General features: G+C 68.9%; 37 protein-coding genes and 1 pseudogene (1 of these 38 running past the window's edge). 23 read left to right on the top strand and 15 right to left on the bottom strand.

The window, feature by feature from the left end; genetic code table 11:
- The 3 genes from ABZ552_RS25160 to ABZ552_RS25150 form a co-directional block, all read right to left on the bottom strand.
- On the bottom strand, window positions 1-11,925 hold the 5' end (the start) of the coding sequence (locus tag ABZ552_RS25160; RefSeq protein WP_357440136.1) for a non-ribosomal peptide synthase/polyketide synthase. Its footprint begins 12,540 nt before the window's first position; the window shows 11,925 of its 24,465 coding nt (coding positions 1-11,925); the start codon lies at window positions 11,923-11,925; the stop codon falls past the left edge of the window.
- 1,515 nt (window positions 11,926-13,440) lie between these two features.
- The gene (locus ABZ552_RS25155; protein ID WP_159840527.1) at window positions 13,441-13,905 is read right to left on the bottom strand and encodes a pyridoxamine 5'-phosphate oxidase family protein; all 465 of its coding nucleotides are present in this window, start codon (window positions 13,903-13,905) and stop codon (window positions 13,441-13,443) included.
- A gap of 174 nt (window positions 13,906-14,079) precedes the next feature.
- The gene (locus ABZ552_RS25150) at window positions 14,080-15,450 is read right to left on the bottom strand and encodes a wax ester/triacylglycerol synthase family O-acyltransferase (RefSeq protein ID WP_357440133.1); all 1,371 of its coding nucleotides are present in this window, start codon (window positions 15,448-15,450) and stop codon (window positions 14,080-14,082) included.
- 336 nt (window positions 15,451-15,786) lie between these two features.
- On the opposite strand from ABZ552_RS25150, the gene ABZ552_RS25145 reads away from it, so the two are divergent.
- Window positions 15,787-16,923 (top strand): FAD-dependent oxidoreductase, encoded by a 1,137-nt coding sequence (locus ABZ552_RS25145; protein WP_357440130.1) that lies wholly within the window; start codon window positions 15,787-15,789, stop codon window positions 16,921-16,923.
- Here the strand turns inward: ABZ552_RS25145 and ABZ552_RS25140 are convergent.
- Window positions 16,913-26,014, bottom strand: a complete 9,102-nt coding sequence (locus ABZ552_RS25140) for an amino acid adenylation domain-containing protein (RefSeq protein WP_357440127.1) — start codon at window positions 26,012-26,014, stop codon at window positions 16,913-16,915. The two genes, ABZ552_RS25145 and ABZ552_RS25140, sit on opposite strands and share 11 nt — an antisense overlap.
- Window positions 26,015-26,623: 609 nt before the next feature.
- Between ABZ552_RS25140 and ABZ552_RS25135 the strand changes: the two genes are divergently transcribed.
- Window positions 26,624-28,255 (top strand): FAD-binding oxidoreductase, encoded by a 1,632-nt coding sequence (locus ABZ552_RS25135; RefSeq protein ID WP_357440124.1) that lies wholly within the window; start codon window positions 26,624-26,626, stop codon window positions 28,253-28,255.
- Window positions 28,252-28,854 (top strand): TetR/AcrR family transcriptional regulator, encoded by a 603-nt coding sequence (locus ABZ552_RS25130; RefSeq protein WP_281879939.1) that lies wholly within the window; start codon window positions 28,252-28,254, stop codon window positions 28,852-28,854. The genes ABZ552_RS25135 and ABZ552_RS25130 overlap by 4 nt, the downstream gene beginning before the upstream one ends.
- A 15-nt stretch (window positions 28,855-28,869) precedes the next feature.
- Here the strand turns inward: ABZ552_RS25130 and ABZ552_RS25125 are convergent, their stop codons facing one another.
- A complete protein-coding gene (locus ABZ552_RS25125; RefSeq protein ID WP_357440121.1) occupies window positions 28,870-29,517 on the bottom strand; it encodes a nitroreductase family protein in 648 nt (215 codons plus the stop codon).
- A gap of 115 nt (window positions 29,518-29,632) precedes the next feature.
- On the opposite strand from ABZ552_RS25125, the gene ABZ552_RS25120 reads away from it, so the two are divergent.
- On the top strand, window positions 29,633-30,091 hold the full coding sequence (locus ABZ552_RS25120; protein ID WP_357440118.1) for a MarR family winged helix-turn-helix transcriptional regulator: 459 nt from the start codon (window positions 29,633-29,635) through the stop codon (window positions 30,089-30,091).
- Window positions 30,092-30,161: 70 nt separating this feature from the next.
- Here the strand turns inward: ABZ552_RS25120 and ABZ552_RS25115 are convergent, their stop codons facing one another.
- Both ABZ552_RS25115 and ABZ552_RS25110 read right to left on the bottom strand, forming a co-directional pair.
- On the bottom strand, window positions 30,162-31,130 hold the full coding sequence (locus ABZ552_RS25115) for a TIGR03557 family F420-dependent LLM class oxidoreductase (RefSeq protein WP_357440115.1): 969 nt from the start codon (window positions 31,128-31,130) through the stop codon (window positions 30,162-30,164).
- A gap of 166 nt (window positions 31,131-31,296) precedes the next feature.
- Window positions 31,297-31,980, bottom strand: a complete 684-nt coding sequence (locus ABZ552_RS25110; protein WP_357440112.1) for an MHYT domain-containing protein — start codon at window positions 31,978-31,980, stop codon at window positions 31,297-31,299.
- 519 nt (window positions 31,981-32,499) lie between these two features.
- Here ABZ552_RS25110 and ABZ552_RS25105 point away from each other — a divergent pair.
- The 3 genes from ABZ552_RS25105 to ABZ552_RS25095 all read left to right on the top strand — a co-directional run bounded on the left by ABZ552_RS25105 (window position 32,500) and on the right by ABZ552_RS25095 (window position 35,394).
- Entirely contained in the window at window positions 32,500-33,216 is a 717-nt protein-coding gene (locus tag ABZ552_RS25105) for an MBL fold metallo-hydrolase (protein WP_357440109.1), read from the top strand.
- 428 nt (window positions 33,217-33,644) lie between these two features.
- Window positions 33,645-34,175 carry a hypothetical protein gene (locus ABZ552_RS25100; protein WP_357440106.1) on the top strand — a complete coding sequence of 177 codons (531 nt, stop codon included), beginning with the start codon at window positions 33,645-33,647 and terminating at the stop codon, window positions 34,173-34,175.
- A gap of 97 nt (window positions 34,176-34,272) precedes the next feature.
- Window positions 34,273-35,394: a CapA family protein gene (locus tag ABZ552_RS25095; RefSeq protein ID WP_357440277.1), complete on the top strand. Its 1,122-nt coding sequence runs from the start codon at window positions 34,273-34,275 to the stop codon at window positions 35,392-35,394.
- Here ABZ552_RS25095 and ABZ552_RS25090 read toward each other — a convergent pair.
- Window positions 35,375-35,944, bottom strand: a pseudogene (locus tag ABZ552_RS25090) (phosphoribosyltransferase); the annotation flags it as partial. The gene ABZ552_RS25095 and the pseudogene ABZ552_RS25090 sit on opposite strands and share 20 nt — an antisense overlap.
- Before the next feature lie 215 nt (window positions 35,945-36,159).
- Complete coding sequence (locus ABZ552_RS25085) at window positions 36,160-36,918, bottom strand: hypothetical protein (protein WP_281879929.1); 759 nt, start codon at window positions 36,916-36,918, stop codon at window positions 36,160-36,162.
- Between the two features lie 513 nt (window positions 36,919-37,431).
- Here ABZ552_RS25085 and ABZ552_RS25080 point away from each other — a divergent pair.
- The 5 genes from ABZ552_RS25080 (at window position 37,432) to ABZ552_RS25060 (ending at window position 40,064) form a co-directional block, all read left to right on the top strand.
- Window positions 37,432-37,602 carry a hypothetical protein gene (locus ABZ552_RS25080; RefSeq protein WP_159840539.1) on the top strand — a complete coding sequence of 57 codons (171 nt, stop codon included), beginning with the start codon at window positions 37,432-37,434 and terminating at the stop codon, window positions 37,600-37,602.
- Window positions 37,603-37,859: 257 nt separating this feature from the next.
- Window positions 37,860-38,618, top strand: coding sequence for an NAD(P)H-binding protein (locus ABZ552_RS25075; RefSeq protein ID WP_357440103.1), 759 nt, complete (start codon window positions 37,860-37,862; stop codon window positions 38,616-38,618).
- An 82-nt stretch (window positions 38,619-38,700) separates the two neighbouring features.
- Entirely contained in the window at window positions 38,701-39,255 is a 555-nt protein-coding gene (locus tag ABZ552_RS25070) for a class I SAM-dependent methyltransferase (RefSeq protein ID WP_357440100.1), read from the top strand.
- Between the two features lie 9 nt (window positions 39,256-39,264).
- Window positions 39,265-39,690 (top strand): MerR family transcriptional regulator, encoded by a 426-nt coding sequence (locus ABZ552_RS25065; protein WP_281879925.1) that lies wholly within the window; start codon window positions 39,265-39,267, stop codon window positions 39,688-39,690.
- A gap of 173 nt (window positions 39,691-39,863) precedes the next feature.
- Window positions 39,864-40,064 carry a hypothetical protein gene (locus ABZ552_RS25060; RefSeq protein WP_159840543.1) on the top strand — a complete coding sequence of 67 codons (201 nt, stop codon included), beginning with the start codon at window positions 39,864-39,866 and terminating at the stop codon, window positions 40,062-40,064.
- A gap of 34 nt (window positions 40,065-40,098) precedes the next feature.
- Here ABZ552_RS25060 and ABZ552_RS25055 read toward each other — a convergent pair whose 3' ends face one another.
- Window positions 40,099-40,380, bottom strand: a complete 282-nt coding sequence (locus ABZ552_RS25055) for a hypothetical protein (protein WP_281879923.1) — start codon at window positions 40,378-40,380, stop codon at window positions 40,099-40,101.
- Between the two features lie 177 nt (window positions 40,381-40,557).
- On the opposite strand from ABZ552_RS25055, the gene ABZ552_RS25050 reads away from it, so the two are divergent.
- The gene (locus tag ABZ552_RS25050) at window positions 40,558-40,842 is read left to right on the top strand and encodes an ANTAR domain-containing protein (protein WP_350356387.1); all 285 of its coding nucleotides are present in this window, start codon (window positions 40,558-40,560) and stop codon (window positions 40,840-40,842) included.
- Window positions 40,843-40,965: 123 nt separating this feature from the next.
- Here ABZ552_RS25050 and ABZ552_RS25045 read toward each other — a convergent pair whose 3' ends face one another.
- Window positions 40,966-41,730, bottom strand: coding sequence for a trans-aconitate 2-methyltransferase (locus ABZ552_RS25045; RefSeq protein ID WP_281879922.1), 765 nt, complete (start codon window positions 41,728-41,730; stop codon window positions 40,966-40,968).
- A 162-nt stretch (window positions 41,731-41,892) separates the two neighbouring features.
- Between ABZ552_RS25045 and ABZ552_RS25040 the strand changes: the two genes are divergently transcribed.
- Window positions 41,893-42,084: a hypothetical protein gene (locus ABZ552_RS25040; RefSeq protein WP_228829632.1), complete on the top strand. Its 192-nt coding sequence runs from the start codon at window positions 41,893-41,895 to the stop codon at window positions 42,082-42,084.
- Between the two features lie 72 nt (window positions 42,085-42,156).
- Window positions 42,157-42,603, top strand: a complete 447-nt coding sequence (locus ABZ552_RS25035; protein WP_281879921.1) for a nuclear transport factor 2 family protein — start codon at window positions 42,157-42,159, stop codon at window positions 42,601-42,603.
- Between the two features lie 30 nt (window positions 42,604-42,633).
- On the opposite strand, the gene ABZ552_RS25030 is transcribed toward ABZ552_RS25035, so the two are convergent.
- Complete coding sequence (locus tag ABZ552_RS25030) at window positions 42,634-43,941, bottom strand: glycosyltransferase 87 family protein (protein ID WP_281879919.1); 1,308 nt, start codon at window positions 43,939-43,941, stop codon at window positions 42,634-42,636.
- 162 nt (window positions 43,942-44,103) lie between these two features.
- Here ABZ552_RS25030 and ABZ552_RS25025 point away from each other — a divergent pair, with 162 nt between their 5' ends.
- Together ABZ552_RS25025 and ABZ552_RS25020 are read left to right on the top strand one after the other, a co-directional pair.
- Window positions 44,104-44,736 (top strand): UdgX family uracil-DNA binding protein, encoded by a 633-nt coding sequence (locus ABZ552_RS25025; protein WP_281879918.1) that lies wholly within the window; start codon window positions 44,104-44,106, stop codon window positions 44,734-44,736.
- A 31-nt stretch (window positions 44,737-44,767) separates the two neighbouring features.
- Window positions 44,768-45,160, top strand: coding sequence for an ankyrin repeat domain-containing protein (locus ABZ552_RS25020; RefSeq protein ID WP_281879917.1), 393 nt, complete (start codon window positions 44,768-44,770; stop codon window positions 45,158-45,160).
- Window positions 45,161-45,165: 5 nt separating this feature from the next.
- Here the strand turns inward: ABZ552_RS25020 and ABZ552_RS25015 are convergent, their stop codons facing one another.
- A complete protein-coding gene (locus tag ABZ552_RS25015) occupies window positions 45,166-46,539 on the bottom strand; it encodes an FAD-dependent oxidoreductase (RefSeq protein WP_357440093.1) in 1,374 nt (457 codons plus the stop codon).
- 53 nt (window positions 46,540-46,592) lie between these two features.
- Between ABZ552_RS25015 and ABZ552_RS25010 the strand changes: the two genes are divergently transcribed.
- Both ABZ552_RS25010 and ABZ552_RS25005 read left to right on the top strand, forming a co-directional pair.
- Entirely contained in the window at window positions 46,593-48,254 is a 1,662-nt protein-coding gene (locus ABZ552_RS25010; RefSeq protein WP_357440090.1) for an amino acid permease, read from the top strand.
- Window positions 48,255-48,331: 77 nt separating this feature from the next.
- The gene (locus tag ABZ552_RS25005) at window positions 48,332-49,039 is read left to right on the top strand and encodes a hypothetical protein (protein WP_281879914.1); all 708 of its coding nucleotides are present in this window, start codon (window positions 48,332-48,334) and stop codon (window positions 49,037-49,039) included.
- A 13-nt stretch (window positions 49,040-49,052) separates the two neighbouring features.
- Here ABZ552_RS25005 and ABZ552_RS25000 read toward each other — a convergent pair whose 3' ends face one another.
- Both ABZ552_RS25000 and ABZ552_RS24995 read right to left on the bottom strand, forming a co-directional pair.
- Window positions 49,053-49,541 carry a carboxymuconolactone decarboxylase family protein gene (locus tag ABZ552_RS25000; protein WP_281879913.1) on the bottom strand — a complete coding sequence of 163 codons (489 nt, stop codon included), beginning with the start codon at window positions 49,539-49,541 and terminating at the stop codon, window positions 49,053-49,055.
- Window positions 49,538-50,620, bottom strand: coding sequence for a dihydrodipicolinate reductase (locus ABZ552_RS24995; protein WP_357440086.1), 1,083 nt, complete (start codon window positions 50,618-50,620; stop codon window positions 49,538-49,540). The genes ABZ552_RS25000 and ABZ552_RS24995 overlap by 4 nt, the downstream gene beginning before the upstream one ends.
- Before the next feature lie 74 nt (window positions 50,621-50,694).
- Here ABZ552_RS24995 and ABZ552_RS24990 point away from each other — a divergent pair, with 74 nt between their 5' ends.
- The 4 genes from ABZ552_RS24990 (at window position 50,695) to ABZ552_RS24975 (ending at window position 57,592) form a co-directional block, all read left to right on the top strand.
- On the top strand, window positions 50,695-52,950 hold the full coding sequence (locus ABZ552_RS24990) for a serine/threonine-protein kinase (RefSeq protein ID WP_357440083.1): 2,256 nt from the start codon (window positions 50,695-50,697) through the stop codon (window positions 52,948-52,950).
- 220 nt (window positions 52,951-53,170) lie between these two features.
- Window positions 53,171-55,270, top strand: coding sequence for a hypothetical protein (locus ABZ552_RS24985; protein ID WP_357440080.1), 2,100 nt, complete (start codon window positions 53,171-53,173; stop codon window positions 55,268-55,270).
- A gap of 278 nt (window positions 55,271-55,548) precedes the next feature.
- Entirely contained in the window at window positions 55,549-56,361 is an 813-nt protein-coding gene (erm, locus tag ABZ552_RS24980) for a 23S ribosomal RNA methyltransferase Erm (protein WP_281879909.1), read from the top strand.
- Window positions 56,362-56,428: 67 nt separating this feature from the next.
- Complete coding sequence (locus ABZ552_RS24975; protein WP_357440077.1) at window positions 56,429-57,592, top strand: lactate 2-monooxygenase; 1,164 nt, start codon at window positions 56,429-56,431, stop codon at window positions 57,590-57,592.
- The last annotated feature ends 79 nt before the right edge of the window (window positions 57,593-57,671 follow it).

The raw sequence follows: 57,671 nt of genomic DNA, 5'->3' as shown, positions 1-57,671 counted from the left end.
CGGCACCGTCGCGGCGGTCGTCGCGTGCGGTGCGCACCGTTGCGCGGTCACCACCTCCGCTTCCGCAGGCCCGTACCAGTTCACCAGTTCCGCGTGCGCGAAGACGCGCTCCGCCGCGTCGACCGTGCGTTGTGCCAACGCCTCGCCCGCGACGAACACCCTCCGGATCGACGGCAGTGCCGCGACACCGGCGGATTCCAGCAGGACGTCGAGCATCGACGGCACGAAGTGCACGGTCGTGATCTCGTCGCGCGCGATGATCTCCGCGAGATAGGCCGGGTCGCGATGACCGCCGGGTTCGGCGACCACGATGTGCGCGCCGGTCTGCAACGGCCAGAACAACTCCCACACGGCGATGTCGAAGGTGATCGGCGTCTTGTGCAGCACCGCGTCGGAGGCGCCGTGTGGCCACTGCTGCTGGGCCCAGGCCAACTGGCTCACGGTGGCGGCATGGGTCAGGGCCACGCCCTTGGGGACGCCGGTCGACCCGGAGGTGAACAGCACGTAGGCCAGGTGGTTCGGCCGCAGCGGTGTGCGCCGCTCGGTGTCCGTGATCCGGGCGCCGGACAGGCCGCTCACGTCCAGCCGGTCGATCGGCGCGTACTCGAATCCGTCCGGCAGACCGTCGCCGTCGTTCTCGGTCGTGAGCACCAGCAGCGGTCCGGCCGCGCTCAGCACGTGCGCGATCCGCGCGCTCGGGTGGTCCGGGTCGATCGGCAGGAACGCCGCGCCTGCCTTCACCACCGCGTAGAGAGCCGTGACGAGCTCGGCCGATCGACGGATCGCCACCGCCACCACCGTCTCCGGGCCTGCACCGCGCGCGATGAGCCACCGGGCCAGCCGGTTCACGCTCGCGTCGAAGTCCCGGTAGGTCGAGGTGCTGCCGTCCGGCAGGCGAAGCGCCGTACCGTCGGGGGTGCGGGCGACCTGTTCGTCGAAGACGTCGACCAGTGTCCGGCCCGCCGCGGCGGAGCCACCGGTGTCGTTCCACTGCTCCAGCACCTGCGACCGCTCCGCCTCGTCGAGCAACCCGAGCGCCCCGACAGTGGCCTCGGCGTCGCGGGCCGCGGCATCGAGGACGCGAACGAATCGGTCGGCGAAGCGCCGCACCGTGTCCTCGTCGAAGAGGTCCGTGGCGTAGGTCAGGCGCAGCGTCATGCCGGTGGGCTCGTTGTGCGTGCCGTGGCCCTCGCTGATCATGAGCAGCAGGTCGTAGATCGCCGCGCTGTCGCCCGGGTCCACGTTCTCGACGGTGAGGCCAGGAAGCTCGACGCGAGCGCGGGTCATGTTCTGGTAGGCGAGCAGTACCTGGAACAACGGCGTGTGCGCCGTCGAGCGCACCGGGTTCAGCGCGTCGACCAACTGCTCGAACGGCACCGTGGCATGATCGAACGCCTCGATGTCGGTGCGCCGCACGTCGTCGAGCAGGCTCGCGAAGGTCTGATCCAGGGAGATCCGCGTCCGCATCACCAAGGTGTTGACGAACATTCCGACCAGGTGGTCCAGCGACCGGTCGCCCCGTCCCGCGTGCGGAACGCCGACCGTGACGTCGTCGCTGCCGGACAGCCGCGACAGCAGCACCGCCAGAGCCGCGTGCACCACCATGAACGTCGTGGCCCCGGCTCGCCGCGCCAGCGATTCCACCCGGCCTTGCAACTCACCGGGGATGGTCACCTGGATCACCGCGCCACGCTGGGACTGTTCGACCGGCCTCGGACGGTCGGTCGGCAACTCGAGCAGGTCGGGCACGCCCGCGAGTTGCGTTCGCCAGTAGGCGATGTCGCGGCCTACGAAGGAATCCGGGTCGTCGACGGAACCGAGGACCGCTCGCTGCCACAGGGCGTAGTCGGCGAATTGCACCGCCAGCGGCGCCCAGTCCGGCGCGGCGCCGCCGGAACGCGCCCGATACGCCGTCACCAGATCGGCGGCGAGCGGAGCCACCGAGAAGCCGTCGCAACTGATGTGGTGCGCGGCCAGCGCGAGCGTCCACGCCTCGTCCGACAACTGGTACAGCGCCACGCGCAGTGGCACGCCCGCGGCGACGTCGAATCCGGTGCCGCAGAATTCGGCCAGCCGGTGCGGCAGCTCCCGCTCGCCGACCGCCTGCGGGGTCAGATCGCACGTCGCCAGCACGTCCTCGGCGTTCAGCACCACCTGGGTGGGCGTGCCGTCGACCGCCGGGTACATCGTGCGCAGGCTCTCGTGCCGCTCGACGACATCGCCCACGGCGGCGGTCAGCGCCGCCAGATCGAGCTCGCCCTCCAGCCGGATCGCCAGTGGCACCACGTATCCGGGCGCCGCCGGGTCGAACTGATTCAGGAACCACATCCGGGTCTGCGCGTGCGACAGCGGAATGCGGTCCGGCCGCGGGATCGGGGTCGGCGCGGGAAGACCGGGAATCGCGCGCAACTGGGCGATACGCTCGGCCAGAGCGGACACGGTCGGAGCCTCGAAGATCGCGCGCACCGGGATGGTCACGTCGACGACGTCGCCGATCCGGCTCAGCGCGCGCGTCGCGACCAGCGAGTTGCCGCCGAGTTCGAAGAAGTCGTCGTCCGCGCCGACCTCGGGCCGGTCGAACAGTTCCGCGAAGACCGCGGCGATCGCCTGTTCGACCAGGCCACGTGGCGGCCGGAACTCGGACTCCTGGACGCTCGGGTCCGGTTCGGGCAGCGCCCGATAGTCCACCTTGCCGTTGGCGTTGAGCGGAATCGAGTCGATCCGGGTCACCGAGGAGGGCACCATGTAGGCAGGCAGCCGGTCCAGCAGCACGGCCCGGACCTGCCGGACGTCGAGCGCCGCGTCCGCGACCACGTAGGCGACCAGCCGCTGCTCGCCGCCGTCGACCCGTACCTGCGCGACGGCCGCGTGCACCTGCTCGTGCGCGATCAGCGCCGCTTCGATGTCGCCGAGTTCGATCCGCAGGCCGCGCAGCTTCACCTGGGTATCGGCGCGGCCGACGTAACGCAGGTTGCCGTCCTCGTCCCAGCGCACCAGGTCGCCGGTGCGGTAGAGCCGAGCGCCGGGCGCGCCGGCGAACGGATCGGCGACGAACGTCGCCGCCGTCAGCCCCCGGCGGTCCTGGTAGCCGCGAGCCAGCTGGACGCCACCGAGGTACAGCTCACCGGTCACCCCGACCGGCACCGGATGCAACCGCGCGTCCAGTACATGCACGGTCACGTTCGCCTCGGGCACGCCGATCGGCACCGCCACGCCCTCGACCGAATCGATCCGGTGCGCGGTGACGCTGACCGCCGCTTCCGTCGGGCCGTACAGATTGTCGATCCGCGCGTCGCTGAAATCCCGGAAGTGGCGCACGATCTCGGCAGACAGCGCCTCACCGATGCACAGCACCCGCCGCAGGTCGGGGAACTCGCGCGGAGTGGCCACCTCGAGGAACGCCGAGAGCAGTGACGGCACGAAGTCCACCGTGGTCACCCGATACTCGGCGATCAGCCGGGCCACTTCCCGCGGATCGCTCTGCGCGTCGGGACCGGCGACGACCAGGGCCGCACCGCAGGTCAACGCGGAGAACAACTCCCAGACCGAGAGGTCGAAGGTCACCGGCGTGCGCAGCAGCATGACGTCGCTGCCGCCGAGCCGGTAGTGCTCGCGCATCCAGCGCAACTGGTTCACCACCGCGGCGTGCGGAACCGCCACGCCCTTGGGCACACCCGTCGAGCCGGAGGTGTAGATGACGTAGGCCAGGTCGTCCGGGCGCAGCGGGCGCGTCCGGTCGGCATCGGTCACCGCGGAGGCGTCCAGCCGCTCGGCCTCGAGGTCCCCGAGCGCCCAGACCGGCACGTCGCCGGGCAGACTCGCCCGATCGTCCGGACGGGTGAGGATCGCGGTGGGCCGTGCGTCGGACAGAACGGCCCGCACCCGGTCGACGGGGTGATCCGGATCCAGCGGCAGGTAGGCCGCACCTGCCGCGTGGATGGCGTACAGCGTGGTCAGCAGGTCCACCGAGCGGCGCATCGCCACCGCCACGACGGTCTCCGGGCCGATTCCGCGCTGGATCAGCGCACGCGCCAGCGCGTTCACCCGGGCCGCGAATTCCCGGTAGTCGAGCCGGGCGCCGCCGTCGGCGTCCACCACCGCCGTGTGCTCCGGCGTCGCCTCGGCCTGCACGGCGAACAGGTCCGCGATCGTCGCCGCCGGCGCCTGTGTGATCACACCGCTGGACCGCTGCGCGATCCGCCGCGCTTCCTGATCGGTCAGCAGATCGATGTCGCCGATCGCGCGGGTGGGGTCGAGGACGATCGCGCGCAGCAACAGCAGGTAGCGATCGAACATCGCCGTGATCGTCGACTCGTCGAAAAGGTCTGTGGCGTAGCCGAACTCGACGGCCATGTCGCCCGGCTCGCCGTCCGGCGCCAAGGCGTCGACCAGATTCAGGTGCAGGTCGTATTTCGCCACGCTCGGATCGGCCATCTGCGCCGAGACCGTCAAGCCCTCGAATCGCACCGTCGGGATCTCGATGTTCTGGAACGAGAAGCCGACCTGCGTCAGCGGGGCGTGTGCCGTCGAGCGCGGCGGGTTCAGCACCTCCACCAGACGCTCGAACGGGATGTCGGCGTTCTCGAAAGCGGCCAGGTCGGTGGCCCGGACCTGATCCAGGATCCGGACGAAGGACGCTCCGGGCGCGATGTGCGTGCGCAACACCAGCGTGTTGACGAACATGCCGACCAAGCCGTCCAGCCCCGGCTCGCCGCGACCGGCGATCGGGGTGCCGACCGCGATGTCCCCGGTGCCGGACAGCCGCGCCAGCAACGCCGCGTAGGCCGCGTGCATCACCATGAAGACCGTCGCGTCGTGGCGGCGGGCCAGCGCGACCACTTCCCGGTGCAGATCCGCGGGCAGGGTGGCCGAGACCGTCGCGCCGCGGAACGACTGCTTCGCCGGCCGCGGACGGTCGGTGGGCAGGTCCAGCACTTCGGGCAGGCCGGCGAGGGCCGCGAGCCAATAGCGGGTCTGCGCGACGGTCGGGCTGTGCGGATCGTCCTCGCTGCCGAGCAGCTTCCGCTGCCACAGCGCGTAATCCGCGTACTGTACCGGCAGCGGCGCCCACTGCGGCGCTTCGCGCCGGACCCGGGCCCGGTAGGCGGTCATCAGGTCCGCGGCCATCGGCGCGAGCGAGGATCCGTCGAAGCTGATGTGATGGACGACGAGCACCAGGGAGTGGTCGTCGGGTGCGCTGCGCAGCAGCGCGACCCGGAACGGAACCTCGGCGGTGACGTCGAAGCCCACCGTTACCTCGGCGGCGACACGCGCCTCGATTTCCTCGGCCGCGACGGTCACCGGAGTCAGCGGGCGCAGCGCCGTCTCCACCGGCACGATCACCTGGTGCGGTCCGCTGTCGCTGTCGGGGTAGACAGTCCGCAGCGCTTCGTGCCGTTCGAGCACGTCCGCGATCGCCGCGTGCATCGCGGTCACGTCGAGGTCTCCGGACATCCGCACGACCAGCGGGATGTTGTACACCGGTGAGCTCGTGTCGAACTGGTTGAGGAACCACATGCGGGCCTGCGCCGGTGACAGCGGGATCCGGTCCGGGCGCTCCTGCGGGACCAGCGGCGCCCGGGTCGCCGCGTCGGCGCTGCGCAGCCGCTCGGCCAGCGCACCGATGGTCGGCGTCTCGAAAATCGCGCGCAACGGCACCTCGACGCCGAACGCGCCGCTGAGCTGCGCCGCGGCGCGGGTGGCCGACAGCGAATTGCCGCCGAGGTCGAAGAAGCTGTCGAGGACGCCGACGCGGTCGATGCCCAGCACGCCCGCGCAGATGTCGGCGACGATCTGCTCGGTGGCATTGCGTGGCGCGACGAACTCCACGCCGGGAGCGAACTCCGGTTCTGGCAGCGCGGCGCGGTCGACCTTGCCCACCGCCGACAGCGGCAGGGTGTCGAGCACCATGACCGTGTCCGGCACCATATGCGACGGCAGGCGTTGGGCCGCGTACTTGGTCAGCTCGGCGGTGTCGACCGCGCCGTCGGCGGGCACCACGTACGCCGCCAGCCGCGAGCCGCTCTCGGCGTGCACGCCGACCACTACTGCCGCCGCGACGGCGGGATGTCCGGCGAGCACGGCTTCGATCTCGCCGAGTTCGATGCGCTGCCCGCGGATCTTGACCTGGAAATCCGTGCGCCCCAGGTATTCCAGCGTGTGTTCGGCGGTCCAGCGCGCCAGGTCACCGGTGCCGTACATGCGGGTGCCCGCAGGGCCGTAGGGGTTGGCGACGAACGTCACCGCCGTGGAGGCGGGCCGGTTGAGGTACCCGCGGGAAAGCTGCACACCCGAGACGTACAGCTGCCCGGTCACGCCGACCGGGACGGGCCGCAACCGCTCGTCGAGGACCACCGCGTCGACGCCGCGGATCGGGCCGCCGATGGTCACCGGGTCGCCGACGCACAGCGGGTCGCTGATCGCGACCATGATCGTGGTCTCGGTGGGCCCGTACCCGTTGTGCAGCCGTCGTCCCGGCGCCCACACGGCCACCGTCTCGGCCGACACCGCTTCCCCGCCCGCCACCAGCACCTGCAGCGAATCGAGTCCGGCGGGCGACATCGTCGCCAGCACGCTCGGCGTCACGAACGCGTGCGAGACCTCTTGTGCGCGAATCAATTCCGCCAGCTGCGCACCGGCGAACACCTCCGGCGGCGACACCACCAGCACCGCGCCGTTCGCGTGTGCCATCAGCAACTCCAACATCACCGCGTCGAAGCCAGGCGCCGCCACCTGCAGCACGCGCGACCGGCGATCGACGCGATAGCGCTCCCGCTGCTCGATCGCGAAATTCGCCAAGCCCTCGTGGGTCACCGCCACGCCCTTCGGCTTGCCGGTGGAGCCCGAGGTGTACACCACGTAGGCCGCGTCGGCCACCCGGCAGGCGCGCAGGCGCTCCGCGTCGGTCACCGCCGCGGACGATTGCGCAGCGAGGAACGCCTCGGTGGCCGGGTGGTCCAGGACCAGCTGCCGCACGTGGCCGGGAAGCAGGGCATGCGACGCCTCGACACTGAGCGCGACCTCCACATTCGAGTCCGCGATCATGTGCGCCACCCGCTCGGCGGGGTAGCGCGGGTCGACCGGCACGAACGCGGCACCCGCCCGCGCCACCGCCCACACGCCGACCACGAACTCCACCGACCGCCCCATGGCCAGCGCGACCTGGTCGCCCGGCCCCACGCCCCAGTCGATCAACACGCGGGCAAGACGATTCGACCACTCGTCGAGCTCCCCGTAGGTGAGCACACGATCCCCCGCCACCACGGCCGGCGCGGTGCGCTCACCGACCAGCAGCACATCCGCGAGCACGCGGGGCTGCTCGGCACGACCGCCGGATGCCGGGACCAATTCCAGGCGCTCGACTCCGGACAACAGGTCCACGTCGCCGACGCGCGCCCGCGGATTCGCCACGAACGCGTCGAGCGTGCGGTTCAGCCGATCGGCGAGCTCTTCGACGGTCTCCCGGTCGAACAGATCCGTCGCGTAGTTGATCCGCAGCGCCACATCGCCACCCGCGGCGGTGTTCTCGGCGACGGTGACGATGATGTCCACCTTCGCCGGCTCGGCGCCGGGATCCAGCAGCTCGACGGTGAGTTCGGACAGCTCCAAGCTCGCCCGGCCCATGTTCTCGAACGCGAGATATACCTGGCACAGCGGCGCGTACGCCAGGGACCGCTTCGGATGCAGTTCGTCCACGACGCGCTCGTAGGGCAGGTCACTGTTGGCGAAGGCGTCGACATCGATGCCCTTGACGCGCGTCAGGAACTCGGTGAACGACTCCTCGGCGGACACCTCGGTACGCAGCGGCACGGTGTTGACGAACATGCCGATGAGCGGCTCCAGCGCCCGTTCGCCGCGACCGGCGACCGGCGTGCCGATGGTGATGTCCGCCGAACCCGACATCCGCGCCAGCAGCACGGCCAGCGCCGCGTGGACGACCATGAACGTCGTGACGTTGGCCGCGCGTGCCAGCCGCTCGATCCCGGCGAAGGTCTCGGCCGGGATCACCGTGTCCGCGACGTCGCCGCGCATGGATTGGCGGGCCGGACGCGGCCGGTCCGCGGGCAGCTCGAGGACCGGCGGCATGCCCGCCAGTCGCTGCGACCAGTAGCGCAATTGGCGGGCGGCGCGCGAATCCGGGTCGTCCAGGTCGCCGAGCAGACTGCGATGCCAGACGCTGTAGTCCGCGTACTGAACGCTCAACGGCTCCCAATCGGGGGTCTTCCCCTGCACTCGGGCCTCGTAGGCGACCGCGACGTCGGCCGCGAGCGGCCGGAGCGAGGACCCGTCGCAGCAGATGTGGTGCAGGATGACGGCCAGCACATGCCGGCCGCGGTCCGCGGTCGCCAGCAGCGCCACCCGGATCGGGGCGCGTTCGCGCAAATCCGTTCCGACGGAAGCCAGCTCGCGAATTCGATGTTCGATCTCGTCCGGGTCGGTCGGTCGCGGAGTCAGGTCGAGACCGGCGACGACCTCGTCGGCAGGCAGAACGACCTGGGTGCCCTCGCCGTTCACGGCGGGGTAGACGGTGCGCAGCGATTCGTGCCGATCGATCACGTCGGTGAGCGCGGCACGCAGCGCCGCGGCGTCGAGACGCCCGGTCAGCTGCACGATCAGCGGAATGTTGTAGGCGGCCGAGGTGGGGTCGGTCTGGTTGACCAGCCACATCCTGTTCTGCGCCGGCGCCAGCGGAATGGGCTCGGGCCGGGGCGCCGCGGCCCGCAGCACGGGCCTGCCGGAACTGCGTCCGGCCTCGAGATGCGCGGCCAGTTCCGCGACGGTCTGCTTGACGAACAAGTCGCGCACCGACATATCGCACCGGGTCACCTCCGCGATGCGCACGGCAGCGCTGGTCGCGGTGATCGAGTTGCCGCCGAGTTCGAAGAAGCTGTCGAAAACGCCCACCCGGTCGATGCCGAGGACTTCCGCGAAGACATCCGCGATCGACTCCTCGACGACCGTGCGGGGCGCGACGTATGCCGCGGCCGAATCGAAGACCGGTTCGGGAAGTGCGCGGTAGTCCACTTTGCCGTTCACGGTCAGCGGCACGGCGTCGATCACGACGACGCTCGACGGCACCATGTACTCCGGCAGTCGCCCGCCGACGTGGGCGCGCAAGGCGTCCGGATCCACGTCGGCGCCGACGGCGGGCACGACGTATCCGACCAGCCGGGCGGCCTCCGTGCCGGGCAGGTGCACGACGACGACCGCCGCGGCGACGGCACCGTGCGACAGCAGCGCGTTGCGGATCTCGTCCAGCTCGATCCGGAACCCGCGCAACTGCACCTGCTGGTCGGCGCGGCCGCGATATTCCAACTCGCCTCGGTGGTTCCAGCGCGCCACGTCACCGCTGCGGTAGAGGCGCTCCCCCGGCCGCCCGAACGGATCGGCGACGAAACGTGCGGCGCTCAGCGCGGGCCGGTTGAGGTAGCCACGAGCGAGTTGTGTTCCGGCGACGTAGATTTCGCCCCAGGCGCCGAGCGGGCACGGGCGCAAGCGCTCGTCGAGGACATACGTGCGCAAGCCCGGCAAGGCCGGGCCCACCGTGCTCGGTGCGCCTGGAACGGCGACGTCCGCGGTGAGACCGGTGTAGGTGACGAAGACGGTGGTTTCGGTGATCCCGTAGCTGTTGGCCAGCACCGGCAGATCCGGGTTGTGCTCGTACCAGTCGGACAGCCCGGCGGGATCGAGGGCCTCACCCGACAGGACGACCAGACGCAGCGACAGCTCGCCTTCCGGCTCACCGGCGTGCGTGTACCGCTGTCGGGCGGCCGCGAACTGGTAGAACGCCGAAGGGGTCTGGCTGAAGACCGTGACCCGCTCGCGTGCCGCGAGCCGCACCATGTCGTCCGGCGAGCGGCTGGTGAGGCCGTCCACCACGACGATCCGGCCGCCGCTGACCAGCGCACCGAAAATCTCCCAGACCGAGTAGTCGAAGGCGAAGGAGTGGAACAACGTCCAGACGTCGCCGGATCGGATGCCGATCTCGGCGCACGAGTTCACCAGATAGGTGGCCACGGCGCGGTGGCTGATCGAGACGCCTTTCGGCCGGCCGGTCGATCCGGACGTGTAGATGACATAGGCGAGGTGGTCGGGACGCAGCAAGCCGAGCCGATCGGCATCGGTGATCGGGTCCGCGGCTTCCTCGGCGGCGAGGACGTCCTCGAACAGCACGACGCGGCCGGGATCACCCGGCACGTGCTCACGCATGTCCCGCTTGGTCACCACCGCGATCGGGTTCGCGTCACTCAGCACGTATTCGAGCCGCTCGGCCGGATGGGCCGTGTCCAGCGGAAGGTACCCGGCGCCTGATTTCAGTACGCCGAGTACCGCGACGATCAGATCGGCATCCCGTGGCAGTGCTATGGCCACCAGCGCTTCCGGCCCCGCGCCGAGCGCGATGAGCCTGCGCGCGAACCGGTTGGAGCGTTCGTCGAGTTCGCGGTAGGTGAGAGTGGTGTCGTCGAATGTCACGGCGACTGCGGACGGCGTGGCGGCCGCCTGTCGGGTCAGCAGATCCACCAGTGTGGCCGAGGGCGATTCGCCGTCGCGGCCCGCGAGTTCCTGGACGATACGCAGTTCCTCGGCGGGGGCGACGAGCGGGATGTCGCCGATGCGGGCGTCCAGGGGCGCATCCATCATCCGGTGCAGGAAATCGAGGAACCGGTCGGCGTGCGACTCGAGTTCGTCCTGCCCGTAGAGGTTCGGATTGCCGTGCAGTTCGATGAGCAGCGGCGCGTCCGCGCCCGAGCGGTACAGGTTCAGCTGCAGATCGTCGAGCGCGCCGGAGGTCAGGGCGCGATAGCGGCCGACGGCCGAGCCGAGCCGAATCTCCGAATCGAAGAACAGGATGTTCACGATCGGGCCGTACGAATTCGCGGAGGAGTCGATCGCGGCCGACTCGCGGCGCAGATCCTCGAACCGGTACAGCTGGTGACGCATGGCCGCGACCAGTTCGGACACCGACGCGCGGACCAGCTCCTCCACGGTGGTCGAGTGGTGTACGGCGAAGCGGATCGGCACCATGTTCGCCAGCATCGCGGCGGCATTGCGCAGGCGCTTGGTCACCCGGGCGGTCACCGGCAGCGACAGCACGACATCCTCGGTGCCGGTCATCCTGGCGAGGAACGCGGCGAACGCCGCGATGACCACCTGCGCGGCGGACGCGTTCACCTCCTCGGCGTAGCGGTCGAGCCGGTCGGACAGGCGTGCGGGCAGCTGCAACCCGGCCACGCGGTCGACCTTGCCGGAACGGGCTGTGCGGCCGGACAGACTGACCGGCTTCGGCAGGTCGGAAACCTTGTTCATCCAATACGCTTTGTCCGCCTCGTATCGCGAGCTGGCGCGATAGGCGTGCTCCGCCTCGACGATGTCGTGCAGGCTCGCCGCGTCCAGTCGCGTCGGCGGCCTGCCCTCCAGCAGGGCGTTGTAATGCTCGGCCATCCGGGTCAAGCTGTTGAAGGCGCCGTACCCATCGATCACCAAATGGTGCGCGCGGCCGTACCAGAAGTAGTGGTCTTCGCCGACCCGGATGAGCCTCGTCTCGGTGAGCCGGTCGCGGCTCAGATCGACCGCCTTCGTGTTGTAGTCGCGGCGCATCCACTCCATCGCCGTCGCGACCGGATCCTCCGCATCGCTGAAATCCAGCACCGGCTCGTCATAGATGATGCCGCGGTCGACGAATTGATAGGGGCGGCCGTCGGATTCGACCACGCGCACCACCAATGACTCGGTTTCGTGACCGCCGTCGTTCACCGCCTGGGTGAACGCGTCGTAATCCACCGGGCCCTCGATCTCGACACAATGTGCGATGTTCACAGCCGGTCCGCCGGGCACATGGTCCGCGAGCCACATGCCGTACTGCGCACTCGAGAGCGGGATCAGCCCCAGATCGCCGTCGGCGGTTCCGTCTGACTTCAGATTCATCGCATGTCCCCTTATTCATACCCGGACGCGCGAAGGCATGACGGAAGCACGCCCGCTCTCCGCGTCCGAAATCTGGCTTGTATATGCACTTCGTGTACTGGGAAGCGGCGCTACCCCTGCGCTTCGCCGCTCCGTTCAGGTTCCGCGTGTAGCTCGATCCGCCGGTGCCCGACCTCCGATCGGCCTGCCTACGGCGACTCCCACACCTCCTGTTTGTCGGCATTCCAGTCGTCCCAAAATCTGAAAACAGAACTTTTGAACCTGTGGTGAAGCATCGACACTCTGGCGGGACAAGCTATCTGACAGCAGCTCGGCTCAGTCTAGTCATATCAAAGCTCCCAGCTCCGCACGGAAGCCGGGCGTTTCGAATCTCGGTGCGCGCAATGCGGGCCGTGACACAGCCCGGGCGATGCGACCGCAGTGCGCAGGTATCCGACACCGAAGTGCCTGGTTCCGAGGGGTCGCCCCGCTAGGAGACACCCGCGATCGGGCATCGTACATGCCGGGTCGCGGCCGGAATCAAGCCGGGATGGCCAACGCCGCGGAAGCGAGCAGGAAGCAAACCTCGACCGCCGATGCTCCGAATCTGCTATTCCTCTAGAAGAAATTGATTGACAACAGGGCAATACATTGGCAATTGCATCGGGTCCAACCCTCTCGCATCTAACCAATTGCCTCAGCTCGGCTTGAAGTCAGATTTCGACGCAACACCACCGGCATACACATATTTATGTGTCATCCGAATTCTCCGGTATACACTTCCGGGCGGAATCATGCACGTATCTCTCGCTTTTCCGTCGGGCGCCGTTGTCTTATCCAGAACGATTCCGCCGGGCTGCGCACCTTTCCGCGCTCGCCATCATCCCGATTCGCCGGTCAGCCGAAGGCGCGCAGCCGTCGAGACGAACCCGGCGAATGGCGTCCGGCCGGTCAAACCACGGATCCGCCCCGCCAACCGGTTCGCCGGAGACCGGCGCCGACCCTCCTCGAGCATGCTCGAGTCACCATGGAGTGTGTTATTCCGCAGCGGATCTCGCACGTCGAACGGACACGCGAACGATCGCACCGGAAGCGTCGCAAAGAATTCTCGGGACGATGGTTCGGCAAATTCGGTCGATGGCTCACGCGGCGTACCGGGGGGACAAATCTCCCGGTCGAGGGGATGCGGAGAGGTCCACCGGTCGCTTTCCGCACCCGAAAGTCCTCGATTCTCCGATATCTCACACCTACCGCCGCTGAACCGATACGCTCGCCGTCGCTGCGCAACCACTCCAGATCGGCCTCGCCCAGCGAGATCCCGGGCCCGGAGCCGGTCCGGATCGCCATCGAAGTGACGATGTGCAACGCACAGCCAGGCAGCGCGGCTTCGACTGCCGCTCAGGCGTCCACCTGACACGAGCCGGCCGAGCCGTCGACCGCGGCCAGGATTCGAGAGTCCAGATCTGCTACGCGCGAGATGGTTTCCGTGTCCATGGGATCCTTCGGGGTCCATCGGATCCTTCGGGCCTGCCGGGGTCAGCGCGCCGCCTGATCCTGCTCGCCGAGCAGCCGGACACCCGTCACAATCGTGGGTTCGATGGCGATGACCGTGTCCATGACCGCATCGGCCCACGGCCGCAGCAGTCGGGTATAGCGCTCCACCCGTTCGGGGTCGGTGACCGTACGGGCGAGGCCGGTCACCACGACCGACCAGCCCACGTGGGTCACCGCATCGATGTCGTCGGCCTCGTAGGCGACGACGACGGAGGGATCGGCGCGGACGGTGCCGGTGAGCCGCGAGGTGACCCGGGTACGCACGATGACCAACCCGGCGTCCACGAAATGGTTGACCGGACGGATCGCGGGCAATGCGTCCCGGGTGAAGACGACGCGGCCGTAGGCGACGCCGGCCAGCAGACGCAACGCCTCCTCGCGGTCGATCTCGACCATCGTGCGGGCCGGGACGCCGTTGTCCGCGACACGGCCGTTCGATGCGATCATGATCTCGCACCGCGGCACATCACGCGCGCATCCACTGGGGACGACCTCGCTTTCCGGTCTGCACTCGATACCACGGCTTCCCATACCATCACCGAGTTCTCCTGCTGGACAGAGCAGAAAGTCCCCGATCGGTCCCTGCCACCTGCGGAGCCGGGACTCCCGGCCGAGTGATCGTCATGGTCCGCTCACCTCCGGCCGGGACGGTCGCCGGAGGCCGGCACGCTCCCGTAGCCGCCGGATGTCCCGCTCGATACCCTCCGCGAGCACCGCGATATCGGGGGCGCTGTCGTAATCTCCCGTGATGCCGAACGTCAACTGGTCCGCGTAGCTGAGCACCGCGACGGCGGTGCGCACTCGCATGGCGATCGGCACGGCGGGCAGGATCTCCGATACCGTGCGCCCCCGGATGGTCAGCTGGTCACGCGGGCCGGGCACGTTCGTCACCAGCGCGCCGACGGTTCGTTGCGGGAACCGCGCCAGCAGACGGAGACTCCACGCCAGGGGCGCGAACGGCAGCAGGCCGGCCAGGGCGAGCACCGAGTTCTCGGCTTGCGCCGCACCGCCCGACTTGTGCCTGGACATCCGCTCGCCGATCGTGTTCAGCCGCTCCACCGGATCGGCCATATCGATCGGCAGGAACGGCAGCACCGCCGTAACCCGATTGTCCATCAGGTATTTCGCCTTGTCGGACCGCATGGAGATCGGGACGAGGATACGCAGTTTGTCCGGAGCTGTCCGCTCGTTCCGGCCGGCCAGCAGGTCGCGATAAGCGCCGGCGACGGATGCCAGGACGACATCGTTCACCGTGACGCCGAACGCCGCACCGATGTCGTGCACGTCCGACAGGGCGGCCCGTGCCATCGCGTACCGGCGTTGCCGTCCGATGGGGCCGTTGAGCGAGGACTCGGCGGCCGGCGACACTACGGCGGACACCACCGGAGCCAGACCGCGCGTCACCGCGAGCACCGACCGTGGCGCGACGACGGGGAGCCGCGTCACTCCGCGGACCGCATCGAGCCACCGCATCCCGGCGCGGCGGCCCTGCGTGTCGGACCTGGGGTGGTCCGGCTCCCCCGGCACGGGATCGCAGAAACTCCGGAACACGGATATCCCGGACACGCCGTCCACCAAGCTGTGATGCGCTTTGACGAACAGTGCCCACCGGTCTCCCGCGAGATGTTCGACGACGACGCACTGCCACAGCGGATGGTCGCGATCGAGCCGCTCCTCCAGTTCCGCCGCCACCAGTTCGCATAATGCGGGGTCGTCACCCGGCGTGGGCAGCGCGGTCCACCGAATGTGGTGCGTGACATCGAAATCCGGGTCGTCCTCCCAGACCGGCGTAGCCAGGTCCAGCGGCGCGCGCCGCACCTTCTGGCGCAGGCGTGGGTTCCGCTCCGCACTCCTGGCGACCATGTCGCTGAACTCGGGCCTGCCCGGCGGAGCGCCGGCGATGATCGCCACCGCGCCGATCCCGAGGCTGATGTGCCGGTCGGCGTCCTCCAGTTCCATGAAGCCCGAATCGAGGGGCCGTAGTTCTGTCATGGGCACGCTCATTCCGGTGGTAGATGCCCAGCGCTCCGGCCACACGGCCCGGCGAGATACATCGCGGCACCTCGATCACTTGTTCGTCGGAACCCGCCGTTCCAGTGCGTCCTCGACGACCGGCGCGCGCGGCTGGGACAGGGACTCCTCGGTTCGTCTTTCCAGCATCGCGCGAAGTGTCGCCGGAGTTGATGGCCGAAGGTCACCGATTGCAGGGCCCTCCGGCCACGCGGCACGAGCATCGGCCCCGGCAGGCACGGGGGGCCTTCGTCACGCCTGCGGACGGAGGTGAAGACGTGCTCGACTCGTCGGCGCCGCAGGGTGAAGAATCACCGTATGCGAACCGTACTCATTCTCGGTGCGGGGTTCGGAGGACTGGAGCTGGCCACCCGTCTGTCGGGTTCGCTCGCCGGTGATCTCCGTGTCGTCGTCATCGACCGAAACGACTCTTTCACCTTCGGCTTCGCCAAGCTGGACATCCTGTTCCGAGACGTGCCGCCGGAGGCCGTGCGCGTGCCGTACACCCGTTTCGCACATCCGCGCGTCGAATTCCGGCAGGAGGAGGTCACCGAGATCGACCCGAGCGCCCGACGGGTCCGCACCGATCACGACGTGTACGACCCGGACATTCTCGTCATCGCACTCGGCGCCGATTACGACCCCGGCGCCACCCCCGGATTCCTCGAAGACGGGTACGAGTACTACTCCATCGACGGCGCCCGCCGATTGCGCGAACGCCTGACCGGCTTCGACGGCGGTTCGGTGCTCATCGCGGTGCTGGGCGTCCCGTTCAAATGCCCGCCCGCGCCGTATGAAGGCACGATGCTCCTGCACGAGCAGCTGGATCGGCGTGGGGTCCGCGACCGCGCCGAGATCCGGTTCGCCAGCCCGATGGAGTCACCGATCCCGGTGTCCCCGGAGACCTCCGCCGCGATCGTCGAAGCGCTGGCCCGGCGTGGGATCGACTACTCCCCCGGGCTGCCGGTCCAGGCGCTCGACCCGAGCCGTCATGTGGCGGTCACCCGCGGCGGCGATCTGTCCTACGAGCTGTTCATCGGAATTCCGAAGCACCGCGTCCCCGCGGTCGTCGAGGCATCGGGGCTCACCGAAGGCGGGACCGACGGCTGGGTCGCCGTCGACCCGCAGACCCTCGCAACGCCGTATCCCGGCGTCTACGCCCTCGGCGACTGCGCCGATGCTCCGGTCCCGCGTGCGGGCGTCTTCGCCGAGGACGCCGCCCGCACCGTCGCCGCGTGTATCGAGGCCGAGCTGCGCGGAGCGGCCCCGTCGGAGCGGTACCGCGGCCGGGGCACCTGCCATATCGAGTTCGGCGACGGGCTGGTCGGCAAGGTGGAGGCCGATTTCCTCTCCGGTCCCGCGCCGGCCGCGCCGTTCTCCCCGCCGTCGGCGGAACTGGCCCGGGAGAAGGCCGCGGCCGCCGAGGCCAGGCTGCGGCGCTGGTTCACCGGCTGACCGGCCGCTCCTGGCCCGTCTCGCCCGCACGCCACGCTCGGGTGAGCACGTCGGCTATCTCCGCCAGGCCGGCCGCCGTGGTCATCCGCCAATGCGTGGTGGACACGGCGTGGTTGTGCACGCGACCCTCGACGACCTCACGCCACAGCGACGCGCCCACACAGCCGGTCGGGTCGTCGAGAGCGGCGGTGAAATAGACGACGTCGCCGCGGTACACGGGCGGGTCGTAGGCTCCGCGCAGCGCGACCGAGTGCACTGCCGCGTCGAGGATGCGAGTGACGCGGTCGGATCCGAACGAAGCGAAAGGCTCGGGGAATTCGGTCATCCTCTGGGGCAGCGCGGCCCAGTCCACTTCCGCGACGTTGCCGAGGTCGCCGGCTTGCTCACCGAGCAGACCACCCATGAGTTCGGCCACCGGCACCTGGCCCGCGTCGCCGGGCGGTGTGCCCGGCGGATCCGCCATGTAACTGTCCATCACCGCGAGCAACGCGACTCGCTCGCCTCGACGTTGCAGTTGGACGGCTATCTCGTGCGCGATGACGCCACCGAAGGACCAGCCGAGCAGATGATAGGGGCCGGTCGGTTGCTTCGAACGGATCAGCTCGACGTAACGGTGCGCCCATTCCTCGATCGAACCCGGCATCACTTCGTCGGTTGCCAGTACCGGCGTTTGCAGACCGTAGAGCGGGCGCTCCGGGTCGAGGTAAGCGGCGAGGCCGGCGTACGACCAGGAGATCCCCGAGACCGGGTGAACGCAGAACAGCGGTGCGGCCGAACCCGAGGGGCGCAGCGGCAACAGCATGTCGAAGGCCGCCTCGGTCTCGACCGCGCCGCTCGCACGACGGGCCAGGTCGGCGACCAGCTCCGCGGGTGTGGACGCGGTGAACACCCGCATCACCGGGATACGAGTGCCGAGCGCGGACGACAGCCGGAGCGTCAGCTTGGCGGCGAGCAGCGAGTTCCCGCCGTGTTCGAAGAAGTTGTCGTCCATGCCGAAGCGCTCGGCGCCGAGCACCGCGGCGAATGCGTCGGCGACGGTGGCCTCGACGGGCGTGGCGGGCGCGCGGAATTCCCGTGTGCCGAATGCCGGCGCGGGCAACGCCCGACGGTCGAGTTTGCCGTTGGGCGTCAACGGGAAGGCGTCGAGCACGACGATCGCGGCGGGAACCATGTAGCCGGTCAGATACGCGGCAACCTGCTCGCGCAATCCGGCCGGGTCGGGCCGCGCACCGGGCTCCGGTAGCACATAACCCACGAGCTGATCGCCGAGAGCGGCATCGGTCCGCACCAGCGCGACGGCCTGGCGCACGCCCGGACAACGCACCAGCGCCGATTCGATCTCCCCCAGCTCGATCCGGAAGCCCCGCAGCTGCACCTGCTGGTCGCCGCGACCCGTATAGGCGAGACCGGCGTCACCGCCGAAGCGGCTCCAGCGCGCGAGATCACCCGAACGGTACATCCGGGACCCGGGCGGCCCGAAAGGATTCGCGACGAACCGCGTCGCGGTGAGGCCGGGGCGTCCCGCGTAGCCGCGCGACAGCTGACCACCCGCGACATAGATCTCCCCGGGGGTACCGAACGGCGCCGGTCGCAGGCGGATGTCCAGCACGTGCGTGTCCAGCCCGGGCAGCGCACGGCCGATCAGGCTGAGCGGACTGTCCGCCAGATCCGCGCCGACCTCCAGGAAGGACACGTGCACGGTGGTCTCCGTGATGCCGTACATGTTGACCAGGCGTGGCGTGTGCGCCGGATGACGCTCGTACCAGCGTCGCAGGTGCCGCAGATCCAGCGCCTCACCGCCGAATATCACGTACCGGAGCGCGAGCTCCCCGGGCGCGGCCGAAGCGTCCCGGTCGGCGTCGACGAGTTGGCAGAACGCCGACGGCGTCTGGTTCAGCACCGTCACCCGCTCGCGAATCAGCAACTGGCGGAACTGCTCCGGTGATCGCGAGGTCTCGTAGTCGACCACGACGACGGTACCGCCGGTCACGAGCGCGCACCACAGCTCCCACACCGAGAAGTCGAAGGCGAAGGAGTGGAACAACGTCCAGACGTCCCGCTCGCCGAATTCGAACAGCGGCTGCGCCCTGGTGAACAACTCCACCGCATTGCGGTGCGTGACGCCGACACCCTTGGGCACGCCGGTGGAGCCAGAGGTGTAGATGACATAGGCGAGGTTGTCCGGGTGCAGAGGCGTCACGCGGTCGGCATCGGTGAGCGGATCGTCGGTGTATTCCGCCGTCTGCTCCAGCAAAACGGCGGTCAGGCCCGAGTCCGGCAAAGCGGACTGTTCGTCGGTTGTGGTCAGCACACACACCGGTGCCGCGTCGGCGAGAACGAAGGCCAGCCGCTGCGCCGGATAGGTGAGGTCGATCGGCAAGTACGCGGCGCCGGCCGTGAGCACGCCGAGCAGCGCGGCGGGCAGTTCTTCGGTGCGTGGCACCGCGACGGCCACAACGGTTTCCGGCCCCGCCCCGGCCGCGATCAGAGCGCGGGCGATGCGATTCGCACGCCGCTGCAACGCGCCGAAGCTCAGGGTGGCGCCACCGGACCGCACGGCCGTCGCCTCGGGCCTGCGGCGCGCCTGCTCGCCGATCAGCTCGGGTAGCGTCGGCCCGATCACGTCCGGTGCCTCGCACGATCGCGTGACCGCCGGGCAGCTTTCGCCTTCGTCGAGGACATCGATGTCCCAGACCCGCACCGAGGGATCCTCCGCGACCGCGGACACGACGCGCTCGAACCGGCGAGCGAAGGCGCGGACGGTCGATTCGTCGAAGAGTTCGGTGGCGTAGGTGAAGGTCACTGCCATCTCGGTCCGGCCGTCGTCACCGAGCCGGGGCTCGACGACCACTTGCAGATCGAATTTGGCCGCGGTCGAGCCGTTGTCGACCGCGGTGACCGTCAGGTCGGGCAGTTCCAGGGTGGGCTGCTCGATGTTCTGGAACGACAGCAGCACCGGGAAGAGCGGGTTGCGCGCCCCGGTGCGTGCGGGGGCGGCCTCCTCGACCACCCGCTCGAACGGCACGTCGCCGTTGCCGAACGCCGAGAGGGCCGCTTCCCTGGTCCGGCCGACGAGGTCGCGGAACGTAGCGGAGGGGTCCACCTCGACGCGCAGAGCCAACGTGTTGACGAACATCCCGACCAGGTCGTCCAGCGCGCGTTCGCCGCGCCCGGCGACCGGGGTGCCGATCACGACATCCGTCGCGCCGCACAGGCGCCCGATCAGTGTCGCGAGCGCCGCGTGCACGACCATGAACAGCGTCGCGTTGTGGTCGCGCGCGATCCGGCTCAGCCGCTCGTGGATCCGCGCCGGGATCGAATGGCCGATCGACGCGCCACGGAAGGAGACGGCCGACGGTCGCGGTCGATCGGTCGGCAGTTCCAATGGTCCCGGCAGCCCGGCCAGCTGGTTGCGCCAGTATGCAAGCTGTTGCGCCGCAATCGAATCGGAATTATCACCGAGTCCGATGGCGGCGTGCTGCCAGAGGGCGAAGTCGGCGTACTGCACCGGCAGCGGCGCCCGGTCCGGCGCGCCACCGCCGAGACGCGCCGTGTAGGCGGTCACCAGGTCGCGCGCCAGCGGCGCGAACGACGATCCGTCCGCCGCGATGTGGTGGGTCACGATGACGAGCAGATGATCGCGATCCGAGGTGAACAGCCGGACCCGGATGGGCGCGGCCGCGGTCACGTCGAAGCCCGCGGACATCAGCCCGTCGACCATGTGCGCGACGTCGGCGGCGCGGTGCTCGACCGCGATGCCGTCGGGAAGAACCGCGTCCGCCGGAAGGATCTCCTGGTAGGGCTGTCCCTCGGCGTCGACCGGGTACCGGGTGCGCAGCACCTCGTGGCGTTCGATCACGTCGGCGACCGCGTGGCGCAGCGCGGGCAGGTCCAGGACACCGGTCAGCCGGATGGCGAAAGGCATGTTGTAGGCAGGTGAGTCCGGCTCGATGCGGTTGAGCAACCACATGCGCTGCTGTGCGAGCGATAGCGGAATGCGGTCCGGCCGTCGCGTCCGCGTCAACGGCGGACGAGTGGTACCCGCCCCACCGGCGGCAACCCGCGTGGCGAGCGCGGAGACGAGCGGCGCCTCGAAGAGGTCGCGCACGCCGACCTGAGATCCCAGCGCCTCGTTCACCCGCGCGACGGTTCGGGTGGCGAGCAGCGAATTGCCGCCGAGGGCGAAGAAATCGTCATCGATCCCGACTCGCTCGGCGCCGAGCAGCTCGGCGAACACCTGCGCGACGGCCTGTTCGACGGGGTTGCGAGCAGCCCGGAACGTCCTGGCCTCGATCGCCGGCTCGGGCAGTGCTCTGCGATCGAGTTTGCCGCTCGCGTTCAACGGCAGCTCCGGGAGCTCCACCAGGGCGGACGGGATCATGTAGGGGGGCAGCACCGCCGAGATCCCGGCCATGAGTTCCGCGCGGTCGACGGCCTGGCCGGGCTGCGGGACCACATAGGCCACCAGCCGATCTCCCGATGGCGAGGGCACCACCGCGGCGACCGCTTGGCTCACCGAGGGCTGCGCGAGCAGCGCGGTCTCGATCTCCCCTGGTTCGATGCGCTGGCCACGGAACTTCACCTGGAAATCGGTGCGCCCGAGATATTCCAGTCGTTGGGGCCGGCCGCCGCCGGGCGCGCGCCACATGGCCAGGTCGCCGGTGCGGTACATCCTTGCGCCGCTGTCGAACGGGTTGGCGACGAAACGACCGGCGGTCGATGCGGCCTGCCGCACGTATCCACGGGCGAGTTGGTCTCCGGCCAGGTACAACTCGCCTGGCACGCCGGCCGCGACCGGTTGCAGCCGCGAATCCAGGACGTAGACCTGGGTGTTCCATTGCGGCTGACCGATGGGCACCGTGATCCCGTCACCTGTTCCAGCGGGCCAGTAGGTGACCGATACCGCGGCTTCGGTGGGTCCGTAGAGGTTGTGCACGTGTGCGCCGGTGACCGCACGGACCGCGCGCACGGTCTCCGGTGGCAGCGCCTCCCCGATGACGAACAGATCGCGCAGTGTCGCAAGGCTTTCGGCCGGCGCGTGCGCGGCGAACGCCGTCAACATCGAGGGCACGAAATCGGTGACCGTGACACCGTGCGCGGCGATGGCCGACGCGAGGTAGCCCGCGTCACGATGCCCGTCGGGTTCGGCGACGACCAGTTTCGCGCCCGCCCGCAGCGGCATCAGATAGCCCCACAACGAGACGTCGAAGGTGGTCGCGGTCTTCTGCAGGTAGGCATCCCCCGGCCCCATGGGGTACCGGGCGAGCATCCACCCGATCTGGTTGTCGATCGCCTTGTGCGAGACCATCACGCCCTTCGGGCGTCCGGTCGAACCCGACGTGAAGATCACATACGCCGGGTGTTCGGGGCGCACCGTCCGCAACAGTTCTTCCGTGCGGATCGGCGCGCCCGAGCGCCGATCGGCACCGAGCGCCTCCACGTGCAGGACGGTGACGTCGTCGGGCACCGGTACTTCGTCGGCGGAGGTGGTGAGCACGCAGAGGGGCCGGGCGGCGGCGAGCACGTGCGCGATTCGTTCGGCGGGATGTTCGGGGTCCAGCGGTACGTACGCGCCACCGGCGGCGAGAATCGCGTACATGCCGACCACCAGATCCAGCGAACGCCGGATCGCCAGTCCCACCAGCGTTTCCGCGCCGACGCCGTGGTCGATGAGCACCCGGGCGAGCCGGTTGACCCGCTCGTCGAACTCACGGTAGGTCAGCTGCCGGTCCAGGAAGACGACCGCGACATCGTCCGGATGACGCGCCACCGCACGCCGGTATCCGTCGAGCACCAGACCCGCCGGGACCGGGCGCCGGGTGTCGTTCCAATGAACCAGGATCGCGGTGCGCTCCGCGGCGTCCAGCAGGTCGATCTCCCCTACCGCGCGATCCGCCGCATCGGCGACGGTCGCGAGGATCCCGCACAGCCGCCGGGCGAAACCCGCCACCGTGGCCTCGTCGAACAGGTCGGTGGAGTAGGTGAACGCCGCCGAGATGCCCAGCGGCGTCCGCTCGTCCTCGTGCGGCACCATGGTCAGCTCGAGATCGAATTTCGCCAGCGGCAGGGCGAAATCCAGCGCGGAGACGCGCAGCGCGGGCAATTCCAGTATCGCGGGCGCGAAGTTCTGGAACGTCAGCATGGTCTGGAACAGCGGGTGATGCGCACTCGAACGCACCGGGTCCAGTAGTTCCACCAGACGTTCGAACGGCACGTCGGCATGACCGAACGCTTCGATGTCCCGGCCGCGCACCTGCGCGAGCAGTTCGGCGAAACTGTGGGCGGGGTCGACGTCGGTCCGCAGCGCGAGGGTGTTGACGAACATGCCGATCAGGCCGTCCACCGCGGCCTCGCCACGTCGGGCCACCGGTGCGCCCACGGTGATGTCGCGGGTGTTGGACAACCGCGCCAGCAAGACGGCGTACGCGGCGTGCGCGACCATGAACAGCGTCGCGTCGGTTCGGTGCGCCAGCCGGTTCAGCGCCGCGTGCACCGTCGCGTCGATCTTGAACTCGTGGACGGCGCCGCGACCGGAGAACACCGCGGGGCGCGGCCGGTCGGCCGGTAGATCCAGTCTCTCCGGCAGGTCGGCCAGCCGCTCGCGCCAGAATTCGAGTTGTCGCGCGAAGATCGAGTCCGGATCGTCCTCCGCTCCGAGCATGTCGCGCTGCCACAGCGTGTAGTCCGCGTACTGGAAGGGCAGGGGTTTCCAGGCGGGCGCGCGGCCTGCGACCCTGGCCGCGTATGCCGTCATCAGGTCTGCGGTCAGCGGGCCCATGGAGGAGCCGTCCGCGGCGATGTGCTGGACCACGCCCACCAGCACGTGCTCGGTCTCGCTCGAGCGCAGCAGACGCAACCGGACCGGCGGCGCCGCCGTAACGTCGAAACCCTCGACCACAGTGGCCACCGTGCGCTCGAGGATTTCGGCTTCGGTGACGTCGAGCACCGGCAGTTCCGGGACCGCCCCGGGCTCCGACAGGGCGTGCACCCGCTGGCTGCCTGACCCCTCGTGCTCCGGATAGCTGGTCCGCAGCACCTCGTGCCGCTCGACGAGATCCCGGATCGCGGCCCGCAGCGCGTCCATGTCCAGCTGTCCGCTCAGCCGCACCGCCAGCGGGATGTTGTTGCTCGCTCCGGCCGGATCGAATCGGTTCAAGAACCACATCCGCCGCTGCGCGAACGACAGCGGCACCCGCTCCGGTCGCGCCATCGGTCGCGGTGCGGGATGGCCGAGGCGTGCCTGCTCGTGCAAGCGTTCGGCCAGTTTCGCCACCACCGACGCCTCGAACAGCAGCGCGACCGGAACCCGCACGCCCAGGGCGGCGCCCAGCCGCGCGGCCGCCCGCGTCGCTATCAGCGAATTGCCGCCGAGCTCGAAGAAGTCGTCGTTCGCACCCACCCGGCCCGCGCCGCCCGGCGGCAGGAGCAGCGCGGCGAAGATGTCGGCGACCACCTGCTCGGTCGGTGTGGCGGGGGGCCGGAACTGCCGGGTGGTGAGCACCGGCTCCGGTAACGCGGCGCGATCCAGCTTGCCGACCGGCGTCAGCGGCAGATTGTCGAGCACCGTGATCGCGGCCGGAATCATGTATGCCGGAAGAGATTTCGCGAGAAAATCGGTGAGCTCCGCGGTGTCCAGCGCCACCCGGACGCGGCCGCCGGTGGTGGATGCCGTTCGTGGCAGCACATAGGAGACCAGCGCGGCGCCACCGGAGGGCAGTGTCATGCCGAGGGTCGCGGCGTAGTCGACGTCGGGGTGGCTGGTCAGCGCGTTGTCGATCTCGCCGAGCTCGATCCGCAGCCCGCGGATCTTGACCTGGAAGTCCACCCGCCCGTGGTGTTCGAGCACGCCTGCCGAGGTGCGCCGTACCAGGTCTCCGGTGCGGTACATGCGGGCGCCGGGCACCGCCGCGAAGGGATTGGCCACGAACCTGTCCGCGGTCGCCCCGGGGCGCCCGAGGTAGCCCTGAGCCAGCGCCGGTCCGGACAGATACAGCTCCCCGATCACGCCCGTGGGCACCATCCGCAACCGGGCATCGAGCACGTGGACGCCCAGCGCCGGTACCGGGGTGCCGATATGGGTCGCGCCGCCCGCGCACAACGCCTCGGTGCCGGTGGCGAAGATGGTGGTCTCGGTGGGGCCGTAGACGATGTAGAAGCTGCGGTCGCCGGTCGCCCATCGCGCGGTCAGTTCGGGGCCCACCCGTTCACCGCCGCACAGGATGGCCCGCAGTTCGCCGAGACCGGCCGGCTCGATCGATTCCAGCGCCCCGGGCGTGATGCACAGATGCGTCACCCGCTCACGGCGCAGCAGATCGGCGAGTTCGACGCCGCCGAACACCGTGGACGGCGCGACGACCAGCGTCGCGCCCGCCGAGAAGGCGAGCAGCATCTCGATCACCGAGAAGTCGAAGCTCGGTGTGCACAGATGCGAGACGCGCGACTCCCGCCGCACCGCCCGGGCGGCGATCTCGTGCTCCACCAGGCTCGCGAGACCGGCATGTGTCACCGCGACGCCTTTCGGCTTGCCCGTCGAGCCGGACGTGTAGATCACGTAGGCGAGGTGCTGTTCGGTGAGCGGACGTAGCCGGTCCAGATAGCAGACCGCATGGCCCGGCTCGGCGGCGACCTTCTCCCGGTGTGCCGCGGAGTCGAGTTCGATCCACCGCACTCCGAGCGGGGCGAGCGCGCCCACGTGCGCCGAGGTGGTGAGCCCGACGACCGCGCCGGTATCCGCGATCATGTGCGCGATTCGATCTGCCGGATAGGAAGGATCGACGGGCACGTAGACGGCGCCGGTCTTCGCGACCGCCCACACCGCCAGCACCGACTCGATCGAACGGGTGATGGCCACCGCGACGAAGTCCCCCGGCCCCACCCCGAACCCGATCAGATAGCGCGCCCACCGCGAGGACGCCTCGTCCAGTTCCCGGTAGCTGAGCTCCCGCTGATCCGCTGGATCGCCGGTGGGATTATACCGGACCGCCGTGGAGTCGAACGCCGCGTCGACCGCGGCCGTGAGCAGTTGAGGGAACAGGAGATTGCGTGCCCGTGAATGCTGGGTGCGACGTGCGGAACGGCGTGTCGGGGTCATGCGGCGGCGGGTTCACTCTCTGGTCGATCATCGTCCGCCCTGGCGATGGAGCCAGAAGCAGTGCCTCAAATGCGTGAACCATGACCCGAGCGTGCAGACGGACCTTAGCGAACGCCGCATCGATCGGCGCGGCGAGGCTAGGAGAGTTCACAGGAGTACCCCGGCCAGGATTGGGCTACGACATGGTGTGATGTGAAGAACAGCCATCTCGTCACAGGAATCGATGTGATTAAAATCACTCAATCTCCCTCGGATGACGCTTCCGCAAACCGGTTCTCGGGCGGGCGTAGTGCACTGAGATCGAGGTGATCGACCAGCCGATCCTCTGCCCGCAGCGAAGATCAACCGCACCGACGCCGACCCGGGCGCGGCAAAGCCGATGGACGTCGGAAGTCGGGAGCCGCCTGTCGACGGCGGCGCTCCGGCCCTTACCGATACGACCGGACAACTCGCCAACCGCTCCAGCGTGGACGGCCCAACCATTGATCGCCACGAGGAAACAGTGCATGCCCCCGATCGCGCCAGCAGCATCGACCTCCCCTGCACCCCCAATTGAACATGAGGTAATTTACTCGCAAGTCAATTAGATCGTGGGAATGGAGCCGTGTGATGGCGACGAGGTCCTGGTGGGGATGGGGCAACCGGGAAGACGCGGTGACCGGCCACGAGCGAGCCGCCCTGACGAAACGCGTAGCGGCCCTGCTCCCGGACGCCGAGTTGACGGTGCACGAAGCGCCGGACCTGACCTCGTTGCGCGTGCCCCCGCCGCGCGTCCAGGTACCCGATGCGCTGGCTGAACTGGCCTCCGACGACCTCGGCGACCGCGTCGCACACGGCCACGGGCAGGCGTTCCGCGACGTGGCGAGGGCGCTGCTGGGACGTCTCGACCACATTCCCGACCACGTGCTGCGGCCGCGTACCGAGCAAGATGTGGTCGACATCCTGGACTGGTGCGCGAGCGCGGGGGTCGCCGCGGTGCCGTTCGGCGGCGGAACGTCGGTGGTGGGTGGGGTGGAACCGCGGTGCGCCGACGCCTACGCCGGAGCCGTGTCGCTGGACACGAGCCGCCTGAACCGGATTCTCGAACTCGACCGCACCAGCCGGGCGGCACGAATTCAAGCGGGCATCCTCGGCCCGGCGCTGGAAGCCGCGTTGCGGCCAGAGGGCTTGACGCTGCGGCACTTTCCGCAGTCGTTCGAATTCTCGACGCTCGGTGGCTGGCTGGCCACCCGGGCGGGCGGCCAGCACGCGACCGTCTACACCCATATCGACGACATGGCCGAATCGCTACGGGTGGTCACTCCCGCCGGCCTCAGCGAATCCCGCAGGCTGCCCGCGTCGGGCGCGGGACCCTCGCCGGATCGGATGTTCCTCGGGTCGGAAGGCATACTCGGCGTCATCACCGAGGCGTGGATGCGCTTGCAGGACCGGCCGCGCTGGCGGGCCGGCGCATCGGTGCTGTTCGACGACTACGACGCGGCGGTCGCCGCCACCCGCGCCGTCGCCCAGTCGGCCTTGTTTCCGGCCAACTGCCGGTTGCTCGATCCGGTGGAGGCGTTCCTCAACGCGGGCACGAGCGCGCCGGGCGGAGTGCTGGTCCTCGGATTCGAGTCCGCGGACCATCCCGTGGACGAGCCGATGCGCCGGGCGGCGCAGATCTGCCGCGAGCACGGCGGCACGATCCCGGACGGCATTCGCACCACCGACTCGGCGGAAGACCCGGCGCGCGCGGGCGCGGCGGACACGTGGCGCTCGTCGTTCCTGCGTATGCCGTATCAACGGGACGCGCTCGCGGCCCAGTCCATGATCGTGGAAACCTTCGAAACCGCCTGCACCTGGGATCGTTTCGACGCCCTGCGCGCGGCCGTGCGGGCGGCGACCACGGCCGCGTTCCGATCCGCCGGTGTCACCGGGGTGCTGACCTGCCGGTTCACCCATGTCTATCCGGACGGTCCCGCGCCCTACTTCGGCATCTACGCCGCGGGCCGCTGGGGACGAACGGTCGAGCAGTGGGACGAGATCAAGACCGCCGTATCCGAGGCGCTGCACGGCAACGGCGCGACCATCACGCACCATCATGCCGTCGGCCGCGACCACCGCCCCTGGTACGACCGCCAGCGACCCGAACCGTTCGCCACGGCGCTGCGGGCGGCCAAAGCGGCGCTCGATCCGGCCGGAGTCCTCAATCCCGGGGTGCTGCTCGACCCGATCGTCCAGCCGCCCGCGCAGGACGCCCGATGAGCAGACCCGGCACAAAGGGTGTGCCGCGGGAGCGGCGCGAGGAACAAATTCTCGACATCGCCACCACCGAGTTCGGCGAGCGCGGCTACGCCAAGGCTTCCGTAGCCGAGATCGCCACGGCCGCAGGCGTTTCCAAGCCGCTCGTGTACGCCTACTTCGGTTCCCGCGACGGACTGCACGCGGCTTGCGTGCACCGCGCCGGGAAGAGTCTGATCGCTGCGGTGGCAGCGGCTCAGTTCGCGCAGGGCGCGCACGACCGGGCGCTGAAGACACTGACCGGAATCTTCCACGCACTCGACGGGCGCACGCAGAACTGGAAGATCATCTACGACGCCACTCTGCCACGGCCGAGTGCGGCCTACTCGGTGGCCCGGGAGTATCAGGATGCCCTCAACGGCATGGGCTCGGCAGGCGTGTCGCAGGTGCTGGCCGATGCCGGCATCTCCGACGACGACGATCACTCCTTGTTGCTGGCGCTGTGGTTCAGCATCGTGTCCACCACCATTTCCTGGTGGAGCGACCATCCCGGCCATACACCCGACCAGATGACCGCACGCTGCCTGCGGCTGTTCACCACGATCCGCGCGACGACCGTCTGACACGCCGAGCGGTGATCACCACGTGTCCCAGTGCAGAACCTCGGCTCGATCGATGCGTTCGGCGGGCCGGAAGTCGGTGCCGAGGGTGAACGCGAGCGGGATGAACGCCGCCAGCATGACCTTCTCGTAAGGCACGCCGAGCACGGTGGAGAGTTCCCGCTCTAGTGGTGCGTGCGCCGTGGTCCAGACCGTGCCGAGCCCCCGCGCGCGGGCGGCGAGCATGAAACTCCAGACCGCGGGGAGGATCGAGCCCCAGGCCATGGATTGCTCGAGAACGCCCGCGTGGTCGGTGCGGCCTTCGATGGCTGGGATCACGAACGCCGGCACCCGGTGGATGTTGTCGTAGAGGTGCTGGAACCCCTCGCCGATCCGGCGCAGAGACGCCGGATGAGCGGACATGCGACGTACGTCGGCGGGCGTGAGTGGTTGTCCGCCCGCACTGTGCACCGCGCGTCGGAAGATGTCGGCGACGACTGCACGCCGCGCCCGGTCCGTGACGACCACGAAGTGCCACCGTTGCCGGTTGCGTCCGGTCGGCGCTTGCGTTGCCAGGTCGACGCATTCCTCGATCAGCCCTCGCGGTACGGGCTTGGTGAAGTCGAGCCGTTTGCGCACGGCTCGCGTGGTGGACAGGACTTCGTCCGCGGACAAGTTCAACGACATGGCGCCGGATCCATCTCTCTGCAGATTATTGGTGAACAGATCATCTGTGACAGTACGGTTCATAATCATCTGACGTCAAATGATCTGCGCACAGATGGTCTGATACACTGCATCGATGCCGACCACGACCGACCGAGCGCGAGTGGAATACCTTTCGCGGCTCGCCGCGCAGCGCCCGGATATCGCCTTGTGCCGCGTGTCGTCCGCGATCGCCCGCGCGGCGGAGGCCCATGCTCAGCAGCAGGGCTTGGGCGTGGCTCAGCATCTGGTGCTGAAAATGCTGGCCGATATCGGTCCGTGCTCGCAGCGCGTGCTCAGCGAGGAACTTCGCATCGACCGCAGCGTGATGGTCGGCATCGCCGACGATCTCGAGGGCTCGGGCTACGTCCGGCGTGAACGTGACCCCGCCGACCGCCGGGCCTACGCCGTGACGATCACCGAAAAGGGGAACCGGGCGCTGTCGAACGCCGAACAGGCGGTCCCCGAATTCCTCGACCGCGCGTTTACCGCGCTCGAGCCGGACGAACGCCGACAGCTCACGGCATTGCTCGGCAAACTCCTCACCGTGAGCTGAGCGTCGCCTCGACAGTCACCGGTTGCCCCCGCGTTCTCGCGAAGGGCCGTCCGCCGCGGGCCGTCCTCGCTTATGCGCTCGGCGCCAGAGCGCGCAATGGCTCGTCGAGTTCCCGCCGGTAGAAGTCGATGAAGCCGTCCGGGTCCGGGCCCGCGTTCTGCATCACGAGATGATCGAAGCCCGCGTCGGCGTACTGCTTGGCGGCGTCGAGGTAGCGGGCCGGGTCCGGACCGCAAGCGAAATTGTCGAGGATGTCCTCCAGGCGGACGGTGGTGGTCGCCGCGGCGAAATTGACCGGATTCGGCAACTCGCTCATCACCTTCCATCCCGTGACGGCCCAGCGCGTCGTATCCAGCACCGCCTTCGCGGCCGTCTCCTCGTCCGGCGCCCACGCCATCCCGACCTCCGCATAGCGCGGGCCCGTGCCGCCCGCCGCGCGGTAGCGCTCGACGATCTCGGAGTTCGGTTCGGTGGCGAACAGGCCGTCACCGAGCTCGGCGGCGATGCGGGCCGCCTCCGGCCCACCCCCGGCGACGGCGATCGGCGGGAGCCTCTCGGGCAGATCGAAAACGCGCGCCTCGGAGATGGTCAGGAACTCACCGTCGTAGGAGTGGTAGCCGCCGCTCCAGAGCAAGCGGATGATCTCGAGCGCTTCACGCAGCATCCGTTGCCGGATCCGCACCGGCGGGAATTCGCGGCCGACGACATGCTCGTTGAGACGCTCGCCCGAACCGACACCGAGGGTGAAACGATTGTCGGACAAGATCGCGAGCGTCGCCGCCGCCTGCGCGATGATCGCGGGGTGGTAGCGCAGGATGGGGCAAGTCACTCCGGTCGCGAGTGCGATCCGATCGGTCTTCGCCGCGATGGCTCCGAGCACGGTCCAGGCGAACGGCGAATGGCCCTGATTGTCCAGCCAGGGATGGAAGTGATCGCTGATCTCGACGAAGTCGAATCCGGCCTCCTCCGCTCGAATCGCTTGACGGACGAGCTCGTTCGGACCGAATGCCTCGGCCGCCAGTTTGTACCCGATGCGCATCGCCACCTCCTGGTTCGGCTGGAGGGCCGGTCACCTCGCGAACCGGCTCTTGGCGCGCGTACCCGGCATCCGGCGGCGAAAACTCCGCGTCGACCGCGCGGCACAGCTGCCCCGGCGCGGCGGGTCGACCGGACGCGCGCCGCGGACCAGGTGCCGCGTAGTCGCTTCACTCGCGAGTCGGCCAATAGCTGGCGGCGTGGCGGCCCTGCGGAACGTAGGTGTTCTCGTCCTCGACCTCCGTGATGCCGAGGTGGAGCAAGAGCATCACGGTCACCAGGCTGATGCTCACGATCAGTGGAGTCAGCAACTGCGTCGCGCCGGCCCCGGAGGGTGCGTGCATGTGCTCGGCTTCGTGCACGCGCATCGCGAACATGCCCGTGTAGTGCATGCCCGACACCGCGACGCCCATGACCAACGCCGCCGCGACGGTGACGAGCGTGCCGCGGACGTGCAGCGTGAACCACAACGCGGCGGTCGCCGCCACGACGGCGATCACCATGGACAGCGCGACGATCCGTCCGTCGTAGCTGATCGACGCATCGGATTTCATGGCGTACATGCCCGCGTAGTGCATGGCGCCGACGCCGAGACCGGTGATCCCTCCCCCGGCGAAGAGGCCCACCGGACCCAGCGCCCGCTGGTGGGCGATCCGCAGTCCGACCCACACCACCGCGATGGCGATCAGCGCGCTGATCAGGGTGAGCGGAACGTCGTAGCGGATCGATGCGCCCTCGATCGCGAACCCGAGCATCGCGATGAAGTGCATGACCCAGATGCCGGTGCCGCCGATCGCGACCGCCGCGGCCAGCAGCCACCCGTCGCGCGCGGAACCGGTACGGGATCTGGCCATGCACCGAAGTCCTAGCAATGAACCGGTGAACGACATGACATAGGCGACGATGGGTGTGAGCCACCCGTGGCTGAAATGGTCGATTTCCAGCACGCGACACTCCCTCGCTGGATAGATTCGGCGTGTCGATCGGACGGCGACCGAATCTCACATAGTGAAACTGCAGGTAGATAATTTAGAGTACTACTATCCTGTTTAAAATCATAGGATGAGTCTCGAATAGCGGGAAATGCGCTGGCAGTGAAGTGAAACGCCCGCCCTTCGGTCGGCACGACCGTCTTCGGAGGTGTCGCGTGTCAACAGCTAGCAGCTGGCTTCCCCATCGCACCACCGGTGCGCTGATGTCCTCAGTGCACCGGGAGAAGAGGGCGCGCCACGCGGCCGCCCATGACGTCTCGCCCGCGGTCCGCGACGAAACCAGCGCGCCGGCCAGGATCGACGATGGATAACTGCGAATTCGCTGCCGGGACGCGAGCGATTGGTGACAATAGAGAAAACCGCTTCTATCAGGGACTTCTCATGGAAACCCACACCGACGAGATAGCTGAGAAGATCTACCGCATCTCCACATTCGTTCCGGAGGTGGGACCAACCGGCTTCACGTTCAACCAGTTCCTCGTCGACGCCGAGGAGCCGTTGCTCTTCCACGCCGGCATGCGCGCGCTCTTCCCTGCCGTATCCGCGGAGATCGCGCGGATCATGCCGGTCGAGCGGTTGCGGTGGATCACGTTCGGGCATGTGGAAGCGGACGAGTGCGGGGCGATGAACCTCTTCCTCGCCGCCGCACCGCGGGCGCAGGTCGCCCACGGTCTGGTCGGATGCCTGGTCTCGATCGATGATCTGGCCGACCGGCTGCCACGCCGGTTGACCGATGGCGAGGTGATGGACCTCGGCGGCCGCCGGGTGCGGCATCTGGACACGCCGCACGCGCCACACAACTGGGAGGCGCGGGTGCTCTACGAGGAGACGACCGGCGTCCTGTTTTGCGGCGATCTGATGACCCAGCTCGGCAATGGTCCGGCGCTCACCTCCGCGGATCTGGTGGAGCAGGCGGAAGTCGCGGAGGATGTCTTCCATCCCACGTCGCTGGGCCCCGCCGTACCGGCTGCCCTGAATCGGCTCGCCGGACTGGCGCCGACCACGTTGGCGATCATGCACGGCTCGAGCTTCGTGGGCGACGGGGCCACGGCCCTGCGTGACCTCGCGAACGTCTACCAGGCCCGTCTGGCCGCCTGAGCGCCGCGCCGCACGCCGAATGAACAGCGGCACGGTCGCCGCCACAGGCCCCTCCCCGACTGTCATAGGGCGCACTCGTTCTCGTTTTCGAGTGCACATGCACACGTGTTTTCAGCACCGCCGCAGACCTTTTCAGCCGGAGGATGCGGGTACAACCGCAGTTAACGCCGCCGGTGCGGCACTGTGGCGATTCTGGTGCGACGCTGCTGCCGAGATGGCGCACTCCGGAAAGAGCTTCCGCACCAGGGAAGCTGCTGGACTGTCGTCCGGGTACCGAACGAAGGGGACGATCCAGTCTCTCACTCCGGACCCCGGCGGCGGCGGTGCAGCCGGATCCCGAACGCTCGCACGACTGTGCTCCACGACATCTGGCGAACTTCCAGCGTTTCTTCGTATGTCTCACCCGGATAACGGCGTATGGTCGCGCTATGACGACAGCGACGTCGATCGATACCGGAGCCGAACACCTCGCCTGCTGGGTCACCGTCGTCGGGCAACGGCTTCACCAGTTGCCCACAGCAAACCCCAACGTTCTGCTCGCCCACGCGATGAGCGGGTTCCTCGCGATCGGGCGGGCCAGCATGGCCCTGCTGACCACTTCGGCGAATCCCACCGATATCCGAGACCACGATCTCGTCTTCGAGATCACGGCCGACGCGGAACGCTGGCTCACCGATGCGGCGACCGAGTCGATCGTCAACCGGGTCACCGATCGCGGCGAGCACATTCAGCGCTACCTCAGTCCCACCGCGCTCGATACCGTGGCGAAAGCCCGCCTACGGCGCTGTGCGCAGGCAACGGCGATCCACACCCGCGATCTGCTGGCCGGGATCGACGCCGACCCGACCGCGTCGGACGAGATCCGCGACCTCGCGAAGGATCTGGCCGCACGGGCGAACATCATCGCCACCGTCTACGCCGACGACCCGCAACAGCTGCTTTCTATGTCCAGCAGGTGAGCGGGACGGGCCCGCGCGGGTCCTCGCCGACCGACCGACCGTGCGCCCGCGCCCGGCCGTAGAACTCGACGAACAGCGCGTTCCCATCGGCCCCGCGATAGCCGACAATGGTGGTATGCCGACGGTGCTGCTGGGCGGCGACGTCATGCTGGGGCGGGGTGTGGACCAGATTCTGCCGCACCCCGGCGATCCGAGGCTGCGCGAACGATATGTCAACGACGCGCGAACCTACGTCGAGCTGGCCGAACGGACGTACGGCGAGTTCACCCATCCGGTCGGCTACCGGCACCTGTGGGGTGACGTCCTGCCGATCCTGGCCCAGATCGCCCCCGAGGTGCGGCTGCTCAACTTGGAGACGTCGATCACCGCAGGCGGTGTATTCGCTCCCGCGAAAGGCATCCATTACCGGATGCATCCGGACAACGTGCCCGCGTTGACCGCGATAGCGCCGGTCGTCTGCGCACTGGCCAACAATCACGTCCTCGATTTCGGGATCGCCGGTTTGGCGGACACGCTCGCGGCGCTCGACGCCGCACACATCGATCGCGCCGGCGCCGGGAGCGATCTGGCGGCTGCCCGCGCTCCCGCCACCGTGGAACTCGCCGACGGGCGCCGGGTGGTGATCGTCTCGGTCGCCGCGGGCTCGAGCGGCGTTCCGGAATCCTGGTCGGCCCGGCGCAACCGGCCCGGACTGTGGCGAGTGGGTTACTCCCCCGACGCGGCGGCGGCCGAGGACGTCGCCGCGGAGGTGGCCGCGCACAAACGCGATAACGACATCGGCATCGTTTCCGTGCATTGGGGGCCTAACTGGGGCTATGAGGTCGCACGAACCGAAACGCGGTTCGCGCATCGATTGATCGAGGCCGGCGTCGACGTGGTGCACGGGCATTCCGCGCATCATCCGCGTCCGATCGAGATCTACCGCGGTAAACCGATCCTGTACGGATGCGGCGACGTCATCGACGACTACGAAGGCATCCGCGGCCACGAGCGGTACCACGCCGACCTGCATCCGCTGTACCTGGTCTCGCTGGAGTCCGGCTCGACGGAGGTCCGGCTGATCCCGCTGCGCGTGCGGCACATGCGGCTGGAATGGGCTCCGCGCAGCGAATCCCGCTGGTTGTGCGAGAAGATCCAGGACATCAGCCGCGGCTTCGGCACTCTCGTCGCGCCTCGGCCCGGCGATCTGCCGGTGGTATTCAGTGCAGCACGACGGTGAGATGGCGGTGGAACCATTGGACCGCCAGGTCGGCGACCTGCTCGAGCGCACCGGCTTCCTCGAACAGATGGGTCGCTCCAGGGACGATGTCCAATTCGCTCGGACATGGCATCCGTAGCTGGGCCTGACGGTTGACCTCCAGCACCCACCGGTCGTTCCCACCCACGATGAGCAGCGTCGGGGCGCGCACCGAACCCAATCGCGCACCGGCCAGGTCCGGCCGCCCGCCCCGGGAGACGACCGCAGCGATCTCGGTGCCGGGTTCGGTCGCCGCCCACAGCGCGGCGCCCGCGCCGGTGCTCGCCCCGAAATATCCGGTCGGCACGCCGTCGAGTTCCGGTCGCGTCCGCAGCCAGTGGGTGACCTCCACAAGGCGATGAGCGAGCAGCGGAATGTCGAACACGCGAGCGCGGTCGCCCTCCTCCTCGGCGGTCAGCAGGTCGACCAGCATCGTCGCGAACCCCGCCCGATTGAGGACCTCGGCGACGAACCGGTTGCGTGGACTGTGCCGGCCGCTACCACTGCCGTGTGCGAAGGCGATCAGCGCGGTGCGGTCCGGTGGGACAGCCAGTACCCCGGCCAGCCGGGCGTATTCCGACGGCACGATGACCTCTTCTGTCCGCGTCGGGGACCGGTGTGCGGACGGCATCGAACACCTCCTGATATCCGGGGTACCCGATCAGACCGGTCATGCGCAAGGGGGTTCGCACGACGGCCCGGCCCGCATGCCGGGCGCAGCAGCGGACACCGGGCATCGCCGAACGGTCAGTCGGCGTCTTCGGACTCGCCAGACCGTTTCGTCGTCACGATCCGGATGCCCCCCGGTAGACGGAACAGACCGCTGGATCGGTTGCGGATCCACTGGGTGAGGGCGGCAACCGCGGAGCCCAGCGATGTCACGCCCGCCAGCAGCGACCACGGCGTGAGCGTCGCGGACGTGTACGCGACCTGACCGATGCCGGGCACGACGAGTCTGCCGTTGCCGAACGCCCAGTTCATCAACGACCCGATCTGTCCGCCGAGATCCGACTTGCGTCCGACCATCGCCTTCAGCTCGGGGCCCTTGCTGTTGATGTAGAGCACGGTGATCACCACGAGCACCGCCCCCGCCAACGTCGCCAGCGTGGCCAGCCGATCGAGCGCCTCGATGCGCAGACGCAGGTTCACCACGACCGAGAAAACGACGACGATGATCGCGGCGCTGGCGAGCAGTGCCCAGAAGCCGGTGACCCGCGCACCGGGCGGGGCCGACCGCGACCAGACGTTGAGGAATCGCGTCGTGATCTCCATCCGGCCGAACGCGTTGGTGCTGACCTTGCCGTCGGCGCCGGCGGCGGTGAGCCACGGCTGGAACAGCAGCACCAGCGTCACCAGGCTGCCGACCGCGGCCCACACGTAACCCCAATGCCCGCGCAGCGCGGCCAGAATCGCCTTTGCCGGTACGGCGCCGCTCTTCGCCTCGTCGGGCTGGTCGGATCGGCCGTCTCGAGCTTCGTCCGACTGCCACGGCGTTGGCTGCACCATTGCCTCAGTTTAAGGTCGTGTCGGTGTCCGAATTCGGAGCGGACTCACCGCCGGTGGGAAGTGCACGGTGCACTATGCCACCGGGTCTTCGAGCGCAGGCCGGCGTAACCTCTACCGCCCGTGCGCGATCGCGGCAGCGACGTAACGATCACCGTTACCGACCGGCGCTACCTTCAACGGCCGAATCAATTCGCCGGTGGAGCCGCGGTAGCGGCGGCGAGTCGTATACCGCGACGCAGCGCCGTCGCCGTATAGAGTTGGTCCCCCGCGGCCGAATATTTCCGATTCCTTTGGAAGAGCACAATTCGGGCAAGGTGCGGGGAGTAAAGAGTCTCCAGGTTTGTTTTCGCCGCGACAACGGAGCCGCCACCCCGGAAAAAGCACCCTCGGTGATCTTCCCGTTACGCGCCGGCGGGGAACTTGACATTTCTTTGCCTGGTGTTCACCGCTCTATAGGTGAAGCATGAAAATCGTGAGTCAGAGATAAGTTTCACTCGAGTCGAAGGATGCACAATGTCCACCAAAATCACGAAGATCCTGGCCGCGACCACAATGGCCGTCTCCTTGGGCGTCATCGCGGCTCCCGCCGCTTCTGCCGAAACGACGCCATCGGACGTCGCGACGCCGGTATGGGGCTCGGTTGTACTCTGCGTTCCGCTCGGCAGCGTTGTCTTCTGCATCTGATGCGGAAGCTGTGCGGCCGCGCCTAGGCGAGGTGCGTCGCACTTTTCGGTCGGAAATAGTTTCAGTCCAGGTACTCGGCGGTGTGCGGGGGCATCCCGCCGAGTCTCGCGCGAACAGACGCAAGGAGGCAGCGCGACAGTAGTTGCCGCCGCACGTGGATCGACCGTCGCGGCGGCACTGTCACGACTGCCTTCGTCATGTCACACCCGCCGTCGTCGTTTCGTCCACTCACCGAACGTGAGTCGAAGGAGATTGCGATGCGAGTAGCGGTTGCCGGCGCAAGCGGGCGGATCGGCCGGGATGTGACCGACGTGCTGCGGACCCAGGGCCACGAGGTCGTGGAGATCAGCCGATCAGTGGGGGTGGATGTCCGAACCGGAGCCGGCTTGGCGGATGCCTTGGCCGGGGTGGACGCGGTGGTGGACGCGATCAACGCGGCGACCACCGAAACCGAGGCGGTGACCGAGTTCTTCCGCACCGTCGCCCGGAATATCCAGCGTGCCGCGGCCGCAGCCGGTGTGCGGCGGATCGTGCTGGTCTCGATCATCGGGATCGATCGGTTCACCGCGGGCCACTACGCCGGGAAACTCGCCCAGGAGAACGCCTACCGGGAAGGTCCCGTGCCGGTGCGGATCCTGCGCGCGGCCCAGTTCCACGAATTCACCGAGATGATGCTCGACTGGACCACTCGCGGCGACACCGCCTACGTCCCGAAGTATCGCGCCCAGCTCGTGGCCGCCCGCACCGTCGCAGAGCAGTTGGCGCATCTCGCCGTCGCCGAGACGGCACCCGAATCGGTCGAAATCGCCGGGCCGGAGGAGCTGAACCTCGCCGCGGCCGCGGCCGACGTCGCGGCTCGACGAGGTGAACCGGCGCGAGTCGAGGAGATCGTCGACCTCGACGACCCGGATCACGAACTGCAGGCCGACGGTGCCCTTTTGCCCGGACCGGGCGCCATCCTCGCCGGGCCGACCTTCCAGCAATGGCTCACGCGGAAGTACCCGGCACAGCCGTGACCGCTCGACCCACACCGTACTTCTCTTGACTTCAGGTCGACCTCAACTCGCAAGCTGAGCGCACCACGAGGAGAGGTTGATCATGACAACGTTCGGAGAAAAACAGAGCCGGGGATACGACCAGCGGGCATCTCGCCTGCTCGGGGGCCTCTACCGCCGGATCGCCGCCGACATCGACGCGTCCGCGCGGCCCGGCGCGTGGGTGCTGGACGTGGGGACAGGTCCGGGAAAAATGCTGGCACAGCTGCGTTCTCGTCGGCCGGACCTGCGGCTGCACGGCGTGGACCTGTCCCCGCACATGATCGATCTCGCCGAGACGACGCTCTCCGGCAGCGCGACCGAGTTGGCGGTCGGTGACGTGGCCGCGCTGCCCTATCCCGACGACAGCTTCGACCTGGTCGTCTCGAGTTTGAGCATGCACGAGTGGCCGGATCTGGACCGCGCGGTCGCGGAGCTGGCACGGGTACTGCGCCCCGGCGGCGCCGTGGCCATCTACGACTTCCGATTCGTGCGGGCGGCGGCTGGGCTCAGCGCATTACGGCGCTTTTTTGACGCGGCGACGGTACGGCGGGAGACGGTGCGTCCGCGGCGTCATCCGATCGGGCTGTACGCGCGGCTCACCGCTCGCGTCGCCTAGAGTGCGGCTATGGCGGGCGGCGACATCTCGATCGGTGAGCTGGCAGCGCGTTTCGGCCTGGCCACCCATGTGCTGCGACACTGGGAGGACGTCGGATTGCTCGCGCCGCGGCGGGACGGCGCCGGTCGGCGCCGGTATCACGACGACGACGCGGAGACCGTCGCGATGATATTGCTCGGGAAGCGGTCGGGTCTGGCGCTGGACGAACTCGTCGCACTATTCGCCGCGGCGTCCGACCGGACCGCGCGCCGCGACCTGCTGCGTGCGCACCGAGATCAGCTCGTTCATCGGATCGCGCAGGCCACCGCCGCGCTGGAGACCATCTCACACGCTCTCGACTGCGCGGCCGAGGACTTCCGCGAGTGCCCGCACTTCCAGGCGAAGGTCGCCGACGCGCTCGCACTGGTCACGAACCGGTCAAGATCGCGAGGGTGAATCGTTACGGCACAGGGAATTCCGTCTTGACGGCGGAGTTTGCCGCGGTCCGCGCGCCGCGATGCGATTCGACGGAAACAGGGGGGTTCGGCGGATGTCACCGCGGATTAGGATCGATTCTTGCGAACAGCGACACCGCAACCAGTGACACTTCGACCCGATAGAGGTGCCCCATGAGCAGGACAATTCGTGTGCCCGCCGCGGAACTCGCCGATCACGTGGGCGAATCCGTCGTCGGGTACGGCACCCTCACACAGGCGGGAGTGGTCCAGCCGGGCGGCGACCTCGTGGTCGCCGTTTTCGGCGTGGAAACCAACCGGCGCGAGAAATCTTTCACACCAGCGCAATTGGTCGAACTGGAGGTCGACGACTGACGGCGATGGGAGGCACGGCACGCGGACGACCGCCTCAGCCGATCAGCGCGTTCATAATCGTCCCCGCACTGGTGGCGATGACCCCGCCGAGCATGCCGCCGGCGACCATTTTCGCGGAAGCCAGTGGACCACCGTTCCACTTCTCCCAAGCGAATTTGCCCCCGGCATAGGTGATTCCGGCGACTCCCGAGAGAATCACGAACCACGTGAAATATCGGAAGAGCTGGAGGATTTTCTCCGAGTTCGGGGGAGCCTCGGGGACCGGGTCGTCCACCTGAGCCAGAAGAAATGTTTCGACTGCCGTATGGATCATCATTGATCTGTCTCCGTAGCGTTTCCACAGGACGAGTTATACGCAATCGCTATGACGTTCGAAGTATCGCGATCCGCGGGGCTCGCGTCAACCCTCCCCTGTGGCCGAGGACATCCGCCGCGCCATCGTTTCTCCGCCGCGAGCCGGTGTCAGACGGCCTCGGACGGGTAGTGCGTGCGTGTGAGTTATGACGCTGACGGCACAGCGGCCGGTGACATCGATCCGGTAGCCGCGCGGGCGGTGATCGAACAAGCCAAGGGCGCGGTGATGCTCGTCTACGGCCTCGACGCCGAGCAGGCGTTCGCCATCCTGCGCGTCCGATCCCAGGAAACCAACACCAAGCTGCGGGTTCTCGCGGCCAACGTGGTGGCCGAGCTTCCGTCGATCGGCCTGCCCGCCGTGACCGGCGAACTGCGCAGCCGGGTCGACCGGCTGCTGTCGACGGCACACGAGCAGGCTCGGTGACCAGCCGCGCACCGAATCGAGACACCGCCGCCGCCAGGTGCGGGGTCACCACGGCGCCCCGGCCGAACACCGTGTGCGGACATACGATTGTCCGGGTCTTGTCCGCGCTCGCCTGCCCCCGCGCTACCGCCTCTGGGCAACCGCGAAGACGCGCCGGAACGGCAGCCAGGTCGTGCCGTCGGCTCGCCGAGGGTAGGCGCTACGCAGCAGCGGCGCGAGTTGTGCGGTGAACTCCTGCCACTGCGCGTCGTCGAGCGCGCCGCGCACCGGTCGCAGCGCCGTGCCGGTCACCCACGCGAGCACGGGATCGTCACCGGTCAAGCGCTGCAAGTAGGTCGTTTCCCAGGCGTCGACCGCCCCGCCGGCCAGGTCGAGCAGGTCGGCGTACGCGCCAGGATCGAGTACCGCCCGCGGCTCGAGGATGCCCGCTCGGTCGAGGCTGTCGCGCCACTCGTCGCGGGCGGCCACCTGGCGGATCGCCCGATGCGTGGCGGCGTCGAAGTTCGCGGGTACTTGAACCGCCAGAAATGCACCCGAGGGGAGCTGACGCATCCATCGGGCCAGCAGATCGGGGTGTCCGGGCACCCAGTGGAGGACGGCATTACAGACGACGACATCGGTCTCCGGACTCGGCTGCCAGTCCTGCACCGCCCCGAGCGCGGCGTCGATCCCGCGCGCACGCGCGGCCGCGACCATTTCCGGCGACGAGTCGAGCGCTCGCACGATCGCGCCGGGCCAGCGCTGGGCGAGGACCGCCGTGAGGTGCCCAGGGCCGCAGCCCAGGTCCACCACCACCCGCGGTTCGTCCGCCGTCACCCGGGACAGCAGGTCGAAGAAGGGGCGGGAGCGATGGTCGTCGAACGCGAGGTATTGCTGAGGATTCCACACAGGCCACTCCGAGAGGCTCTACCAAACCGTACGTACGTACTGTACGCCTGCCGTGCATCCAGAGCTGTGTCCGCGGGGTCACCGACCTGCGATCGAGGCCGAGGCGGAAGGCCGACTGTCTATCACGGTTTCGTAACGAGGCAGCGTGGGTATTACATAGCTATGACGGATCACCGACCAACCCGGATCGCCGGTGTGGAACCGGGAACCGGCGCGCTCGCTTTGACCACGTGCCTTGCCTTTTCGATCGGCATCGCGACGCTTACCCAATCGGCGTTCGCCACCCTGGTGGCGTGCGTGAGCATTGTGGCGGGGCTCACGCTGGTACTGAACATCCTGCCGCACAAGGCGTAACCGCACGGACCTTGCCTCACCCGCCGAATCCTGGTGGCATAGCCGGGGTATCGACGTCAATCGGAGGCGGGCATGCTGTCGTTGCAGGAGATTTCGGATCGACTCGAGATCGAAGACCTGATGGTGCGATATTCGCACGCGGTCGACACCCGGCAGTGGGACCTGCTGGACGACGTGTTCACACCCGACGCCCACATCGATTACTCCGCCATGGGCGGCTCGGTGGGCGATCTGGCGGCGACGAAGGAGTTCCTCGCCTCCGTTCTGCCGAACTTTCCCGCCTTCCAGCACCTGATCAGCAACTCGTCCATCGAAGTCGACGGCGACACGGCCACCGGGCGGACGATGTGCCACAACCCGATGGTGGTGTCCGGCGGTGACGGGCCGCCGACGATGATGCTGTGCGGGCTCTGGTACCTCGACACGTTCGTCCGCGTAGACGGACGTTGGCGGATCAAGCAGCGCGTCGAAGAGAAGAGCTTCCTCTTCGTCGCGCCCTCCGCACCCGGCATGGGGTGACGTGGCGGCGGGTCGCCGCCCGGCCGCCCCTCAGCGTGTGGTCAGCGCCGAGGGCGTGTCGTCGGACGTCCGGACCGGCTCGCCGGATGACGGGTTCCCGCCCCGGGTGACGGAGCGCTTCCCGGCGAGCAGGAACAGCACGACCAGCACCACACTGAACCAGACGTAGGTGTTGCCGATGAAGTGCTGCCAGGGCGTCCACGCGGTTTCCCGGTGTTCGCCGTCGGGCAGCCAGTTGTGCGGTCCGATGACGAACACCGCCGCGGTGACCACGAACGTCACCCACCACCCGATCGCGCGCCGGACAGGCAGTCGGCTCGCATAGCCGACCACGGCGAACAGGGCGGGTGCGATCCACACCCAGTGGTGCGACCAGGAGATCGGCGAGACGAGCAGTGTGAAGACGGCATTGAGGGCCAGCGCGAGCGCGGGCAGGTCGGCGGCCCGGCGCATGGCGGCGACGACCAGGGCGAGCAGCAGCGCGCCGAGGACCAGCCAGATCACGGTGAACGCGGGCTCCGGCACTTCGAACCGCGAGAACACCGCCTGAATCGACTGATTGGTGTGGAAGGCCGAGCCGCTCAGTCCGGACACGTTGCCGAGACCACCGAACCAATACTTGACGGATTCCTTGGGGAGAATCGCGAAACCGAGCGCCGTCGCCGCCGCACCGGTGACGGCGGCGGTCGCGGCCGCGCGGTAGTCCCGGCGGACCAGGAAATAGAGCACGAACGCCGCGGGCGTCAGCTTGATCGCGGCCGCGATGCCGATCAGCATGCCCCGGGGCCAGCGCGGCTTGTGCGTGAGACAGTCGGCGGCGACCAGAGCCATCAGCAGTAGATTGACCTGACCGAAATCCAGCGTGGAGTGGATCGGCTCCAGCAGCAGCCCCAACGGAGTCGCGCACGCGGTGGCCCACGCCGCCAGCCGCCGCTGCGACTCGTCCGGCCAGACCCGCCGTGCCACCAGATAGAGCGTGAGAGCCAATGCGGCCACCGAGGAGACGAAGAAGCTCAGGGCGGCGACATCCCACGGCAGCATCGCGAAGGGACCCAGCGCGAGCGCGGCGAACGGCGGATAGATGAACGGCAGGCCCGCCCCGATGGTGGTCTGCGGTAGTTGCCCGTACATGTCGGCGCCGTGCCGCATGGCATCCACGCCCAGTCGATACACCTGCAGGTCGATGAACCCGCCGGTGATCTTGTGGAACGGCCAGACCGGTGTCAGGAGACAGAACGCGGAGAACGCGAGCGACAGGACCGGCGCCGCCCGCAGCACACGCCCGAGTCGACGGTTCTGGGACATCGGCGTTCCGGCGGTGGCGGTGACACTACTCATCCGCGGCGACTATACCGACCCATGTCACCTCGTTCAGCACGTGGGAGGGAGATTCGCGACGCGCGCGTGAGGGCCGCCGAAACGGGTAAGCCGCCACCAGCACGAGCGGCAGCGGAGTTCGGCGACGGCCGTCGCGGCCCCGCCGAAGGCAGGAGGCGGACAGTGACGAAGGCGCCCGGCGCCGCGATGTTCGTACCCGAGAACGCGGATCTGACGGGGCTGCGGCAAGCGGCCTGCGACTGTCGCGGGTGCGATCTCTACCGCCACGCCACGCAGACGGTCTTCGGCGCCGGTCCTCCGGACGCGGACGTGGTGCTGATCGGCGAGCAACCCGGCGATCAGGAGGACGTGACGGGGCAGCCGTTCGTCGGCCCGGCGGGGCGGCTGCTGGACCGGGCGCTGGCGGACGTCGGCATCGATCGCGACGCCGTCTATGTGACCAACGCGGTGAAGCATTTCAAGTTCGTGGAGCGCGGCAAGCGCCGGATTCACAAGCAGCCCGGCCGCACCGAGGTGGTCGCCTGTTCGGCGTGGCTCGACGCCGAGCTCGACCTCCTGCGCCCACGGTTGGTGGTGTGCCTCGGCGCGATCGCCGCGCAGGCGCTGCTCGGCCCTTCGTTCAAGGTCAGCGAACGCCGCGGTGAGGTCGTCGAGACCGCGGACTTCCGCGCGATCGCGACGGTGCACCCGTCGTCGGTACTGCGCGCGCCCGATCGGACCGCCGCCTATGACGGGTTCGTCGCCGATCTACGCATCGTGCGGGAGCAACTGGGAAAATCCGCGGCGACGCGCTGACTCGCGCGCGGCCCACGACAGGAGTGAGCGGATGAACGCCGGCGAAATCGACCCGGAACTGCTCGAACTGGCCACCAAGGTGTTCGACTTCGCCCGGCACGGAGATGCCGCGAGGTTGGCCGCCTACGTGGACGCCGGCGTGCCGGTCGATCTCACCAACGATGCCGGTGACACGCTGCTCATGCTCGCCGCCTACCACGGGCACCCCGACGCCGTGGCAGCGCTGCTGCAGCGGTCCGCCGATCCGAACCGGGCGAACGACAAGGGCCGGACTCCCCTGGCCGGAGCGGTGTTCAAGGGCGAGACCGAGATCGTGCGCCTGCTCGCCGCGGCGGGAGCCGACCCCGACGCGGGCACCCCGTCTGCCCGCGACGCCGCGGTCATGTTCGGCAAGAGCGAGTTGCTCGAACTGTTCGGCGCCTGAGCGCCCTACCCACGTCGGCGAACGGCGGTGACGGCCTTGCGCGCGGCGACCAGAACCGGGTCCCACACCGGGGAGAACGGCGGGGCGTAGCCGAGGTCGAGCATCGTCATCTGCTCCACCGTCATCCGGGCGGTCAGTGCGACCGCCGCGATGTCCACGCGTTTGCCCGCGCCCTCGCGGCCCACGATCTGTGCGCCGAGCAAGCGGCCGGTGAAACGTTCGGCGAGCATCTTCACCGTCATCGTCTGGGCGTCCGGGTAGTAGCCGGCGCGGTTGGTGGATTCCACCGTGACACTCACGTATTGCAGGCCCGCCGCGTGAGCGTCCTTCTCGCGGAGTCCCGTCCGGGCTACCTCCAGCTCGCATACCTTGCTGACCGCGGTGCCCACGACGCCGGGAAAGACCGCGTATCCCCCGCCGATGTTCGCGCCGATGATCTGACCGTGCTTGTTGGCATGGGTGCCCAGCGGAATGTGGCGTGCGCGGCCGGAGACCAGATCCAGCACCTCGACGCAATCACCGCCCGCCCAGATGTTCTCGTAACCGCGCACCCGCATGGCGAGGTCGGTCCGCAGCCCGCCGTACTGCCCCAGCGGCAGCCCGGCGGCGCGGGCGAGTTCGGTCTCCGGGCGCACGCCGATGCCGAGCACCACGACGTCCGCCGGGTACTCCGCGGTGTCGGTGACGACCGCGGACACCCGGCCGTCGGCACCGGTCCGCAGCTCGGCCACCTCCGCGTCGCCGACCACCTTGATGCCCATGCCGCACATGGCGTCGCGCACCAGGGCGCCCATATCGGGGTCGAGCGTGGACATCGGTTCCGGGCCGCGGTTGACCATCGTGACGTCGTAGCCGCGCCGGATGAGCGCCTCCGCCATCTCCACGCCGATGTAGCCTGCGCCGACCACGACGGCGCGGTTGCCGCGGGCCCGCTCCAGCGTCTGGAGCAAGGCTTGCCCGTCGTCGAGGGTCTGCACGCCGTGCACGCCATCGGCGTCGATGCCGGGCAGCGGTGGCCGCACCGGGCGGGCGCCGGTGGCGATCACCAGGTGGTCGTAGGGCAGCCAGGCCGACGCGCCGGTTTCCCGGTCGCGGTGCCGCACGCGGGCGCCGTCGACGTCGATCGCGGTCACCTCGGTGTGCAGTCGCAGGTCGATGTCGCGGGAGCGGTGTTCTGCCGGGGTGCGGGCGATCAGGGCGTCCCGCTCGTCGACATGGCCGCCGACCCAGTACGGGATGCCGCAGGCCGAGTAGGAGGCGAACCCGCCGCGCTCGAACACGACGATCTCCAGCGCGCTCGCGTCCTTCATCCGGCGCGCCTGCGACGCCGCCGACATGCCCGTCGCGTCACCGCCGATGACCACCAGTCGCTCGCTCATGGTCCCCACGCTACGTTCGGTGTCCCCTGCCCGGGGGCGGGACCCGTCGTTCCATGGATTTGCTGGTTGGGCTGCGGTTGACCGATCGGTACTTCACACTGATCTTCTGGCAAACGCGGTATGAGGGCAGCGTTTTCACCCGGGAGCACGACATGACCGACACCCGAACCCCTTCCGACGACGAACGTCGGCTCGCCGAACTGGGCTACAAACAAGAACTGGCCAGGTCCTGGTCGGGTTTCTCCAATTTCGCCATCAGTTTCACCATCGTGTCCATCTTGACCGGCGGATTGGCCAGTTACGGCATAGGTTTGGCCAATGGCGGCCCGATCACGATGGCCTGGGGGTGGCCGCTGGTCTCGGTCATGGTGCTGTTCGTGGGACTCGCCATGGCCGAGTTGGCCTCCGCTTATCCGACCTCCGGCGGGCTGTACTGGTGGGCCGCCGAGCTGGGCGGTCCGGTGTGGGGCTGGTTCACCGGATGGTTCAACTTGATCGGACAGATCGCCGTCACCGCGGCGATCGATTACGGCGCGGCCATCTTCACCACCGTCGTGCTGAACGTCGTCGGGATCGACATCGGCACCGACCGCACCGCGATCTTCCTGGTCTTCGCCGCCGTACTCGTGCTGCACGCCGTCCTGAACGTGCTCGGTCCCCATCTGTCGGCGGTGATCAACAACGTTTCCGCGTGGTGGCACGTCGGCGGCGTGGCGATCTTCGTGCTGGTCCTCGGGTTCGGCGCGCGACACCACCAGAGTGCTGAATTCGTCTTCACCGAGACGGTCGACAACAGCGCGATCGGATTCGGCGGGGTCGCGTTCAGTTTCCTGCTCGGCCTGCTGCACGCGCAATACACGTTCACCGGCTACGACGCGTCCGCGCACATGTCGGAGGAAACGCACGACGCATCGCGGATGGCGGCCAAAGGCATCATCAACACGATCGTCGTGTCGGCGATCGCCGGTTATCTGCTCATCATGGCGGTGACGTTCGCAATTCCGGATCTGGACGACGCGCTGGATCCCGGTAAGAACAGCGGTTACCCCGTGATCTATATCCTGGAGAACTCGTTGAACGGGTTCTGGTCGGGGCTGCTGCTGATCATCGCGGCGGTCGCGCAATTGTTCTGCGGGTATGCCTCGGTGACCTCCGCCTCGCGGATGCTGTTCGCCTTCGCGCGCGACGGCGCGGTGCCCGGATCGAGATTCTGGTCGCGGCTTTCCGCGCGGAAGGTGCCGGTGCACGCCGTGCTGTTCATCTCGTTCTTCGCGTTCGTGTTGCTGATTCCGTCGATGCTGGTGCCCCCGGCGAACGCACCGACCGCCTACGCCGCGGCCACCTCGATCGCGACCATCGGGCTCTATATCGCCTACGGCATTCCGATCCTGCTGCGGCAGCGGCACGGGGCTCGCTTCCGCACCGGCCCGTGGCGACTGGGTGCGTGGTACCGCCCGATCGGGGTCATCGCGCTCCTGTGGATCGCGCTGATCAGCGTGCTGTTCATTCTGCCCACCGACGCCCGCGGATACCCGTGGCACAGCGAATTCACCTGGACCGCCGTGAATTACGCGCCGATCACGCTGGTCGGCGTGGTGGGCGCGATCGGCATCTGGTGGCTGGTCTCGGCCCGGACCTGGTTCACCGGGCCGAAGCGGACGGTGGACGAGCCACCCGCCGACCAGCCGGAAGAACAGGCACCGGCCGAAGCCTGAAGCGCGAACGCGGCCGGGCGCGGCTTCCCGGTTCTGGCATGTCGAGTTTGTCGGCCTCGGTCGCTAGGGTGTGTCGGATGGAAAGGACCGACCTGGTGCGTTTCTCGCCCGCCGGGAGAATTGTGTTCCCGGGCAATCCGTGGCCGGAAGGGCACGCGATCGAAGAGTTCGCGTGGACCGGCCGCATGGACCAGGCCGGCGGCCTGTGGTTCGATCTGCACCTGCGTTCCGCGGCGTACGACGCCGAACGCGATCCCGCCGGCGGCGAGGAGACCTGCGAGGACTGGCTGTCGCCGATCGTCTGGCAGAACTATCACAGCTGCACGCTGTCGTCCACGTACTGGGGTGAGGACGACGCCACCGGGCTGCGCGCCGCCGCACCCGGCCGTCCCTTCCTGCTGAAATCCGAACAACCGCAACGTCTCACGGTCGATCCGCTGCCCCTCGCGCACGCCGACGACGTCGAATGCCTGGCGTTCAACATCTATCTGCTCGGGCACGACTCGGTCGCCGACCAGGAAGTGTTCTTCACCCGCCGCCCCGACGGCAGGCACGACATCGACTGGCAGGGCCGCATCGCGCTGACCTACGCGGGGCAGGGCGAATTCCGGTACCGATTCCGGGCTCGGATATCCGGCGCCACCCTCGAATACATCCGTTTCCCCGCGGAGATCTCCGCCGATCGAGCGCTTCGCCAACTCGGCGCCGTGCTCGACGCTCCCGACGAGTTCGAACTGGGCTTGGTCGACGGGCAGCCCGCGTGGGTTTCGAGAATTCCGAGGTAACTCCCGCGATTCGTCAACCGGCGGAATGGCCGGGCAGCACGCAGACCGAATCCAATCCGAGGACGTGATTCAGTCGGCCGAACGCCAGCCAGGAGCCGATGCTCATGCTCAGTTCGACCACTTCCGCCTGGCTGTAGTGGGCGAACATCCGGCTCCAGAATTCGTCGTCGAGATTGTGGTGGTCGGTGGCGTAGCGTTCGGCGTATTCGGCGGCGAGCCGGGTGCGTTCATCGAAGGCGTCGGTGGTGCGCCACTCGGTGACTGCCTCGGCGAATTCCGGTTCGACCTTCGCCCCGTCACGTTCGGTGCGCCAGTCCATGCAGAACAGGCAACCGTTGATCTGCGCGATGCGCAGCCGGGCCGCCTCGAACTCGCGCAGGCCGAGCGTGCTGTGCGAGTAGACCGACAGTGAGAAGTTCGAGGCGGCGACGCCGATGCCGGGCACCATTTCGCCCCAGACGTAGCCGATCGGATCCTTGCCCTCGGGAACGTCGATGATCATGGGTGCTTCCTTCCGAGTTTGCCGACCGCGGGACGCAGCGGGACGTCCAGTGCGTCGTAGAGTCCGGGTTTCGCCGCTACCAGCCAGTCGATGGCGCCGACCAGGCGGCCGACGGCCGTGGCGTTGCCGCCCGCGGAGCGGTTGCCGTGTTCGTCGGTCGCCTCGACGGTCACCTCGATGCGCGGGTGACCTTCGATGATCACGCGGTGCGCGCCCGCGCCGCCGTCGGCCGGCGCGGGCCAATCAGGTGCGCACGACGGATGGATGCGCGTGACGTGCTCGATGACCAGACGCGGTTGTCCGTCGACGATGCCCTGGACTTCGAAGCGCACGGCGCCCTGGGTACCCGCCGCGAACTCGCCCATGGACGTCGTGGTGACGGCGACCTCCAAGGCGCGCCGGTCCAGCGTCTCGCGGATCTCGTCGAGTTCCACACCGAGCGCCCGCGCCATGAGCCGGATCTGCCCGCCCCACACCATGGTCGGCACCGACGGCGCGAGCATCGGCGGCGGATAGTCCATCGGCTGCCCCATGCCGACCAGGTAGCGCACCGAGTCCGGCTGGTCGTAGGTGGAGTAGTCGAAGATCTCCTGGCAGCGGATCGACTCCACCGTGCTGCCGAGCCCGCTGATCAGGAGGGGCAGCACGTCGTTGCCCCATCCGGGGTCGATGCCGGAGACGAACAACGAGCCGCCGCCCTCGGCGATCGCGGCCAGCACCGGGTCGCGGATCTCGGGCGGTGCGTTGCGCGGGTCGTAGAGCGCGTAGAGCGCCGCCGTGACGACCACCGCGCCCCCGCGTAGCGCCCGCACGATGTCGGCGAGGGCGTCGTCGGGCCGGATATCACCGGAGGCCGCGTAGACGATCGCTTCCGGGCGGGCGTCGAGAACCCCGCCTACGTCGTCGGTGGCGGCGACGCCGAGTTCGCGGTCGAGCCCGGCGAGTTCACCCGCGTCACGGCCGACCTTCGCCGGATCGTGCACGAGCACCCCGGCCAAACGCAGCGCCGGGTGGGCGTCGACGGCCCGGATGGCCGCCCGGCCGACATTGCCGGTGCCCCAGACCACCGTGGAGATCATCGATCGAGCGTAGCAAGCGCTTGGTCGACTGGGCGCCGTTCCGCGGAAGGGCCTCCGGTCGATACGATGCCCCCATGGCGCACCCCGCCCCGCCGGTTCCGGGGGCGACGGTCGCAGCGGACCGATCGCCGATCGAAGCGCGGGGCATCGGAATCGCCGACGTGGTCGAGCGCTTCGCCGACGCCTGGCGGACGGCGGCGACTCCCCCGGATCTGGCCGACTATCTTCCGGACTCCCCCGCCATCCGCCGAGTGTCGCTGATCGAACTGATCAAGGTCGATCTGGCCAACCGGTGGGGCCGTGGAGCCGCTCCCAAACGGCTGGCCGACTACGCCGCCGAACTCCCGGAACTGCGCACCTGGCCGCTCCCGCCGGATCTGATCTACGAGGAGTTCCACGTCCGCAGGCAGGCGGGCGGCACGGTCGACGTCGCCGAGTACACCGCCGCCTACCCCGACCAGGCCGACCAGCTGTCGGAAATGCTCGCGACCGACGACTACCACAGCACGCTGATGACGGTCGCCCCCGAACCGGCGAACCTGGACGACCTCGCGGCCGGCCAGCGGATCGACGACTTCGACCTGATGACCGGCCTCGGCCGCGGCGCGTTCGCCCGGGTCTTCCTGGCGCGGCAGCGGTCGATGCAGCGGTTGGTCGCGGTGAAGATCTCCCGCGACAAAGGCGCCGAGCCCCAGACCCTGGCTCAGCTCGACCACGACTACATCGTGCGGGTGTTCGACCAGCGCGTGCTGGCGGACCGGAAACTGCGCCTGCTGTACATGCAGTACGTGCCGGGAGGGACGCTGTTCACGGTGCTCGAACGCGTCCGCGCGACACCGCAGGCCCAGCGCGGCGGAGCCATGCTGCTCGACGTCATCGACGGCGTACTCGCCGCGAAAGGTGAGATCCAACCCAGTGAATCGCCGCAGCGGGCCGAGCTGGCCGGGCTGACGTGGCCGGAGACCGTGGCATGGCTGGGGCGGCGCTTGGCCGAAGCGCTCGATTACGCGGGGCGGGCCGGTGTGCTGCACCGCGACGTCAAGCCCGCCAATGTGCTGCTCACCGCCGACGGGGTGCCCAAGCTGGCCGATTTCAATATCAGTTTCAGCGGCAACGTCGCCGGGGACAGCCCGCTGGCCTACTTCGGCGGCTCGCTGGCGTACATGTCGCCCGAGCAGCTCGCCGCGGTGCATCCGGATCTGCCCGCCACCGCCGAGGATCTGGACACTCGCAGCGATCTTTTCGCCCTCGCGGTCGTGCTCTGGGAACTGCTCACCGGCCGCAAACCGTTCGACGACGACGCGGCGGCCGGGGGCGACCGCACCGCCCTGGACGCCATGCTCCGACGCCGATCCCACAGCCCCCGCGCCCTGCCCTACTCGGATCTGCCCCCGGACTGCCCCGAGGCGTTGCAGCGTGCCCTCGTCCGTGCGCTCCATCCGAACCCCGCCGAACGGTGGTCGTCCGGCGCCGACATGGCCCAGCAGCTGGCGGTCTGTCTCGACGCCCGCGCCCGCGACCTCGTCGATCCGCCGCCCGGCAGCTGGCGGTTGCGCGCTCGCACGCTGAGACACCCGATCATGGCCCTGGCCGTCGGCGTACCCAATGCGCTCGCGATCCTCTACAGCTACAACCACAATCGCACCCTGATCATCGACAAACTCGACGCGCAGGCCCAGCACCGTTTCGACCAGATCGCGCTGGCGACCTACGCCGTGTGCTTCCTGATCGGCTTCGTGGCGACCAACCTGCTTCTGGCGGGGCTCTGGTCGATCGCGCGCGGGCTGCGGGAGGGGCGCTCGTACGACTCGGCGACCCTGGCGCGGGCCAGGGCCGACACCCTGCGGCTGGGCAGACGCAACGTCCTCACGTGCTTCGCGCTCTGGGCCATCGCGGGCGTGGCTGTCCCGGTGTCGGTGCGGGTGTCCGGCAATCAGATCACCGCGGCGTCCTACGTGCACTTCTTCCTCACCCAGATCGTCTGCGGCGCCATCGCGATGGCGTATCCCTATTTCTTGGTGACCTTCTACGCGTTGCGGTCGCTGTACCCGATGTTCCTTCCCCATGGCGGGCTCGGCGCCGAGGACGCGCGTCGCCTGCGGCAGCTCGACGCCGACAGCACGTACTTCCTCGCCGTCGCGGCCGCTGTGCCGCTGCTGGGCGTCGTGGGGGCGACGTTCATCCCACCGGAGGACATCCCCGCCGTCATACTGCCGCTGCGCGTGCTCTGCGCCGGTAGCGCGGCGGCGTTCGTCGGCGTGTACTGGCTGTTCCGGACGCTGGAAAAGGATTTGGCCGCACTGGGACGCCTCGCCGCCGGACATCGGTAGCCCGGAGCGGCGCCGGTCGCTGACGTACCGGCCGCGCGGCCGGACACGCCACTGTGCAGCATTGGGAAATGGGACGAACCCCCCGGTAGCGTTGGCGCTCGGGGCGTTACCTACCGCCAGGGGATTGCGGCGCAGTTCCGGTTCGCGGCGAGTACGGTATACCCCGCTGCCCGGCGCGGGGGCGGCGGCAGGGATCGGGTGGAAAGGCAGGCGCGCGACAGTGAACGAGCGGTATTCGTCGTGGGCTGCCCGGAATACGCCCGAAGAGCTGCCGCTGGCCGCGCGTTACCAGAGCGCGGATCCGATTCTCTGGCACGGCAGCATGGTCTACCCGATGTACACCGAGCAGGTCGGCCCCGCCCCCACCACCGTCGCCTTGACGATGATCTCGGCGGCGCCGCCTGCCGGGCTGCGCGGGCTCGGGATGGGGCTGTCGGTCGTCGACGGCTATCTCGACCTGCACGGACGTTCGCTCGCCGGAGTCGACGCGTGGAGCGACGCGCTGGCCGCGGGCGTCAGCTTCGCCGTCACGCCCACCGCGCCGGTGACCCTGGTGACCCTGACCCCGGTCTGGGTGGACGAATTCGGCACACAGAAGTCCTGGGCGGGCAACTACGGCATCGTCGTCGAGCACCAGCCCAACGGTCGCGTCGTGCTGTGGTGCAGCATCGGCGAGGGACCGCCGAACTTCGCGAACTTGGTCGTGGAGCTGTCCACCGCTCCCACACCCCTTCCGCCGGAGGCGCCGGCCCCCGCCGCGCCCGCGAGGGCTCCGATCGGCATGAGCCCGCTCGGCCCGCGTTCCTCCGCTTTCGCGGGTCCACCCACCGCGCCGACCATGCCGGTTCCGCGAATCGACGCCGGCTCGCCTGCGACCGCATCCGCGGCACCGACGGAGCGGCCTGCCGCCGAACCGTCCGCGTCCGCGGGTGCGGTGAACGGCCGACTGAGCCAGAGCCCGCAGCCTCGACACTCCGGCAACCTTTTCGTGAACGTGCAGTCGTCTCGGGCAGCACGGCCCGTTCCGGAAACTCCGCGCACAGTTCTCGGAGACCGGGCTCCGAACGACACACTCGCAGCGCCGAGCCCGTTCGCCGGACACTCCGCAACGGACGCCGCGCACGATGCGCCCGACCCATTCGCCACCGGCGCCCCGGTCGAAGCGGAGCGCGTCGCGCCTCCGCCGGCCCCGCTTGTCCCGTCCGCACAGGCCGAAGTACCTTCCCGAAGATTCGATCACCATCCCCGGACCGCGCACGAGAGATCGACGGCGGACTCGTACGGCACGTTCGGACCGCCGGTCGCGCACACGCATCCGCCCGAAGACCCAGCACGCTCCATCACCGCCCTATCGATCAGCGACGCACCGCCTGGCCCCGACTTTCCGCCACCGCCTCGGCCCGTGCCGAATGCCGGTCGCACCGAATCCGACCCGCTATCAGCAAACCCCTGGACCGCAGCGGACGCGTATCACGCACTCGACCCCACCGGCAGACACCCGCAACCCCAGGCGGAGACTTCGCCCTCGCATTCCAGGCCTGGACCGGCAGACCCGCACGGCATGCAAGCTATCCCGGGGTCTGCCGCTACCCCACCCCCGGCAGAGCAGCCGGGCACCGATTCCAGTCCGCTGGTCACGGATTCCTGGACCGCGGCCGAGGCGTACCACGCATTCGACCCCACCGGCACACACCCGCAACCCCGAGCCGAGACTTCGCCTCCCGATTCCCGTGCCGCGCCGGTGGACCAGCACCTCGCCCCTGCGGCGTCCGCCCTCGGCGGACAGGTTTCGCACCCACCCGCAGCGGACGCACCCGCGCGTGAACCCGGTCCGGCCGTCGCGAACACCCGCCCCGCGGCGAGTACACCGATGACACCGCCGAGCCTCGACGTTTCCACCGCACCGGCTCCCGACGGCTTTCCGCAGCGCGCCCAACGATCCGCGACGGTCGATGCCCCGCGCCCGAGCAAGTCCAGTCAGTCGGGCGATCCCGGGTTTCGCGGTGCGCTCTACGACCTGGGTGTCGCGATGTACCGCCGGGGCGAGGAAGAACAGGCGTGCGGATTGTGGGCCCAGGCTTCCGAGGCCGGACACGCCGGCGCCGCCTACGAGCTGGGCATGGTGCGCCTGCGGCGCGGCGATCCGGTCGGAGCCGAATCCTGGTGGCGCACCGCCGCCGACCGCCGCGAGCCGCGCGCCATCGCCGAACTCGCCGATCTGCTCGACCAGCTCGGCAAGCACGCGGAGGCCAAGTCCTGGCGGACCTTCGCCGCCGAGCTGCAGGATCCGGACGTGGTGGATCAGCCGACGTCCCGCTGAGCCCGAAAAGAACTGGCACCCGGCGGCGCGCCTGTCGTACGGTGCCGGACATGGGTGGCAATCCTGGCATGAACGGAGCGTGCGCGGCCGGCGCGTATTACATCCGGCTGCGTACGGAGGCCTGGCCCGCGCCGGCGCACCGTATCGCTCCGATCTGCTGAATCGTTCGAGCGGAATCCGCATCGGCGGCCGGTAGCGGCCGCCGAACTCTTCGTGCCCCGGCATGGGTCCAGGCGAATCGACCTTCCCGATTCGACCACTCCGTTCGGAGGACACCCATGTCCCGCCATCGTTCCCTGCCGCGCGCCCGCAGCCGTGGGAGCCGTCCCGCGACCACGCGGAAACTGCTGTCGCAGAACTTCCTCTCCGATGCCGGCGTCGCCCGGCTGATCGTGCACGCCTCGGGCGTCACCGCCGACGACCTCGTCCTCGAAGTCGGACCCGGTGACGGCATGCTGACCAGGCGATTGCTCGACGCGGGCAGCCGCGTTCACGCCTACGAGAAGGACCCGCGTTATGCGGCGCTGCTGGGTCGCCGGTACGCGGACGACCCGCGAATAGCCGTGCAGCACCGCGATTTCCGCACGGTGCGCCCGCCACGGGAGCCGTTCGCGGTCGTGGCCAACGTGCCGTTCGCCATCACGACCGACATCGTGCGCTGGTGCCTGGCCGCGCGCTGGCTCACCTCCGCCACCCTGCTCACCCAACTCGAGTTCGCGCGCAAGCACTCCGGCGACTACGGCCGGTGGACCAAACTCACCGTCGGCCACTGGCCCACGACGGCGATCGAATCGGGCGCGCGCGTCGGCAGGCACAGCTTCCATCCGGTGCCGCGAGTCGACGCCGCGATTCTGCGGTTGCGAAACCGGCCCGCTCCGCTGCTGCCGCGCGAGTGGATCGGTGATTATCGCAGGCTGGTCGAGCTCGGTTTCTCCGGTGCCGGGGGCAGCGTGGCAGCGTCGTTGCGGCGCGAATTCCCCGCCCGTGCCGTCCACCGCGCATGCGGCGCGGCAGGCATCCCGCTCGATCAGCCGGTCGGACTCGTCTCCCCCGATCGCTGGCTGACGCTGTACCGCGCGTTGCGCGCCTGATCGGAACGGTACTTGCTACACGAACGTATCGGATACATTCATGCATCGAGACGAGGACAGGAGCAGCGTGACCAACTTCGGCGACTACCAGAACGAGATCTACTTCCAAGGGCTCGGCGGCGTGCTGCCGGATTTCCCGATGACGTACGCCGAGCTGGAAGCGAAGGCTCGAGCGGCCCTGCCACCGAGCATCTGGTCGTATGTGGCGGGCGGGGCCGGCGACGAGCTCACCCAGCGGTCCAATGTGACGGCTTTCGAGAAACTGGGCCTGGTCCCCCGCATGCTGCGCGCGAGCAAGACTCGCGACCTGTCCATCCAGCTGTTCGGGATGACGCTGCCGACGCCGGTCTTCCTGGCCCCGGTCGGCGTGATCGGCTTGTGCGCCCAGGACGGGCACGGCGACATCGCCACGGCGAAGGCCGCAGCCCGCACCGGCGTCCCCATGATCGCCTCCACCCTCACGGTGGATCCGCTGGAGGACGTGGCGGCGGAGTTCGGCGACACCCCGGGCATGTTCCAGCTCTACACCCCCACCAACCGAGACCTCGCGCAAAGCCTGGTCCGGCGGGCCGAGGTCGCGGGCTTCAAGGCCATCGTGGTCACCTTGGACACCTGGGTGCCCGGCTGGCGCCCGCGCGATCTGGCGGTCTCCAATTTCCCCCAACTGCGCGGGCACTGCCTGGCCAATTACTTCAGCGATCCGGTGTTCCGCGGCCTGCTGGCCAGTCCGCCCGAGCAGGACCCGAAAACCGCCATCCTGACCTGGATCTCACTGTTCGGTAACGCGTTGACCTGGGACGATCTGGCGTGGCTCCGGTCACTGACCGACCTGCCGCTGGTGCTGAAGGGCATCTGTCATCCCGACGACGCGCGGCGCGCCAAGGACGCGGGCGTCGACGGCATCTACTGCTCAAATCACGGCGGCAGGCAGGCCAATGGGGGCATCCCGGCGATCGAGCATCTGCCGGAGGTGGTGGCGGCCGCCGACGGCCTGCCCGTGCTGTTCGACTCCGGCATCCGCACCGGCGCCGACATCGTCAAAGCGCTGGCGCTCGGCGCGACGGCCGTGGGGATCGGCCGTCCCTATCCCTACGGACTCGCCCTGGGCGGCGTCGACGGCCTCGTGCACGTGGTGCGGTCGCTGCTCGCCGAGGCGGATCTGCTGATGGCGGTGGACGGGTACCCGTCGATCGCCGACCTCGGGCCGGAGGCGATCCGGCGGCTGGTCTGACCTCCGCGCAGAGCCCGGGAGGCCATGCGAAACGCCCCGCGCGTGCGGGGGGGCCCCGGTGGGGGGGGGGCGCACCCCC

Origin of the sequence: Nocardia sp. NPDC019219, assembly GCF_040632645.1 — a bacterium.
GTDB classification, from domain to species: domain Bacteria; phylum Actinomycetota; class Actinomycetes; order Mycobacteriales; family Mycobacteriaceae; genus Nocardia; species Nocardia sputorum.
The sequence above is the reverse complement of the archived record's forward strand: the minus strand, read 5'-3'. Positions and strand labels throughout refer to the sequence as shown.

Excerpts from the sequence above, each read along its gene's own strand:
- ABZ552_RS24990 (WP_357440083.1), top strand. The coding sequence starts at position 50,695 with ATGGCGCACCCCGCCCCGCCGGTTCCGGGGGCGACGGTCGCAGCGGAC.
- ABZ552_RS25075 (WP_357440103.1), top strand. The coding sequence starts at position 37,860 with ATGCGAGTAGCGGTTGCCGGCGCAAGCGGGCGGATCGGCCGGGATGTG.
- ABZ552_RS25035 (WP_281879921.1), top strand. The coding sequence starts at position 42,157 with ATGCTGTCGTTGCAGGAGATTTCGGATCGACTCGAGATCGAAGACCTG.
- ABZ552_RS25085 (WP_281879929.1), bottom strand. The coding sequence starts at position 36,918 with ATGGTGCAGCCAACGCCGTGGCAGTCGGACGAAGCTCGAGACGGCCGA.
- ABZ552_RS25040 (WP_228829632.1), top strand. The coding sequence starts at position 41,893 with ATGACGGATCACCGACCAACCCGGATCGCCGGTGTGGAACCGGGAACC.
- ABZ552_RS25105 (WP_357440109.1), top strand. The coding sequence starts at position 32,500 with ATGGAAACCCACACCGACGAGATAGCTGAGAAGATCTACCGCATCTCC.
- ABZ552_RS25155 (WP_159840527.1), bottom strand. The coding sequence starts at position 13,905 with ATGATCGCATCGAACGGCCGTGTCGCGGACAACGGCGTCCCGGCCCGC.
- ABZ552_RS25145 (WP_357440130.1), top strand. The coding sequence starts at position 15,787 with ATGCGAACCGTACTCATTCTCGGTGCGGGGTTCGGAGGACTGGAGCTG.
- ABZ552_RS25125 (WP_357440121.1), bottom strand. The coding sequence starts at position 29,517 with ATGTCGTTGAACTTGTCCGCGGACGAAGTCCTGTCCACCACGCGAGCC.
- ABZ552_RS25030 (WP_281879919.1), bottom strand. The coding sequence starts at position 43,941 with ATGAGTAGTGTCACCGCCACCGCCGGAACGCCGATGTCCCAGAACCGT.
- ABZ552_RS25055 (WP_281879923.1), bottom strand. The coding sequence starts at position 40,380 with ATGATGATCCATACGGCAGTCGAAACATTTCTTCTGGCTCAGGTGGAC.
- ABZ552_RS25140 (WP_357440127.1), bottom strand. The coding sequence starts at position 26,014 with ATGACCCCGACACGCCGTTCCGCACGTCGCACCCAGCATTCACGGGCA.
- ABZ552_RS25100 (WP_357440106.1), top strand. The coding sequence starts at position 33,645 with ATGACGACAGCGACGTCGATCGATACCGGAGCCGAACACCTCGCCTGC.
- ABZ552_RS25120 (WP_357440118.1), top strand. The coding sequence starts at position 29,633 with ATGCCGACCACGACCGACCGAGCGCGAGTGGAATACCTTTCGCGGCTC.
- ABZ552_RS24995 (WP_357440086.1), bottom strand. The coding sequence starts at position 50,620 with ATGATCTCCACGGTGGTCTGGGGCACCGGCAATGTCGGCCGGGCGGCC.
- ABZ552_RS25080 (WP_159840539.1), top strand. The coding sequence starts at position 37,432 with ATGTCCACCAAAATCACGAAGATCCTGGCCGCGACCACAATGGCCGTC.
- ABZ552_RS25150 (WP_357440133.1), bottom strand. The coding sequence starts at position 15,450 with ATGACAGAACTACGGCCCCTCGATTCGGGCTTCATGGAACTGGAGGAC.
- ABZ552_RS25070 (WP_357440100.1), top strand. The coding sequence starts at position 38,701 with ATGACAACGTTCGGAGAAAAACAGAGCCGGGGATACGACCAGCGGGCA.
- erm (WP_281879909.1), top strand. The coding sequence starts at position 55,549 with ATGTCCCGCCATCGTTCCCTGCCGCGCGCCCGCAGCCGTGGGAGCCGT.
- ABZ552_RS25060 (WP_159840543.1), top strand. The coding sequence starts at position 39,864 with ATGAGCAGGACAATTCGTGTGCCCGCCGCGGAACTCGCCGATCACGTG.
- ABZ552_RS25020 (WP_281879917.1), top strand. The coding sequence starts at position 44,768 with ATGAACGCCGGCGAAATCGACCCGGAACTGCTCGAACTGGCCACCAAG.
- ABZ552_RS25115 (WP_357440115.1), bottom strand. The coding sequence starts at position 31,130 with ATGCGCATCGGGTACAAACTGGCGGCCGAGGCATTCGGTCCGAACGAG.
- ABZ552_RS25000 (WP_281879913.1), bottom strand. The coding sequence starts at position 49,541 with ATGATCATCGACGTTCCCGAGGGCAAGGATCCGATCGGCTACGTCTGG.
- ABZ552_RS25015 (WP_357440093.1), bottom strand. The coding sequence starts at position 46,539 with ATGAGCGAGCGACTGGTGGTCATCGGCGGTGACGCGACGGGCATGTCG.
- ABZ552_RS25110 (WP_357440112.1), bottom strand. The coding sequence starts at position 31,980 with ATGGCCAGATCCCGTACCGGTTCCGCGCGCGACGGGTGGCTGCTGGCC.
- ABZ552_RS25135 (WP_357440124.1), top strand. The coding sequence starts at position 26,624 with ATGGCGACGAGGTCCTGGTGGGGATGGGGCAACCGGGAAGACGCGGTG.
- ABZ552_RS25005 (WP_281879914.1), top strand. The coding sequence starts at position 48,332 with ATGGAAAGGACCGACCTGGTGCGTTTCTCGCCCGCCGGGAGAATTGTG.
- ABZ552_RS25010 (WP_357440090.1), top strand. The coding sequence starts at position 46,593 with ATGGATTTGCTGGTTGGGCTGCGGTTGACCGATCGGTACTTCACACTG.
- ABZ552_RS25065 (WP_281879925.1), top strand. The coding sequence starts at position 39,265 with ATGGCGGGCGGCGACATCTCGATCGGTGAGCTGGCAGCGCGTTTCGGC.
- ABZ552_RS25130 (WP_281879939.1), top strand. The coding sequence starts at position 28,252 with ATGAGCAGACCCGGCACAAAGGGTGTGCCGCGGGAGCGGCGCGAGGAA.